46 protein-coding genes (2 of these 46 running past the window's edge) are annotated in these 57671 nt (G+C 45.7%); 31 read left to right on the top strand and 15 right to left on the bottom strand.

Going from position 1 to position 57671, the window contains the following annotated elements; all coding sequences use genetic code 11:
* The 3 genes from treC to treR all read left to right on the top strand — a co-directional run.
* Positions 1-1148, top strand: partial view of an alpha,alpha-phosphotrehalase gene (treC, locus tag JOE49_RS08920; protein WP_209940931.1) — the 3' portion only. The gene continues 592 nt to the left of window position 1, outside the view; only the last 1148 of its 1740 coding nucleotides appear in the window; the start codon falls outside the window, past its left edge; the stop codon is at positions 1146-1148.
* A gap of 91 nt (positions 1149-1239) precedes the next feature.
* Positions 1240-3198, top strand: coding sequence for a PTS system trehalose-specific EIIBC component (treP, locus tag JOE49_RS08925; RefSeq protein ID WP_209940932.1), 1959 nt, complete (start codon positions 1240-1242; stop codon positions 3196-3198).
* A gap of 73 nt (positions 3199-3271) precedes the next feature.
* Positions 3272-4021, top strand: coding sequence for a trehalose operon repressor (gene treR / locus JOE49_RS08930; protein WP_209940933.1), 750 nt, complete (start codon positions 3272-3274; stop codon positions 4019-4021).
* Between the two features lie 123 nt (positions 4022-4144).
* Here the strand turns inward: treR and JOE49_RS08935 are convergent, their stop codons facing one another.
* The 3 genes from JOE49_RS08935 to JOE49_RS08945 are packed head-to-tail and all read right to left on the bottom strand — an operon-like array spanning position 4145 to position 8138.
* Positions 4145-5338, bottom strand: coding sequence for a Ger(x)C family spore germination protein (locus JOE49_RS08935; protein WP_160788706.1), 1194 nt, complete (start codon positions 5336-5338; stop codon positions 4145-4147).
* Positions 5331-6434, bottom strand: coding sequence for a GerAB/ArcD/ProY family transporter (locus tag JOE49_RS08940; protein ID WP_068941337.1), 1104 nt, complete (start codon positions 6432-6434; stop codon positions 5331-5333). The genes JOE49_RS08935 and JOE49_RS08940 overlap by 8 nt, the downstream gene beginning before the upstream one ends.
* A 24-nt stretch (positions 6435-6458) precedes the next feature.
* Positions 6459-8138 carry a spore germination protein gene (locus tag JOE49_RS08945; protein WP_209940934.1) on the bottom strand — a complete coding sequence of 560 codons (1680 nt, stop codon included), beginning with the start codon at positions 8136-8138 and terminating at the stop codon, positions 6459-6461.
* Positions 8139-8370: 232 nt separating this feature from the next.
* Here JOE49_RS08945 and JOE49_RS08950 point away from each other — a divergent pair, with 232 nt between their 5' ends.
* The 8 genes from JOE49_RS08950 to nirD all read left to right on the top strand — a co-directional run bounded on the left by JOE49_RS08950 (position 8371) and on the right by nirD (position 17648).
* On the top strand, positions 8371-9381 hold the full coding sequence (locus JOE49_RS08950) for a LacI family DNA-binding transcriptional regulator (RefSeq protein ID WP_028541072.1): 1011 nt from the start codon (positions 8371-8373) through the stop codon (positions 9379-9381).
* Positions 9382-9793: 412 nt separating this feature from the next.
* A complete protein-coding gene (rpe, locus tag JOE49_RS08955; protein ID WP_068941342.1) occupies positions 9794-10450 on the top strand; it encodes a ribulose-phosphate 3-epimerase in 657 nt (218 codons plus the stop codon).
* Between the two features lie 19 nt (positions 10451-10469).
* A complete protein-coding gene (rpiB, locus tag JOE49_RS08960) occupies positions 10470-10919 on the top strand; it encodes a ribose 5-phosphate isomerase B (RefSeq protein WP_023986894.1) in 450 nt (149 codons plus the stop codon).
* 42 nt (positions 10920-10961) lie between these two features.
* The gene (locus tag JOE49_RS08965; protein ID WP_023986895.1) at positions 10962-11921 is read left to right on the top strand and encodes a DUF7916 family protein; all 960 of its coding nucleotides are present in this window, start codon (positions 10962-10964) and stop codon (positions 11919-11921) included.
* A gap of 141 nt (positions 11922-12062) precedes the next feature.
* On the top strand, positions 12063-13922 hold the full coding sequence (locus JOE49_RS08970; protein ID WP_209940935.1) for a beta-glucoside-specific PTS transporter subunit IIABC: 1860 nt from the start codon (positions 12063-12065) through the stop codon (positions 13920-13922).
* Complete coding sequence (locus tag JOE49_RS08975; RefSeq protein ID WP_023986897.1) at positions 13919-14590, top strand: DUF4867 family protein; 672 nt, start codon at positions 13919-13921, stop codon at positions 14588-14590. Before JOE49_RS08970 ends, JOE49_RS08975 begins: the two co-directional genes overlap by 4 nt.
* A 259-nt stretch (positions 14591-14849) precedes the next feature.
* Positions 14850-17279, top strand: a complete 2430-nt coding sequence (gene nirB / locus JOE49_RS08980) for a nitrite reductase large subunit NirB (RefSeq protein ID WP_023986898.1) — start codon at positions 14850-14852, stop codon at positions 17277-17279.
* Between the two features lie 39 nt (positions 17280-17318).
* Positions 17319-17648, top strand: coding sequence for a nitrite reductase small subunit NirD (nirD, locus tag JOE49_RS08985; protein WP_209940936.1), 330 nt, complete (start codon positions 17319-17321; stop codon positions 17646-17648).
* Between the two features lie 71 nt (positions 17649-17719).
* On the opposite strand, the gene JOE49_RS08990 is transcribed toward nirD, so the two are convergent.
* From JOE49_RS08990 to JOE49_RS09000, 3 genes are all read right to left on the bottom strand, one after another.
* Positions 17720-19045 (bottom strand): exosporium glycoprotein BclB-related protein, encoded by a 1326-nt coding sequence (locus tag JOE49_RS08990; protein WP_209940937.1) that lies wholly within the window; start codon positions 19043-19045, stop codon positions 17720-17722.
* Positions 19046-19280: 235 nt separating this feature from the next.
* Positions 19281-23171, bottom strand: coding sequence for an immunoglobulin-like domain-containing protein (locus JOE49_RS08995; protein WP_209940938.1), 3891 nt, complete (start codon positions 23169-23171; stop codon positions 19281-19283).
* Positions 23172-23219: 48 nt separating this feature from the next.
* Positions 23220-23561, bottom strand: coding sequence for a phage tail protein (locus JOE49_RS09000; protein WP_209940939.1), 342 nt, complete (start codon positions 23559-23561; stop codon positions 23220-23222).
* 238 nt (positions 23562-23799) lie between these two features.
* Between JOE49_RS09000 and JOE49_RS09005 the strand changes: the two genes are divergently transcribed.
* From JOE49_RS09005 to JOE49_RS09015, 3 genes are read left to right on the top strand one after another with little or no spacing between them, the layout of a single operon-like run.
* Positions 23800-25497 (top strand): spore germination protein, encoded by a 1698-nt coding sequence (locus JOE49_RS09005; protein WP_160789452.1) that lies wholly within the window; start codon positions 23800-23802, stop codon positions 25495-25497.
* Between the two features lie 25 nt (positions 25498-25522).
* Entirely contained in the window at positions 25523-26617 is a 1095-nt protein-coding gene (locus tag JOE49_RS09010) for a GerAB/ArcD/ProY family transporter (protein ID WP_160789451.1), read from the top strand.
* Positions 26614-27813 (top strand): Ger(x)C family spore germination protein, encoded by a 1200-nt coding sequence (locus tag JOE49_RS09015; RefSeq protein ID WP_160789450.1) that lies wholly within the window; start codon positions 26614-26616, stop codon positions 27811-27813. Before JOE49_RS09010 ends, JOE49_RS09015 begins: the two co-directional genes overlap by 4 nt.
* Positions 27814-27876: 63 nt before the next feature.
* Here JOE49_RS09015 and JOE49_RS09020 read toward each other — a convergent pair whose 3' ends face one another.
* Positions 27877-28425: a PadR family transcriptional regulator gene (locus JOE49_RS09020; RefSeq protein WP_209940940.1), complete on the bottom strand. Its 549-nt coding sequence runs from the start codon at positions 28423-28425 to the stop codon at positions 27877-27879.
* Positions 28426-28591: 166 nt separating this feature from the next.
* On the opposite strand from JOE49_RS09020, the gene JOE49_RS09025 reads away from it, so the two are divergent.
* Positions 28592-29083: a phenolic acid decarboxylase gene (locus tag JOE49_RS09025; protein WP_013308656.1), complete on the top strand. Its 492-nt coding sequence runs from the start codon at positions 28592-28594 to the stop codon at positions 29081-29083.
* A 103-nt stretch (positions 29084-29186) separates the two neighbouring features.
* On the opposite strand, the gene JOE49_RS09030 is transcribed toward JOE49_RS09025, so the two are convergent.
* The 3 genes from JOE49_RS09030 to JOE49_RS09040 form a co-directional block, all read right to left on the bottom strand.
* A complete protein-coding gene (locus JOE49_RS09030; protein WP_209940941.1) occupies positions 29187-29633 on the bottom strand; it encodes a hypothetical protein in 447 nt (148 codons plus the stop codon).
* Positions 29634-29904: 271 nt separating this feature from the next.
* Positions 29905-30294 carry a winged helix-turn-helix transcriptional regulator gene (locus JOE49_RS09035; RefSeq protein ID WP_023986908.1) on the bottom strand — a complete coding sequence of 130 codons (390 nt, stop codon included), beginning with the start codon at positions 30292-30294 and terminating at the stop codon, positions 29905-29907.
* Positions 30295-30456: 162 nt separating this feature from the next.
* Entirely contained in the window at positions 30457-31800 is a 1344-nt protein-coding gene (locus tag JOE49_RS09040; RefSeq protein ID WP_071559335.1) for a glycoside hydrolase family 30 protein, read from the bottom strand.
* Between the two features lie 210 nt (positions 31801-32010).
* Between JOE49_RS09040 and JOE49_RS09045 the strand changes: the two genes are divergently transcribed.
* The 7 genes from JOE49_RS09045 (at position 32011) to JOE49_RS09075 (ending at position 37873) form a co-directional block, all read left to right on the top strand.
* Positions 32011-32691 carry a response regulator transcription factor gene (locus JOE49_RS09045; RefSeq protein ID WP_028541060.1) on the top strand — a complete coding sequence of 227 codons (681 nt, stop codon included), beginning with the start codon at positions 32011-32013 and terminating at the stop codon, positions 32689-32691.
* Positions 32688-34457: a sensor histidine kinase gene (locus JOE49_RS09050; RefSeq protein ID WP_069079776.1), complete on the top strand. Its 1770-nt coding sequence runs from the start codon at positions 32688-32690 to the stop codon at positions 34455-34457. The genes JOE49_RS09045 and JOE49_RS09050 overlap by 4 nt, the downstream gene beginning before the upstream one ends.
* Before the next feature lie 24 nt (positions 34458-34481).
* Positions 34482-34991 carry a CDP-diacylglycerol--serine O-phosphatidyltransferase gene (pssA, locus tag JOE49_RS09055; protein ID WP_023986912.1) on the top strand — a complete coding sequence of 170 codons (510 nt, stop codon included), beginning with the start codon at positions 34482-34484 and terminating at the stop codon, positions 34989-34991.
* 22 nt (positions 34992-35013) lie between these two features.
* Positions 35014-35508, top strand: coding sequence for a DedA family protein (locus JOE49_RS09060; RefSeq protein WP_013308662.1), 495 nt, complete (start codon positions 35014-35016; stop codon positions 35506-35508).
* Between the two features lie 87 nt (positions 35509-35595).
* The gene (gene psiE, locus JOE49_RS09065) at positions 35596-36012 is read left to right on the top strand and encodes a phosphate-starvation-inducible protein PsiE (protein WP_025723919.1); all 417 of its coding nucleotides are present in this window, start codon (positions 35596-35598) and stop codon (positions 36010-36012) included.
* A gap of 54 nt (positions 36013-36066) precedes the next feature.
* Positions 36067-37074, top strand: a complete 1008-nt coding sequence (locus JOE49_RS09070) for an AI-2E family transporter (protein ID WP_023986914.1) — start codon at positions 36067-36069, stop codon at positions 37072-37074.
* Positions 37075-37315: 241 nt separating this feature from the next.
* On the top strand, positions 37316-37873 hold the full coding sequence (locus JOE49_RS09075) for an NADPH-dependent FMN reductase (protein ID WP_028541058.1): 558 nt from the start codon (positions 37316-37318) through the stop codon (positions 37871-37873).
* A 101-nt stretch (positions 37874-37974) separates the two neighbouring features.
* Here JOE49_RS09075 and JOE49_RS09080 read toward each other — a convergent pair whose 3' ends face one another.
* A complete protein-coding gene (locus JOE49_RS09080) occupies positions 37975-38898 on the bottom strand; it encodes a ketopantoate reductase family protein (RefSeq protein WP_209940942.1) in 924 nt (307 codons plus the stop codon).
* Positions 38898-39770 (bottom strand): 3-methyl-2-oxobutanoate hydroxymethyltransferase, encoded by an 873-nt coding sequence (gene panB, locus JOE49_RS09085; RefSeq protein WP_160789519.1) that lies wholly within the window; start codon positions 39768-39770, stop codon positions 38898-38900. The genes JOE49_RS09080 and panB overlap by 1 nt, the downstream gene beginning before the upstream one ends.
* A gap of 531 nt (positions 39771-40301) precedes the next feature.
* Between panB and JOE49_RS09090 the strand changes: the two genes are divergently transcribed.
* From JOE49_RS09090 to JOE49_RS09100, 3 genes are all read left to right on the top strand, one after another.
* Complete coding sequence (locus JOE49_RS09090) at positions 40302-40673, top strand: MmcQ/YjbR family DNA-binding protein (RefSeq protein WP_023986918.1); 372 nt, start codon at positions 40302-40304, stop codon at positions 40671-40673.
* 140 nt (positions 40674-40813) lie between these two features.
* The gene (locus JOE49_RS09095; protein WP_023986919.1) at positions 40814-41440 is read left to right on the top strand and encodes a nitroreductase family protein; all 627 of its coding nucleotides are present in this window, start codon (positions 40814-40816) and stop codon (positions 41438-41440) included.
* A gap of 55 nt (positions 41441-41495) precedes the next feature.
* Positions 41496-42446: a ring-cleaving dioxygenase gene (locus JOE49_RS09100; RefSeq protein ID WP_053324602.1), complete on the top strand. Its 951-nt coding sequence runs from the start codon at positions 41496-41498 to the stop codon at positions 42444-42446.
* A gap of 128 nt (positions 42447-42574) precedes the next feature.
* Here the strand turns inward: JOE49_RS09100 and JOE49_RS09105 are convergent, their stop codons facing one another.
* Both JOE49_RS09105 and JOE49_RS09110 read right to left on the bottom strand, forming a co-directional pair.
* Positions 42575-45940, bottom strand: coding sequence for a DEAD/DEAH box helicase (locus JOE49_RS09105; RefSeq protein ID WP_209940943.1), 3366 nt, complete (start codon positions 45938-45940; stop codon positions 42575-42577).
* A 166-nt stretch (positions 45941-46106) separates the two neighbouring features.
* Positions 46107-47057, bottom strand: coding sequence for a macrolide 2'-phosphotransferase (locus JOE49_RS09110; RefSeq protein WP_209940944.1), 951 nt, complete (start codon positions 47055-47057; stop codon positions 46107-46109).
* Between the two features lie 333 nt (positions 47058-47390).
* Between JOE49_RS09110 and JOE49_RS09115 the strand changes: the two genes are divergently transcribed.
* Positions 47391-48479 carry a site-2 protease family protein gene (locus tag JOE49_RS09115; RefSeq protein WP_023986923.1) on the top strand — a complete coding sequence of 363 codons (1089 nt, stop codon included), beginning with the start codon at positions 47391-47393 and terminating at the stop codon, positions 48477-48479.
* A 160-nt stretch (positions 48480-48639) separates the two neighbouring features.
* Here the strand turns inward: JOE49_RS09115 and JOE49_RS09120 are convergent, their stop codons facing one another.
* The gene (locus tag JOE49_RS09120; RefSeq protein ID WP_023986924.1) at positions 48640-49554 is read right to left on the bottom strand and encodes an AraC family transcriptional regulator; all 915 of its coding nucleotides are present in this window, start codon (positions 49552-49554) and stop codon (positions 48640-48642) included.
* 174 nt (positions 49555-49728) lie between these two features.
* On the opposite strand from JOE49_RS09120, the gene JOE49_RS09125 reads away from it, so the two are divergent.
* From JOE49_RS09125 to JOE49_RS09145, 5 genes are all read left to right on the top strand, one after another.
* Positions 49729-51123, top strand: a complete 1395-nt coding sequence (locus JOE49_RS09125) for an MFS transporter (protein WP_209940945.1) — start codon at positions 49729-49731, stop codon at positions 51121-51123.
* A gap of 55 nt (positions 51124-51178) precedes the next feature.
* Complete coding sequence (locus JOE49_RS09130; RefSeq protein WP_209940946.1) at positions 51179-53185, top strand: beta-galactosidase; 2007 nt, start codon at positions 51179-51181, stop codon at positions 53183-53185.
* 133 nt (positions 53186-53318) lie between these two features.
* On the top strand, positions 53319-55118 hold the full coding sequence (locus tag JOE49_RS09135) for a sensor histidine kinase (protein WP_209940947.1): 1800 nt from the start codon (positions 53319-53321) through the stop codon (positions 55116-55118).
* Entirely contained in the window at positions 55115-56182 is a 1068-nt protein-coding gene (locus JOE49_RS09140) for a response regulator transcription factor (RefSeq protein WP_209940948.1), read from the top strand. Before JOE49_RS09135 ends, JOE49_RS09140 begins: the two co-directional genes overlap by 4 nt.
* Before the next feature lie 218 nt (positions 56183-56400).
* Positions 56401-57671, top strand: partial view of an ABC transporter substrate-binding protein gene (locus JOE49_RS09145; protein ID WP_023986929.1) — the 5' portion only. It continues 10 nt past the right edge of the window; only the first 1271 of its 1281 coding nucleotides appear in the window; its start codon is at positions 56401-56403; the stop codon falls past the right edge of the window.

Consider the following 57671-nt stretch of genomic DNA (forward strand, 5'->3'; position numbering starts at 1 on the left):
TTTGGGCTGAGAAGGGAGTTAGTGGTTTCCGACTGGATGTCATTAATTTGATTTCCAAGGATCAGCAATTCTCGGACGATGATAGAAGCACGGCTCCTGGCGACGGACGTAAGTATTATACGGACGGTCCACATGTGCATGAATACATCCATGAGTTACATGAGAAAGTATTTGCCAAACAGAATAGCGTCACTGTGGGTGAGATGTCCTCCACCTCACTGGATCACTGTATCCGTTATTCCAATCCAGAGAGAAAAGAATTGTCCATGACCTTTAATTTTCATCATTTGAAGGTGGATTATCCAAATGGACAAAAGTGGGAATTGATGCCATATGATTTTGAAATGCTGAAAAAGCTATTCTCGGATTGGCAAACGGGCATGCAACAGGGCGGTGGCTGGAGTGCATTGTTTTTTAATAATCATGATCAGCCAAGGGCAATCTCTCGCTTTTTGGATGATGGCGAATACCAAGCGGAAAGCGCTAAGCTGCTGGCAACCACGCTACATGGTCTTCAAGGAACGCCTTATATATTTCAGGGTGAAGAGATTGGGATGGCCAACCCGCAGTGGGCAGACATTGAAGAGTTTCGGGATGTTGAATCTCTGAATATGTATCGTATCTTACAGGAGCAAGGCAAAAGTGCAGAAGAAGCATTGAATATCATTCGAGAGCGGTCTCGTGATAATTCGAGAACACCGATGCAGTGGGATGGTACTCGCAATGCGGGCTTCACTTCAGGTACTCCCTGGATTAAGGTAGATGAACGATATCCACAGATTAATGTTCAGACTCAGTTAGAGGACCCGAACTCTATCTATCACCATTACCGTAAGCTAATTCATCTGCGTAAGACGGTGCAAGTCATTACCGATGGGAATTATCTACGCCTGGACGAAGCTCATCCTCAGGTCTATGCCTATCAACGCAGCAATGAAGAGGAGACTTTGATCGTCATCTCCAATTTTAGCGGACAGGATACGCAATTCCGTATACCGAATTCATTTTATTCATGTTTAGAAAATCAAGCGTTGGATGCGGCTGAGCTCTTAATTGGTAATACCCAGCACGCCCCGGAGCTAAAAGAAGTAATCTCTTTGACCCCATATGCTTCCTATATGTGGATTGTTCGTAGCCTTAGTGAATAGTATGGAGACATCAGGTAGCACCCCGGGTACGCTACTTTTTACAACCGGGGTTGCTGCTTTAAAATGAGCGAACGTTAAGGGAGTGGGCTAAATGGCGATTGAAAGATCACAGGTAGAAGACATTATAAAAGCCGTTGGTGGCAAAGACAACATAGAGGCCTCTACGCATTGCGTAACTCGTCTGCGGTTTGCCCTTTATGATGATAAGCTGGTTGATAAAGATGCACTTGAACAAAATGATCTGGTCAAAGGCCAATTCTCTTCACAAGGACAGTATCAGGTCGTGATTGGCCCAGGTCTGGTGGATAAGGTATATGACGAAATGATCTCCATTACAGGAGGTAGTCGGGCTTCTAAAGACGATGTCAAAAATGCGGCAAGCAAAAAACAAAATCCAATTCAGCGTGCCATCAAGACGCTGGCAGATATTTTTATCCCTATCTTGCCCGCAATCGTGACTGCAGGCTTATTGCTTGGAATAAATAATATTTTGACTGGTAAGGGAATCTTCTTCGAAGGAATGGCTTTGGTTCAGGTCTATCCTCAATGGACCGACTTTGCTGCTATCATTAACACCATTGCCAGCACCGCATTTACATTTCTACCTGCCTTAATTGGATGGTCGGCCGTTGTCAGGTTTGGCGGCAGTCCTTTACTCGGGATCGTACTGGGTCTGATTCTGGTTCATCCGGATCTGCTAAGTGCATACGGTTATGCGGATGCGGTTACAAAGGGCACCGTTCCGGTTTGGAATTTGTTTGGGTGGGAAGTGAACAAGATTGGTTATCAAGGACAGGTTTTACCCGTTTTAGTATCCGCTTACGTGCTCGCCCACATTGAGAAATTCCTAAATAAGAAGATAGCGGATTCATTTAAGCTGTTACTCGTAGCACCGATTACATTATTAATAACGGGATTTCTGGCTTTTACAGTGATCGGTCCGGTTACTTTTATGATTGGTAATGCTATTACGTCTGGTCTTGTATACGTTTTCGATTTGGCTCCTGCAGTGGGAGGCCTGATTTATGGAGGCTTGTACTCCTTGCTCGTGATTACGGGAATGCACCATACTTTCCTGGCGGTGGACGTGCAATTAATTGGTACGCAGGGTGGAACATTCCTTTGGCCGATGCTGGCGCTGTCCAATATCGCTCAGGGTGCCGGAGCACTGGCAATGATGCTGGTATTGAAGGAGCAAAAGGGAAAAGGATTGGCTCTTACCTCTTCAGTGTCTGCATTTCTGGGTGTAACCGAGCCTGCCATATTCGGAGTGAATATCCGGTATAAATATCCGTTTGTATTCGCAATGATCGGTTCCGGTATTGCAGGTATATTGCTCACCGTAAATCATGTGATGGCTTCTTCCATTGGTGTGGGCGGGATTCCAGGCTTCTTGTCTATTTTCCCAAACAACTGGGGTGTATTCTTCATCGGGATGGCGATCGTGTTAATTGTGCCGTTTGCTTTAACTTTAATGTATGGCAAGTTGTTAACTAAGCGCCGTCAGGCTGCACCAGCCAATGATTCCGTAAGGAAAGACTCGCTTCCGCAAAATACCGCACTAGATGTGCTTGAAGTGAGGACTCCCGTACGAGGACGTGTTGTACCGTTAGAACAAGTTCCTGACCCGGCTTTTGCCGAACGGCAGATGGGTCAAGGTATAGCAGTGGAACCAAAGGATGGCAAAATTCTTGCCCCTTTCAGTGGGCAAGTCATTCACATCATGGTGAAAAGCAAGCATGCCTTGATCTTAGAGCATCCGACAGGTGTACAGATTCTGGTACATGTGGGAATTAACACGGTGTCCCTGAAGGGGGAAGGATTCACCATGCATGTGGAGACAGGTCAAACCGTAAAGCAAGGACAACTATTGATGGAATTTGACCGTGAGCTGATTCAGAAATCGGGATACCCCATTATTACACCAGTCATTGTCCCGGATGGTCAGAGCATGATTGAATCGGTTGAGGAACTGCCAGGTGAGGCAGAAGATTTGCAGTATACCTTAATGAGAATTCATTTGAATTCTTCATCAGACAATACGAATTAAGTCAGATTCATCGTACAGCCTATTTTAGTGAACAGGAAGTGAAAGGATGCTACAATGAACGTGGTGATGAAAATTGACAAAGAATATATTTTTGCAAATTTATCAGGAGTACTCGGGACGAATCCAGACAGGCGAATTGGCTCCAGGCACGAAAATGCCATCTGAAAATGAACTGGCCCGAGAGTATAACACTTCTCGCGAAACCGTACGTAAGGCACTTCACTTGCTTGCACAAAATGGGTATATCCATAAAATAAAAGCTAAAGGATCTTTTGTTCTGGATATGGGACGGATGGATTTCCCTATAGGAGGCTTGGTCAGTTTCAAGGAAATGTCTGAACGGATTGGGCGTACATCACGAACAATTGTACATGAAAATCATTTAATTCCAGTTCCAGATGACATAGCCAATCATCTTGAGATTAACAAAGACAAGTATTTGGTCTGGAAAGTTATTCGTGCGCGTGAGATTGAGGGTGAATGCGTCATACTGGATAAAGATTACTTTCGATCAGACATTGTACCTGTGCTTACCGAGGAAATTAGTCGTGGGTCCATCTACGAATATTTGGAGGGAGAACTCCATCTTCAAATCAGTTATGCCAAAAAAGTCGTTTCCGTAGAAAATGCAGACGAAGAAGATCGTAGGCTGATGGACCTTCAGAACTACACTCATGTGGTCGTAGTACGTAACTATGTTTATCTGGAGGACACCACCTTGTTCCAGTATACCGAGTCAAGGCATCGGTTGGACAAATTCCAATTTGTCGACTTTGCCAGACGTTCCCACGGTGAAGAGAAAAGAACTGATTTCTTAAGCTGACCGATTAGAGTAGATATAAGAAAGAGCAATGAGTTGGAATAGTCCACTGTTGTGGAGAAACCCTGTCTTTTGAAGAGAGGGTTTCTTTTTTTGCTCTAGGAGGAACTCTGGAGTAGATTATACTCATTCAGCAGATGAGCCTAAATCCGTAATGGATAATTTTATATCGAAGGTTACGGGGATTTTGCTGAATTTGTAATCCCAATCATCCTTTACTTTTTTCCACACTTGAGGCTGCTCAATATTTAAACGTTCGCCAAAACTGGCGACATCGACTTTATATTCTGATTGTAATTTGTGCATAAGAGACTTAATCCTTCTAGTCACTTCTTTTTCAAATTCTTTCTCAGCCTCTTTCATGTTTCGTGTCTCTGTCGGGTTCACTTTCTCATCCCAGTTTTCGATTAAACGTCCTTTGGATTCAATTTTTACGTGAAACGAGATATCGTTACCCTCGGTCACCTTAGCTGTTATTTTGCTTTTTACCGATTTGATCTCATAAGTTATAGCTTCATTCCGCTTGTCATACGTTTTGACAGCTCCGCCCTCAACATCACCTTTAATCCATGCAATGCTCTCTACGTCTTGTTGTCCCAAACTACCGATCCAGTGACCGGTGTCTCCTTTAATAACACCAGCACCCGAAAATTCTAATTCCCCATCGGATTCAGAAATGTTTTGCAATATATAGCTTTTTTTGGAGTGCATCAACCCATCCAATTCAGACAAATTGACTCCCCTCATCACCTTGCTGGTTCTGAAATGATTACGAAGCATATACAGAATATGAATGGATGGGACCTCGTCCTTATATTTGGTAACTAAGGTATCAGCTGCACGTTCCTTACTTAAGAAAACAAAACAACTCGGACGAATATCATTATCACGAAGCACAAAATCCATCAATTGCTGCATCGTCTGTTGTTCTGCCAATTTGGTGGAAACCACCAGGACCTTTAGATGGTGACCAATAATCGGGCGATCCAGACGGAGGGATAATTGCCGGAAGATTTCAAGTAAAGAATCCCCGGTGGCAGCTATATTAATATAGTTTGGCCCTTGTCCACCGCCTTGTTTTGCCGTGTTTCCAAAAGTCTTTTTGGGGACGATTTGCACAGTGGCAGTAATTTTGTTTTTCTTGAAGTAACGGCTGCCTTCCTTTTCCAGGCCCTTTTCCACTGTGCTGGGCTCACCCTTATCCAGAGCCAGTCCTGTATACATGCTTAGTTCTTCTATTTCTCTGCTGCTCCAGCAACCGGCTTGAGTTACCAGGAGAATGAAGGCAAGCAGCAAAGATAGGATTTGTTGCCTATACATTTTGCTTCATTCCCTTCTTCCTGATCATGAAAACGATGGAGAGAAGTACCGGGACCAGAAAAAATAAAATGATTCCCATGTATCCGATCGCATCGCCTAGGCTAAACACTTCCATCATACGAACAGGAGTCATTGTGGAGATAAAGATAATTGGGATTAAGCCAAAAATCGCATAACGATATTTAAGGCCAAATACCTGTGAGACACCTAAGGATGCATTGAAGAAAAAACTGCAGAAATTACAAAACATTTGCATCATCCAGATTACCAGCAACGGAAACTCAAGACGTTCAAAAAGAAATCCGGAGATTTCAAAGCTGCGCATTAAATTAATGGTGGGCCAGGTACTTGTCATAGTAGAGTCCACCGATAACCCGCCGACTACCATAACTACTGTCAAAAAATATAATACCCAAGGGATGCTGATTCCCACTACCATGGCCTTTATGGCTTTTTCAGGGTACTGCAAGAAAGCGACCAGTGTCATGATGACTTCACATCCAGTGAAAACAAGGACAGTCGACTTTAGCCCCTTAACTACTGGAAGAATACCGCTACTCAATACAGGACGAAGATGGTCAATTTCAAAGATCCTTAGGCTAAGGACAAAACAGATGAGTAAAAAGAAGAGACTGATCGGGAGTACAATCTGGTATAACCGCGCAATGGGATTAATACCTCCAAAAACCAGATAACTTCCCACCCAGATGAATGGAATCACAATCGCCCATATGGGTGTCCCTTCAAGCAAAAAATAAATCGTCACTTCAGCTAAAACACGAATCTCAAAGCCAGCGATGATGATAAAGTATATGATTAATAATAGACTTAAAAATCCTCCTGGAATGATACCGACGATTCTCCTGGAGTATTGATACACAGTGTTTCCGGGAAATTGTTGGCTTAATTTTACCATGAGCAACACCACTAATATGACAATACATCCGCCAAGCAGGACAGAGAGCCATGCATCCGGAGTCTTTACCGTTTCAGTTACACCTCTCGGCAGTGTCAAAATCCCTGCGCCCAATACCGTATTGGTCAGGAATACTGCCGCCTGTTTGGATGTAATCTTATCATCAGAACGTCTAAACACAATCCTTCCTCCTTCCTCCGGGTGCTATGATTTGCGCTTGCTTTGCTGAGTTTTCATCATAACGGGTCTTCGTTTCATCAGAGATATAGGGGCTCGAATGTACACATCCTTCCAGTCGCTTGGACGCATAGGGGAGAAGGGAGTCACATACGGTACGCCAAAGCTTTTTAATTTCGTCAGATGGATACAAATTAACAGAAAGAACAATACGGTTCCAAACATGCCCAGGATTGCTGCAAATAGCATGCCGACGAAACGCAAAAGACGCAAGGTAATGCCCGCACTATATGTCGGTATCGAAAACGAAGAGATGGCAGTAACCGAAACCACAATCACAAGGAACGGGCTAACAATGCCCGCATTGACAGCAGCGTCGCCGATGACTAAGCCTCCCACAATGCCCATGGCAGGACCAATAGGCTTGGGCAATCGTATGCCAGCTTCCCGCAGGATTTCGATAGAGATTTCCAGAATCATAACTTCTATGACAGATGGAAAAGGAACGCCTTGACGGGTCTCGATGATGCTAATAATCAGCTTGGTTGGAATCAAACCGGGATGGAACGATATAAAAGAGATATATAAAGCAGGACCCATAAGCGCTATAAATGCTCCGAAAAATCGCAACACCCGTAAAAGTGTCCCTGGAATCCAGCGCTCATAATAGTCCTCGGGAGATTGGAGTAGCATACTGAAGGTCACCGGAACAATAAGTGCAAAGGGAGTACCATCCAGCAGAATCGCTACTCTTCCTTCCAACAAGGCACTCATGACACGGTCGGGGCGCTCAGTGTTGTGAGCCTGCTGGAACGGACTTAAATAATTGTCTTCAATAAGTTGCTCCACATAACCGGATTCAGCTAAAAAGTCCATGTCTATTTTTGAAATTCTGCTGTTTACTTCTTCGAGGAGATCCGGATTCACAATATCCTTGATGTACGCGACAACCAGATCTTTTTTGATTCGGCTTCCCACTTGGAATTTCTTCATTTCCAGACTTTTGTTTATGCCTTGGCGTCGAAGCATCGAAGTATTTTCACTTAATACCTCCGTAAAACCGATCCTAGGACCCCGAAGTAATGCTTCAGAGGTTGGTTCATTGACGGAGCGAATGGCGCCATTAGGCGAGCCTACCAGCAGTGCTCCCTTCATTCCTTCAATTAATAAGGCAGTATGCCCTAAAAGTATAGACTCTTGCAGGTCCTCCATATCAGCAACTTCACTAATTTGCGTAAGCGGCATCAAGCTTTCTTTTATAAAAGAGCTATTTATACTTTCCTGCTGTTCCTGTGGGGCCTGCTGGCCGTCAAACATCAAGACCTCCAATACCTGCTTGCTCATTAGCTTTTCATCCTGCATACCATCTATGAAGACTAAAACGGACCGTGCATGATATTTCTTTACTACAAACTCACGAAAATGCACATCACTATTTTCGCCTATAGCTTCTTGGATCGACTTTAAGTCGGAATCATAATTCCCTGTAATTTTGTAGCTTGGTTCATGCTGTTGATCAATGTGCCCTTCGTTATTTTCATCGGAGAGAGAACGACCAGAAGAATGCTTGGATTTCGCTCCCTTACTGCCAACAAACGAATAAATCGAGGTGTTTATATAATAAATCCCTAAAGGAATAATCAACGCGAGGCCTGCTTGAAAGAGTGTACTCCAGCTTGGAATATAAGAAATTATTTTAGACCACATGATGATCACCTCCATACGATTAATTCATTTTTCCTTAAGATACAAGTTGTTCCTAAAGTATTCCTTATAAAGGTTGTATTTACTCATTAAATGGTATGTTGACTTGTGGTCTCTTTGTATTTTGGCGGAAAACTCTTTCTATGCTAGTGTGTCAGTTGACACCCATATTAGGATTATGTTAATCTCCAATCAGGAAAACGTTTACTCAATATAATTATTTGAGGGAAATAATATGAAAAAAAATCAAGTGTCCATAAAGGATATTGCCAGGTTAAGTGGAGTTTCTGTAGCTACGGTTTCCCGTGTGATTAACGAGAATGGTCGCTTCTCTGAGGAAACACGGCAGAAGGTTGTTGAAGTAATCCAAAAGTACCAATATGAGACTAACAGCATCGCCAAAAGCCTGCGGATGAGTAAATCACAGACGATTGGCGTTTTGGTGCCGGATATTAATAATGAATTTTTTTCAGTCATTGTACAAAAAGTGGAAAGCTTCTTTTTTAAACAAGGATATTCTACCATTATATGTAATACTGCTAAAGATGCGGAGAAGGAACGAGAATATTTGAAAACTTTGGATGGAAAAATGGTAGATGGTCTGATCTGCATTTCGGGTCAGGAGGAGCTTTCTGCGGAATTGCTTAAACGTCCCATTCCGATTGTATGTATTGACCGACGACCAAAGATTAATACGAACGTAGCTTTTATTGAGTCCAATCATTATGAGGGTGGATTTTTGGCGACAGAGGAGCTGATTAACAAAGGCTGCAAGGAAATTTTGCTGTTGACCAAGCAAAACAATCTATCCTCTGTTAATGAGCGTCTGTACGGGTATAAAGATGCTCTGCAAAAGCATGGACTGCATCCATCCGAGGACCACTTGGTTGCAGTTCGCAATGATGGGCCTACTCTGGAGACCGCACAGGCTGCTATTAAACATGTCTTGGAAAAAGGACTGCGGTTTGACGGTATTTTTGCAACTAATGACTGGTTGGCTTTGGGCGGATTACTGGCGTTACAGAAATTCGGAGTACAGGTCCCCGGTGAAGTCAAGATAGTGGGTTTTGATAATGACACAATTTCCCAATATTGTAATCCACCATTGACCACAATTGAACAGGATAAAGAAACACTTGCAGATAAAGCTTCCAGTATGCTGCTTCGTATGCTGAGTGGAGACAAGATGGAACAAGAGCAGCATTATTCCATCCCAGTACGATTGATACAACGCAGTACCACCTAGTTTCGTGGTCAGATATCATCTTGCATTAGCCAAGGGAGAGGTGAGCATAGGTACTGTTTTACCTCTCCAGAGTAAGATGGTTGAGCTGTGCTCTATTATGCTGTAAACTTTCCCGTTTAATATCCAACAAAAAAATGGTTTGACAACAATATCAGAAAATGATAACTTTAATTATGTTAAATGTAATCGTTTACCCAAGAGAGTTCAGAATCCATATGATGTGTGAGAAACCAACAAGTGATGAAGTTCGAGCCATGAACTGTTGTTATTTTTTCAATGGGTAAACGTTTTCTCTACCAATTTATTCAATACCAAAGGGCATAAAGATCAACTGCTGCTTTTTGGAAAATGTAAAACAGATTATGTCGTTTGAGTAATCGTTTACTCTATTTTAGAAGAAGGGTGATTATGAATGAGTATGCTATTATGTCCTTCCATGATGTGCGCTAATTTCAGCTCCTTGGAACATGAAGTAAACGCGCTGGAAGAAGCCAATGTGGATATTTATCATATTGATATTATGGATGGTAGATTTGTCCCTAATTTCGGAATGGGGCTTCAGGATCTGGAGTTTATCCGTAAACAAACTCAAAAAACAATGGATGTACATCTGATGATAGACAACCCTTCCGCCTACATTGATTTATTTGCTGATAAGGGTGCAGACATCATTTATTTTCACCCGGAGGCCGACATGCATCCGACGCGTACCATTGACCGAATTGTTGGAAGAGGGGTAAAAGCGGGAATCGCTCTTAATCCGGGGACAGCCATTGCTGCAGTAGAACCTTTACTTGGCATGGTTGACTATGTGTTGGTCATGACCGTAAATCCGGGTTTTGCAGGGCAAAAATATTTACCCTTCGTGAACGACAAGATTAAAGCGCTGCAAGCTTTTAAACACGAAAAGGGATTGAATTATACAATCGTGGTTGATGGGGCTATCTCCGAAGAGAAGATCAACGAATTGGCACACTACGGGGTTGAAGGATTCGTACTGGGGACATCCACTTTGTTTGGTAAAGAAGAATCTTACAAAACCATCATTAACAGATTAAAAAATATCTAATTCGGGGAGGAATAAAGCCATGAAAATTGCCATCGGTAGCGACCATGTGGCTGTAGAGCTTAAAACGACGATTTCAACTTATCTTAATGAACTGGGTCATGAGGTCATGGACTATGGACCGCAAACTTCAGAAAGAACCGACTATCCGAAGTATGGAAAGCTCGTTGCAGAGGCTGTGGTCGGAAAGCAGGCTGACGCAGGCATTCTGATTTGCGGCACAGGCGTGGGAATATCCATCTCGGCCAACAAAGTCAAGGGAATTCGGGCTGTAGTATGCAGCGAGCCTTATTCTGCACAGTTGTCCAAGCAGCACAACAATACAAATGTTCTTGCATTCGGTGCACGTGTCGTCGGAAGCGAATTGGCGAAAATGATAGTGAAATCATGGCTGGAGGCTGAGTTTGAAGGAGGACGCCATGGCGACCGCATCAAGATGATATCCGACATCGAGGAACAGCATTTGTGCTGACGAACGACCACTTAAAACATAAATGACTTGGAGGAGATTACATTGGCAAAAAGATTAATCGCAAGCACGAAAACGGATATTTTGAAATTTAGCGCAGCAGATCTAAAAGAATCCATTCTGGCTTCTGAAGGGCGCGTCATTATGGGACAGCATCATGTGATGCTGAATTCCGGCCTGGTCGATGGCGTTACCAATGCGGAGATCCAAGCAGCTTACGGCGCAGATATGGTTATGCTGAATGGCTTTGATATGATCAAGGAAGAATCCAATATCGGATTGCGTGAAATGAAGCATGGCAAGCTGGCTGATAAGCCGTATAGCCTGAAGCAAATCAAGGAATGGGCAGGTGTTCCGCTCGGTATTTATTTTGAGTGTCCAAGCCCGGATGCTCAGGTTGCGGGAGAACAATATGTGGAGGCCAAAGAAGGAAGAATCGCTTCCAGAGAGAACTTCCTGCGTGCCTTAGAGATTGGAGCTGACTTTATCGTATTGGGAGGAAATCCTTCCGCAGGTACAACCTTTGAACGGATCATTGAGGCTACCAAGCTGGCAAAAGAAACACTGGGAGACAAAATCCTGATCTGCGCCGGAAAATGGGAAGACGGAACCATTGAGAAAGTATTGGGTGATCCACTGAGCGAGAGACCTTCCAATGAAATTATTAAGGACTTGATCGATTCTGGTGCTGACGTTATTACGTTGCCTGCACCTGGCTCCAGACATGGTATTACAGTGGAGCACGTCAGACAATGTGTAGAATTTGTCCATTCATATAAACCCGGAACGCTTGCTCTTTCTTTCCTGAACAGCTCAGTTGAAGGGGCAGATGTTCAAACGATTGCTTGGATCGCACTCATGATGAAACAGACGGGCGCGGATATTCATGCCATTGGAGATGGTGGTTATGCAGGAACACCTCTTCCTGAGAACGTATACCAGCTTGCGCTGTCCATTAAAGGACGCAGACATACAATCAAGAGAATGGTAGGAAGAAGTCGGTAACGATTGAACCCGTGTAATTCAAAGACTCTATATTCTTTTCGTACTCCTTGGAGTGCGCGTAGAGTCTTTGAATTACCACCATCCATGTAAACGTTTACTTTTATAGAAAAATGCCAAATGAGGATTAAAGGAGCGAGCAGTATGTCCAATGAAAAACTGGCAAAAGACATTTTAGCGTCCGTTGGCGGAGAAGGAAATGTCTCTAGCTTGGTGCATTGTGCCACTCGGTTAAGATTTAAATTAAAAAACAGGGATCAGGCCGACAAGAACCAAACACAAAATATTCCCGGGGTTATTACGGTTGTTGAAAACGGTGGACAATATCAAGTGGTCATTGGAAATACGGTAGGGGATGTATATAAAGACATTTTAAAGATCAGTAGCCTTGGAGATGACGACAAATCGAATGCATCCGCTGCTTCTGATGGCAACTGGTTCAACAAAACGGTGGATATTATTTCCGGTATTTTCACACCATTTTTGGGGGCGCTGGCAGCTTCCGGTATTTTGAAAGGGCTTTTATTAATGCTTGTCTCGTTAGGATGGCTCACCAAAACAGGTGGTGTCTATTCGATCTGGTTCGCTGCCGCAGATAGTATCTTTTATTTCCTGCCGCTAGCGATTGCAGTCACTTCTTCGAGAAAGTTTGGAGCGAATACGTTTGTAGCGCTTGCAGTAGCGGGAGCTCTGGTATACCCGAATATTATTACTTTGTATAACGATAAAGTGGATATTACGTTCTTCAATATTCCAGTTGTTCTTATGAGTTATACTTCTTCGGTTATTCCAGTGATTATCGCGATTTGGTTGCTATCGATTCTGGAGAAATTCCTGAATAGAGTAATTCATGATAGCGTGAAAAATTTTATAACGCCACTTATCTGTCTAATGGTCATTGTTCCCTTGACTCTGATCGCGGTTGGACCGATTGGAATATATGCGAGCTTGGGAATGGCTAAGGGCTACACCTTCTTATACAATTTGAGTCCGATTGTAGCGGGAGTCATTGTAGGTGCCGGGTGGCAGATGTTAGTTGTTATGGGGCTGCACTGGGCGTTTATTCCTATCATGTACAATAACATTGCGGTATACGGTCATGATACTTTGAAACCATTATTTGCGCCTTCTAACTTTGCACAAGCAGGTGCGGCACTGGGTGTATTCCTTAAAACCAGAAATCCAAAAGTGAGAGCGATTGCCGGGCCTGCAGCGATAACAGGTTTGTTTGGCATCACGGAACCGATCATCTACGGGATTAGTATCCGCTACAAAAAACCGTTCGTATGGGCTATTATCGGGGGCGCTATCGCCGGGGCAATCACAGGTGCGGCGGGTTCCGTGGCGATTGCTCCAGGTATACCGGGCTTGGCATCCCTGCCGATATTCTTCGGCACAGGATTTGCCGGATTTGTAATTGCCATTATCGTAGCTTATATATTCACAGCCATTACTACGTATTTCTTTGGATTTAATGATTCCATGGAAACAGAAATGATTGCAGTCCATGAAGAGAAGAAAGAAGCTGCAACCCCAGCTCCTGCGCTAACGAACGAGAATATTTCCAGCCCGCTGACGGGTACTGTCAAACCGTTATCCGAGATATCTGATGAAGTGTTCTCTACTGGAGCCATGGGTAAAGGCGTTGCTATTGTGCCTGAGGATGGCAAACTGCTCTCTCCATTCAACGGAACTATAGCTAATGCCTTCCGTACAGGCCATGCGATTGGTATTGTATCGGATGGAGGAACGGAGATCTTGGTTCACATCGGTATGGACACCGTCAAGTTGAAAGGACAGCATTTTAAAACGCATATCTCAGAAGGGGATCGGGTTACCAAAGGTCAACTGCTGGTCGAGTTTGATATTGGAGCAATTAAAGCTCTGGGCTATGACATGACTACACCGATTATTGTGACGAATACAGCCGAATACTCTGACGTTAAGGTGCTGGGAAATAACCAAGTGTACACAGGAGATTCATTGCTGGAGGTCAAGCTATGAAGACTACGGAAAGACTAAATCAAATCAATGCACCTTTGGTCATTTATGAGGTAATGAGCGAAGCATTCCGCCCGTATGGAAGGCTGCTGCCTCATTTTAATACCACAGAGCTTATCAAGTATGCAAAAGAAACGACCAGCGTACCCGATCAAGGAAACCATTATGTACCTTCGGTCGCAGAACTCGAAGACTTCGGTGTAATTCACCGGATTCAAGATGAGGTGTACGGCCAACTTCCAATTCAGGCTGGTTTTTGCGCAGGTCAGAATACGGGTCTGACCGGGCTGGAATATCATCAGGGCAGCGAGGTGGTGATTGCCGCTACAGACTGTATTCATCTTGTCGGCAGAGTACAGGACATTGAGGACAATTCCTATGACAGTGCAAATGTTCAGGTGTTTTTTCAGCCTAAAAACACGGTTGTCGAGATATATTCAACGACACTTCATTATGCTCCCTGTAAAGTTGACAGTGAAGGATATTTGACGATTGTGATCCTTCCGGCAGGAACGAATATGCCACTTGAAGCGGGAGAAGGTAGCCGGGGGAACCTACTGCTGACTAAGAAAAATAAATTTCTTATGGTTCATAGTACACAGATGGAAAAAATCGCGGCTGGCGTCCATCCCGGGCTGCACGGGAAGTTGCTGAATATTTCACCCATTTGAGTCAAAGTCCATCATTCATAAATTAAACTAAGGGACCAGCTAGCTGGTCCTTTTTTTTAACTCAATTTCAGCTGCTTACCTTTATCCCTTGAAGCAGAATAGGGAAATCCCTAAATATTTTTAATTTGAACTACATTGTGATTCTAATCACATATAGCTCTATCTGCTGCATTAAAATAGAAGCATAAGCAATATTCATAGGAACGTAGGAGATGTCGTCGGATAGGAAGCATCGTCGAATGAATGGAGGAACCGGTATATGATAAACAGTAAACAAAAACTTGTGGTTATAGGGAACGGGATGGCTGGTATCAATACGGTCGAACAAATTTTGAAATTAACGGATAAGTATGAAATTACGGTCCTGGGAAATGAGCCGCATCCGAACTATAACAGGATCATGCTCTCTTATGTGTTGGAAGGTAGTAAAACGATTGATGATATCATACTGAACGATTTGCAATGGTACGCGGATCAAGGGATTACTTTATATACAGGAAAAATGGTGAAAAGCATTGACGGTGAGAACAAGAAGATTCGCACCGAAGACGGACTGGAAATTGATTATGATGTAGCTTTGGTAGCTACTGGTTCACAATCATTTATTCTGCCTATTCCGGGTAAAGAATTACCGGGTGTCATCGGTTTCCGAGATATCGCCGATTGCTCGGCAATGCTTGAGGCAGCAAAGACCTTTAAAAAGGCAGCTGTCATTGGTGGAGGCCTATTGGGGCTGGAAGCAGCTAAAGGCTTGGTCAACCTGGGTATGGATGTTACGGTCGTTCATTTAATGGAGGATTTGATGGAACGCCAGCTGGACCGGGAAGCCTCTGCGATGCTGAAAACAGAACTAGAACGCCAGGGAATCAAGTTTGCTATGCAAATGCAAACTGCGGAGGTGTACGGTCAAGATCGGGTACAAGGACTGCGGTTTTCAGACGGAAGCGAGCTGGAAGCGGATTTGGTCGTTATGGCCGTCGGGATCAAACCTAATATTCAGGTGGCTGTGCAAAGTGGTATGGAAACGAACCGTGGTATTGTAGTCGATGATTTGATGAGAACCTCCGTGCCGGATGTATATGCTGTAGGGGAATGTGTTGAACACCGCGGAACCTGTTACGGCTTGGTAGCTCCGCTGTTTGAACAGGGGAGTGTAATTGCCAAACATTTGGCAGGTGCGGATACTGAAGGTTATATGGGATCGGTGGTTTCCACCAAGCTCAAAATTTCAGGGGTGGATGTTTTCTCAGCTGGCGAATTCATAACCCAGCCTGAACATACGGTGATTGTGGCAAAGGATGAGTGGAAGCGCACATACAAAAAAGTGCTGCTTCGTGAAAATAAGATTGTTGGAACTGTACTGTTTGGCGATGTGAGCGAATCTGCTAGCCTTCAAAAATATGTGCGTCAGCAAACATTGATGACAGATGAGATATATGGACAGATCATGGGTACTGGATGCAGCAAGGACGGGGCGAAATCATTATCCGCTGAAACGATGGCTGATGACGAAATTGTCTGTGGCTGTAACGGTGTAACCAAAAAGACGATTGTGGATGCGATTAATGATAATGGACTGACCACAGTCGATGAAATTAAGGCATGTACCGGAGCAACGCGTTCCTGTGGAGGGTGTAAGCCGGTTGTAGAGCAAATTCTGCAGTACGTTCTTGGAGACAGCTTCAAGACGTCAGCCAAGCAAGGAATATGTGGCTGCACAACTTTGAGTCGGGACGAGATTGTGGAAGCGATCAAAACCAAAGGACTGACAACAACGCGTGAAGTTATGAATGTACTGGGTTGGCATAATGATGAAGGATGCTCCAAATGTCGGCCAGCGCTGAATTACTATCTGGGAATGATTAACCCGGATACCTATGAAAATGAGGGAGATTCCCGTTTTGTAAATGAGCGATTGCACGCGAACATTCAAAAGGATGGAACGTTTACAGTTGTTCCTAGAATGTACGGTGGTGTAACGACCCCAGAAGATTTGAAGAAGATAGCAGATGTTTCTCTTAAATACAACGTTAAGGTCGTTAAAGTAACAGGAGGACAGCGGCTGGATTTGATCGGTGTCCGTAAAGAGGATCTGCCTAAAGTATGGGAAGAACTCGATATGCCGTCGGGATATGCCTACGCGAAGTCACTTCGTACAGTTAAAACCTGTGTTGGATCACAATTTTGCCGGTTTGGCACACAGGACTCGATGGGAATGGGAGAAGTGTTGGAACGGAAATTCGAACGACTGGATTTCCCGGCAAAATTCAAATTAGCGGTTAATGGATGTCCACGCAACTGTGCGGAATCATGTACCAAAGATATCGGAATCGTAGGTAATGATGGGGGCTGGGAGATCTTTATCGGTGGTAATGGCGGTATTAAAGCGCGGTTGGCTGATTCACTCTGTAAAGTAAAAACCGACGCCGAGTTGATTGATATTGTAGGAAGCGTAATGCAACTCTACCGGGAAACAGGACAATACCTGGAACGTACTTCGGAGTGGGTGGAACGGATCGGTCTGGAGGAGATTCAGAAGGCTGTCGTTCATGATACAGATCATCGACAAGCTTTAGTAGAACGCATCGAATTTGCATTACAACAGGTCGAAGACCCTTGGAAAAAGATCATCAATGATGAGGATTCACGCAAAAATTTATTCGAGGTTGTCACCCCGTCTATTGTGTAATTGTATCTAAAATGCCTGAGGAAGGGAGCGATCAAACAAATGATCAAAAATGCCGAATGGCTTGTCGTCGGTCATAGTAAGGATTTTCCGATCAGAATAGGGCGTACGATCCATATCAAAGGTACTGAAATTGCTGTTTTCCGCACTTCGGAGAATGAGCTTTATGCCGTTGAAAATAGCAGTCCTCATCCCAAAGGAGGTCCTCTTACAGAGGCTATAGTATCTGGTCATAATATCTATGATCCTTTATATGACTGGAAAATTGATCTGCAGACGGGCATCGTTCAAGAGCCTGATCACGGACAAATTAAAACGTTCGCCGTTTGTGAAGAGGGAGAAGAAGTAAAAATATCGTTCGAAACGGTTTAGTTCGTCTGTTGGAATACAAATAAAAAGGGCTCGACAGGAACAATCCTGCTGGGCCCTTTTTTCTTTTTGGATCAGGTAATGGTGACGCCTGCACTTGCATAACCTACGATAGTGTTTACGAGGGAAATACCTGTAGCTGTGGCAGAGAAGACAAGGAGCAGACGAGTCTGTGCGGTTACGGGGATAGCCAAACCAGTAGTAATGCCGCTAGAGGTCGTTCCCAAAGCAACAATGCCATTCAGTGGAGGGGCCAATGTAACGATAGCTCCCGGAACTGCTGTGAAAGTGTTATTAGGTGTTGGGGAACTAAACAGCTGGGCAGTAATTGTCGCAGTTGAACCCACGAGAGTTAATGCAGCTGTTGTACTGAAGTAACCAGCAATAGATGTAATTACGCCATCCCGTGGTACGGAAAAAGCAAAGTTAATCAGAGGTCCTACAAGTGTACCTGTCAGGTCTATGACCCCGCCTACGAGGCTAATACCTGTTGCTGAGCTCCCAAAGCCGATCAAACTTGTGGTTCCTACCACTCCGCCAAGAACAGTTGTCAGTATAGCAGGTCCTCCTGAAGCAAACGGGATGATGGCTCCCGAGCCAGTTACGCCTGTTGACCCTGTAGCTCCAACGGCTCCCGCAGCTCCGGGTGCGCCCGTCGCACCAGTGGAGCCTGTAGCTCCAACGGCTCCAGCGGCTCCGGGAGCGCCCGTAGCGCCCGTGGCGCCTGTCACACCCCCGGCAGGGCCCGCAGCACCTGTAGCGCCGACAGGTCCAGCCGCCCCAATTGGCCCCGCAGGGCCGGCAGGGCCAACGGGTCCGGCCGCTCCGATAGGACCAGCGGCCCCAATAGGTCCAGGAGGCCCTTGTGGTCCTGGTCCACCTACGGGTCCAGGCGCACCGCCGGGTCCCACGGATCCAGGAGGTCCTTGTGGACCAGGCGCCCCTGACGACGAGGACGTGGTACCCAACGCAATACTGATAGCCGTTCCGGCGGTTCTGATTGCACTGATCAAACTGTCTTTAAGAGCAGGATCGAGGGATTCCTGTAAGACGATGGACAATAGGACATCCAGCAATTGTTGCAGTGTAGTTCCTACGCTGATTGGGGAGAAAGGCGTGGCTTCTATCGCTACAATAGCAAGCTCCAGCGCTGCCAGTAAGTCTGCCTTAATCCCGCCTCTAAGTCTTAAGTTTTTCGCCAGAGACAACAAACGTCTTAAAATCTGTTGCAAGGAAGATACATTAGCCGCAGAGGGGCTTGCGAATACAAGTGGGATGATCGCAGTCAATTCATTGATAAGCTTGAGAAGCTCTTCGATATTTCTATTTATTCTTGCTGGCTTACAGTCTTCGTCTCTTTTTGAGGCACCACTGAACCTGAACGGTTTTTTGTGTTTCATATTCAAATATCTCCTCCTCACCATTCTTCCTACTGTAGAGGTGACAGGTGGTTCATCGCCCCGTTTCGCAGATATTGATAATATATTTACTGAAGCGAAAAGGGTGAATAAACAAGCAAAAATGATTGTTGGAGGCTTGTACATAAAATATACATAAAAAAATACGGCCCCCGAAAAGCTTGGAGGCCGCGTTGTATTTGCTTATACTCATCTGATGTATGAAGCTTGAAAAGTCTTATTTAAGAATACGTACCAGCAGTTCAGCCATCTCACCTCTGCTGATAGCCGCTTTTGGCTTGAGTGTTCCATCTGGATAACCGCTGATCCAACCGGAGGATACTGCATTTTGAAATGCTGCGGAGGCCCATGCTGCAATCTGCTGCTCATCCTTGTAGGATTGCAGTGCAGCAGTGCTGGAAATGGATGTCTGATTCTGCATCGCGTGTGACAGGATCACCATCGCCTGTTCACGGGTAAGACTCTCATCAGGTCCGAAAGTTTGAGCGGTTAGCCCTTGAATCCATCCCTGGCGGTGAGCAAAATCCACGGCTGATCCAGCCCAGTGTCCCTGCATATCTGTAAATGAGGTAGAAGGGCTCTCATCTCCAGCAGTTCCCAATGCTCTGGTCAGTATGGCTACAAATTCTGCACGGCTTACAGCGCGATCAGGGCGTATGTTTCCGTCTTTATAGCCTTGTATCCAGCCTTTGTCTGCAAGAGATTGCAGGGACTTCGCTGCCCAATGGCCTTGTACATCCGGCCATACCTGAGCTAGCACTTGTGGATCTGACGAATTGCTTGGGTCATTTTGCACACTGGCATTATTGGTTTGAGTCTTTGCGTCTGTGGCGACGGCAAAGGTACCTAACCCGGTCGTATTCAGACTCACACCCGACAACATCCCTTTTGAATCCATTACAGCAGTCCCTTTTAAAATCTCACGCTCACCATTCTCGTGAATAACAAGAATGGAGAACTGGGGCTCTGTATTGTGTAACTCACTTAAGGATTCGTTATCCAGCGGTAGAATGATCGACGAGGTTCCAGTCACATTGGCTTTGATGTCTGTAACCGGACCCATCAGCGTCAGGCTGGATTGTTGCTCGGCCCAGTCACGGATCTGCTGTGCACGTTGTACATCTGCCTGCTGGAATGACAATGTAACGTCCTGCTGGCCTGAGGCCATGCTGGTTAAGGTGTCACTGGATATCATCAGTGTTCCATATCGGGATATTACCGATGCACCAATCTTATCCCATGTATTCAGTAAAGAATGAGAAAGGATAACACGACTCAGTTGCTTCTCCTGCTCCAAACGAATGTCTGCGTACGCTTTGCCTTCGCGAAGTGCTTGCTGTATCTGCTCATCCAGGAATGCCGGCGAAGGAACAAAGAGGGAAAACTCTTTCCCTTGTTCGGAAAATCCGATCTGTGGTACGAAAGCAGATAGATCCTCATTCTTATCTTTGTTAGATTTGCCTGTGTTCGCAATTACCTTGGCAGGGACGGTGACTTCTATGGCTTGCGTCAAAGCATGAGAACCATCGCTTACCCTCATAACATCCAGCATGATAGTTACAACGGAAGGAGTATCTGCTTGAATAATAGTTCCGTCTGTACGCACGATGTCTGGCTGGCTACTGCTGCTGATGGTCACACGGAAACCATCAGGTACAACAGGCAACCTAAGCAGTGTATCACTTGTTGTAGGAGCTGCTATGCTTGTGATGGATTCCGCAACGCGCTGCGCGGTTAACCCTTGCGGATACACTAGCCCTGACGGAGCGCTCTTCATGCCATTTACGTTCTGCAGCACATAGTAGCTGGCTCCTTCAGGAACAGGTGTAAATGTATATCTTCCCTCTCCCGAAGCAATTCCTTCCGCTATAAGCTCCTGCTGGGCATTGTACAGCTCAAGCCTTGCGTTCGGCAACGCGCCTGTAACGATCACTGAGGCTATATCCTCATTGCCTGCTGAAGCTGTAACAGCACGAGGCAGCACGTTTATACGGCGTTCTGCCGGTTCTGCCGTCCAGCCCCCATTGTCGCTATAAGCATAGTTCAATACGTATACGCCAGGTACATTTGTATCGACATTCCCGCTACCTGAAAGCTCAGGGATCAGGATATTGCCGTATACACTGTCCAGTACGTTGGCTCCTGGATCAGTGAAGCTATCGCCGGTTTCCAGAACAATCGGATTGCTGCCGTTCAATCGTACGTAAGGTGTATTCGGTAATGCCTTCAGCACTGTGATCGTGAATGTTCTTTGTACAGAAGCTGCACCTTTAGAAATAATGGCAATTAATTGTACATTCACATCACCGTCTGTATATTTAGGCCGATTCACCTGACCGCTGTTGCTGAGAATATCTGGTTGATCCGAAGACCAGTCAATCTGGGTGTCAAATGCTCCTGTACGAGGCAGAGCAATGGAATCCTTAATCCCTTGCGGATAATCTAAATTCAGTGTATTGGCTGCCAGATTTACGGCTTCATCAGCGCTTACGGGCAGTGCAGGCACGAGCAGGCCGAATGTTTTTCGTAGCTCAACCCCGCCTCGTGACACAACTGCTTCCAGCGTGATGGTCTGATCGCCCTGCACATAGCTTGGGAATGTTACATGCCCAGTATGATCCAAGAACTGGGGCTGATTCGATGACCATGACACCTGAACACCATGCAGAGCGTCTTTTGGCAAATATACGTCTCCGGTTACTGTAGTCATTGGCAACTCAAGCGCCCTGTATGCTGCGTCAACGGCTTCTGTATCGCTCATGGGCAGACTGAGTACATGCGCTGTAAAATTCTTTGTTTTCGTTAAGCCTGCAAGTTGCAGGGTAGCCGTTAGGGTAACATCTGTATCTCCACTATTATAAGAGGGTCTGGTGAGTGTTCCATCTGCTGCAATAATTAGTGGTTTGGCTGAGGACCATTCGATCTGCGCTCCACCATAACCGGATAAAGGGAGAGAAATATTTTCTGTTACCGCAGACAAATTGCCAAGCGAGAGGGTGTCTGCTGCTTGATCCAAAGTATCTTGTGCAGTTATCTTCGGTACGGTAACTTCGAAAGTTTGAGTATCCGAGGCGCTTCCCTTCGCAATCGTAGCTGTCAGTTTTACTTTTCGGTCACCCAGATCGTACGGCGGGCGTGTGACAGCCCCCTCGTTCGTAATGACGTCAGGAGTATCCGAACTCCAGCTCACCGTCGTATCATTCAATCCAGCGAGTGGTAGTGTCAGCTTTTGGGATACGGAATCAGCTGTATCACCAGATGCGAAGCCTAAAGCAAGAGCGGCTTTTGCCTGTGCAACTCTTTCAGCATCGGTAAGTATGATCACTTTAACCTCTGAGGGAGTGCTCTCCCCCTTAGCATTTACAGCCTGAACAGTGTAAAGGGCTTCACCTGGCAGCAATGCTGAAGTGTCTATAAATTGGGTTAGGCTACCTGTATAGAGCGTTACACTATCTCGAATGACTTTATATGAGGTTGCATAAGGAACGGCATCCCAGCTTAATTCCACAGTACTTCCAATTTTAGTACCTGTAAAATGACCCGGGGCCTGTGGAATGGGCAATCGTTCCCCATAAGCTGCGAATTCCATGATGGAAGCCCATTGATTGTTTCTTGCATTTCCTTGATCAATAGTTAATCGCAAGTATCGTGTAGTTACAGGAGCAATGCTCTTTTCAACATTAGAGCTTCCATTATTCTGAACGGTATCAACAGTCACCCAATTACTTCCATTGTTGCTCGTCTGCAATCGGAAACTGTATGGATCACGTTGATCGTTCCACCCATAATGGACACCCATACCTGTAACAACGTATCGATCTACGATATACCAGTCTCTCAGATCTACCTGGATCCATTTTTCACCATTGCTGGCTTGATACCAGCGGCTTGTCGGTTCGATTGACCCATCCACAGTCTTGGAGGGATCATAGGGCTGGGTGTAACCGCTTGAGCTTGCTGGCTTGTGCAACACCACATTTTCCCAACCGGCAGCATGGGCTTCATTCGTCCCTATGAGCAGGAACGCACCGCCGATCAATGGCATGAGTGGAACCAACACACGGTAGGGTTTTAATTTATTGCGTGTGAAGTTATTGCCTTCGAGCACGCTATCACCTCTTCTTTATTAAATAGCACACTATTGAGCGTATTCATATTATGGGCGGGACGGGTATGACCCCTCGGTAGCGATGTAGTAGTTTACATTTGGCAACGGGGAAGCTCCGCGTAAGTCAGGCAATGCAAATGTGTTCATTCCATCACCGCCAAAATTAGTGCCCAGCAGGCTGAACAATGCAGCATTCTGATTAATGCTCAAGAGTTGACCCTCGCATTTTAGCCAGCCCTGGGGAGCGAACATGTAAGGATACATCGTAATTTCCCCAAGATAAGGTTCGGGCGATGCTTGAGCCTGCTGGGGACTGATCGCCGTTCCCCCTAACAAAATGACCGCTAACAAACTCAACACAGCGGCTTTCTTCCAAAAATGATTCTTCATACCTACAACTCCTTTTTAGTTTCGAATAATGGCCCACGAATTCAACAAATTTGTGACATTAGTCATAGAATGAATAGATATTATCATGGAATTCCACTTTTGACACTACAGTTCATCTATCAAATTCACCTTTTTATTCCTTTTGCGAGCAAAGAAATTTATTCCATTGCCGATGCATCTTTTTTCTAATCCAGGTAAATCTATATACAAATCCTATGGAAGTGAAGGAGGAAAGAACGTGTGGCAGGTCATCGGGACTCATATACCCAAATGGAACGTATGGATAGAAGCTGTCTTTTTGTTCATCATACCTTTGATCATTTTTCTGATGGTACGACAAATTAAAGCGATGGATGGTCGAGAGAGCAGACGGATGGAACGATTAAAGCTTTTAGAAGAAGACCGCTCGCAGCAGGCAGATCGTAATCCGTCTGTAAGTGAGGCTGAGAAGATAAAGGGGACCTTTACCGAAGATTATGAAGCCAATGTAGAAAAAGTTAGACAAGCCGTCATGGATATGTCAGACGTGAACGAACGATCTATTTTTCTGGAAAAACTGAACGCTGTAGGCACGCTTTTTTTTGTGGATGGCTTAACAGATAAGGTTGGCATGGATCAGAACATTTTAAAGCCACTGATGGATTGGGGGAGTTCCGGGCAAGGGGGGGAGGATCTTCCGAGAGGAGAGGAGCTTCGGAATATGTTTATTCGTCAGGTCATGCTGGTATCGGAAACAGAGTATACGTTAGAGGTGCAGTTCTCCTTGCAAAAGGTGCTGTTCGGTTCTGTCATACTCATGATTCAGGGCATACCAGGCGCTTTTGTGTTGGGTACACCCAGAGGGAATACACGAGGGGTGGAGGACCCCATATCGGAATCGGTGCTACGGGGACCACGAGTCGGATTTACAGAGACGCTCAGTGATAATACAGCGATGCTGCGCAGACATGGAGAAAGTACGGAACTAGCCATGTCGTCCTTCAAAGTCGGCAAAAGAGTGGAAAAACAGCTGATGGTAGTGTACTTCAGAGACATTGCCGACCCGGAGCTTGTAGATGAGGTGAAGCGGCGGGTTCAAACCATTGATATGGATGAGGTACTGGAATCGGGCTATGTGGAGCAGCTTATTGAGGATAATTTTCTTAGTCCCTTTCTGCAAATTCAAAATACAGAGAGACCGGATCGGGTCATGGCTGCATTACTGGAGGGACGTGTGGCGATTCTGCTGGACGGTACACCTTTTGCGCTTCTTATGCCTGTAACGTATGGGATGATGCTCCAGTCCCCCGAAGATTATTATGAACGATGGATACCAGGTTCGCTTATTCGATTCCTTCGTTTTATGGCAACTTTCATATCGCTGTTCGCCCCGGCGCTTTATATCTCCTTTATTTCGTTTCATCCCGGATTGATTCCAACCAAGCTGGTCATTTCCATTATCAGTGCGAGACAGGGGGTTCCATTTTCGACGCTGATTGAGGCCCTGATTATGGAAATTTCCATCGAAATTTTACGCGAGGCAGGACTTCGGCTCCCCAAACCCATCGGTCCAGCGATGGGTATCGTCGGCGGTTTGATTATTGGACAGGCCGCTGTTGACGCCGGGATTGTAAGTCCGATCCTCGTTATTGTGGTAGCAGTCACGGCGATTTCTTCCTTTTCCTCCCCTGTATACAGCGCTGGAATTTCCATGCGTGTCATGCGCTTTGGAGCCATGTTCACGGCGGCCACCTTCGGGTTGTATGGCGTTATTATGTTTTTCCTGCTGCTGAGTATTCATATGGTGAAGCTACACAGCTTCGGTGTTCCGTTCTTTAGTCTAACGGTCCCCCGTTCGTTGAAGGACTGGAAAGATTACTTCATACGAGCACCGTTGCAATTTATGAAAAATAGACCCATTCTATTGAAGCATAAAGACCCTAAGCGACAAGGATGAGTTTAACAACACAGGAGGGAGCAAGATGGCCCGTGGGAAAAAAGCGGATAAAATTACAACGTTACAGACAACGGCAATTGTGGTTTGCTTTATGCTGGCTGCTGGGTTGCTTACCCTTCCCCGAGTAGCGGTTGAAGTTGCAAAAACACCGGACGTGTGGATGTCTGTCATTTTAGCAGGGGCGGGCACTTTCCTGGTTGGATGGATTATGATCAAACTAAGTTCACGGTTTCCAGAAAGCACCTTTTATCAGTATGTTCAGCGGATAACAGGCAAAGTCATTGGCAAAGGGATTGGTATGCTGATTGTTATTTATTTTGTTTGTATAGCCGCATTTGAAATCCGATCTGTGGAGGAAGTAACGTCGTTCTTTCTGCTTGAAGGCACTCCGGCGTGGGCGATTTCAGCACCTTTTATGTGGCTCTCACTGTACCTATGTATGGGAGGAGTGGGTTCGTTAGGGAAAATATGTCAATTGATATTCCCGATTACGGCGGCTATCTTTTTGTTGATATGCTTGCTGAGTTTAAATATTTTCGAATTGAATAATTTGCGTCCTGTCTTGTCGGAGGGTGTGATGCCAGTAGTTAGAACGCTCAAGACTACATTCCTGACATTAACGGGGACAGAGTCCTTGCTGATTATTTTTTGTCGGATGGAAAAACCTGAGAAAGCAACCAAGGCAATCGGACTGGCGATTGGGATCGCGGTCGCTTTTTATACAGCTACGCTGATCCTGTGCATTGGCGCTTTTTCGTTGGAAGGAGTCTTGAGCAGAACCTGGCCATTTTTAGATTTGGCCCGCAGCTTTGAAGTGGAGTATCTGTTATTGGAACGGTTCGAATCCTTATTGTTGACCATTTGGATCATGCAAATTTTTGCTACATTCAGCATTGCTTTTTATTGCGCTTCGCTCGGAGTTTCTCAAATTTTGAATAGCTCTTATTCCAAGATGCTGTTCATTTTGCTTCCGATCATCTACTTCCTATCCCAAATTCCCAAAAATCTGAATGAGTTATTTTCTTTTGGAACGATCCTGGGGAATGGAGCTTTCGTTTTATTCGCTCTGCTTCCACTGCCACTTCTGCTTATTTCTCGCTGGAGGAAGGTGCGGTCATGATGAGGGCACGGTCAGCATTACTCGGGATAGTGGCTCTCCTGATATGCAGTACACTGTCAGGTTGCTGGAGCAGCTCGCCGGTGGAGGATCTAAATCTGATGACAGGCATTGCTATGGATGTAGAGGCAGAATCTTCGCAAGAAGAGCAAATTATTCAGAAAGGAGGAGATTATCCAAAAAAAGAGTTAATCACCGGAACCTTTCAATTTGTCATCCCTGAGGAAAGCGGAGGCTCCAATAGCTCCTCCCCACAAGCTAAAAAATTTTTTAATATTACGGAAACGGGAGATTCCGTTTTTGAAATGCTAAGAGAAATTTCATTAAGGACCAATCGGCCTCCCATCGGGCAACATCTGAAAACGATTATTATCAGCTCCAGTCTGCTTCGCAAGATTCCGTTGTATGAGCTGCTGGACTTTTTCTTAGGGGATAATGACATTCGGCCCAGCGTACAGCTACTGATTAGTACAGACAAGGCGGGAAATGCGCTTCAGGAGAAAATTCCTGGTCAGATTCCTGCTTATATTTTAAAGGATATATTCCAAAACCGTAAACGGAACGCGCGGTTGATAAAGCCCATGGCTTTGGCTAAAGTGATCGGACCCATGAAGGGTGAAAGAAGCTTTATATTACCTAATGTCATTACGGCGGAGAATGAAATCAAGCTCGCAGGTGCGGGAATCATCAAGGGAAAGACACAAACCTACGGTGGTTATCTGAATGAGTCGGAGGTCGAGGGTCTTATGTGGATCAAAGGCCAATTGGCTGGAGGCGTGCTGAAAAGTAGCGATCCCCAGACCGGTAAAAATATAGCCTATGAGATCAAAGCGGTGAAAAGCAGGATCAAGGCCATTGTTCAGGGGGACGACATTTCCTTCCAAGTGAAAATGACCTCAGAGGGACGCGTTTCGGAGGTGCATATAAAGAATGAAAATTTACGCAACAACAATGTGCTTGGACAAGAAGAAAGTATCTTTCAGGAGAAAGTGAATTCATTAGCTGAACAAACCCTAGCTAAAATGCAAAAGCTGAAGGCTGATGTCGGAGGTTTCGGAGAAGCCTTGAGGATTCAGCATCCTAAAGTTTGGCGTAAGGTTAAAGAGGATTGGGATACCACTTTTAGTACCATTCCTGTACGTTTTAGCACAGATATCCATATTGAAGATTACGGCTCTTCGATTACGACGGCAGACTAGTTTGCACCTATTTAGAAAAACCATCAATACCACGAATCTACGTGGCGTTGAAGGTTTTTTAGGCTATTCAAACAGGGACAGTGTTTCTTCCAGCCACGTAATATAGCTTTCTTCCCGATTAATGGCACGGCTCAGCACCAGATAATGCCCAAATTGATTAGAACCGGGGGCTTGAAGGTTCTCGTCCAGCTGTTGGAGGGATTTTTTACTTTCGTACAGATACTCCAGCTTCTCTTTACGTTTGGTTATTTGGTCCTCGAACAATCGCTTGTTCTCTTCCTTGGGGATGGCTGCTGAGAAATACAGCATGAGCATAAACTCATCCTTTTCCGTTTCCGGTAACTCTTTGGCGCTCAACAGCCATTCGGTCAGCTCTTGGGTTCCTTTGGGGGTGATGCAGTACAGCTTCTTTTCCAGCTTGGCTCCTGTAATGGAGGTGCGATATTCAATGAGTCCCTCTTCAGTCAGCCTTTTTAACTCGGGATAAATCTGGCTGTGTTTGGCGCTCCAAAATTGTCCGATTTCCTGCTTGAATTGGCTCGTAATATCGTAGCCGCTCATTTCCTCTTTGTGAACCAGGCCCAAAATGGCATATTTTAAAGTGCGTTTCAACGTAGCTCTCCTCGTAAAACGGTATTTGACACTAGTATACCACAGTGTTACAATTTATATGTACTTAAAAACATGTTTATATTTACATGTTTTGAATTGAATAATTATTATCTTTGGTATCCTATTCAATTCATGAAAAATTATAATTAGGAAAGAAGGATGCAAGATGGACAAGTTTATCGGCAGCCACATGATTTACACCTATGAGAATGGTTGGGAGTACGAAATATATATTAAAAATGAAGATACGATCGATTATCGCATTCATAGTGGTATGGTAGGTGGCCGCTGGGTACGTGATCAGAAGGTCAATCTGGTGAAGCTGGTGGAAAATGTGTATAAAGTATCGTGGACCGAACCGACAGGCACTGACGTGTCTCTGAATTTTATGCCTGAGGAAAAACGTATGCACGGCATTATTTTCTTTCCTAAATGGGTTCATGAGCATCCGGAAATCACTGTGCGCTATCAAAACGATTTTATTCCACTGATGGAGGAATCGCGCGAAAAGTATGAAACATATCCGAAGTATGTGGTTCCTGAATTTGCAGATATTACATTCATCGAAAATGCGGGTGTGAACAACGAACAATTAATTTCCCAAGCACCTTACGCAGGAATGACAGACGATATTCGTGCAGGTAAACTGCAAGTGTAATCAACTCTGTGCTGAAAGTGTAAAAGCCTGGCCTGTGATAAACAGTCTCAGGCTTTTTTACGTGAACTGAAAAGTGGATTGACAATGGAGTTGTGAACGATATTTAGAATGAATAGTAGACCAGGCCATGCTCGATAAGATATGAACGACTAATCCGAGGGGGGAGTATGGTCGCTGATGGGGAGAGAATGTGCAGGTTCGCATGGGTAGTCAGATCGGATAAGGCAGATAGAGCTAGCTCTGTTTTATCAGGCCCCCAGTGATCAGTATGGTGCTGAATATATTGCTCAGCCTCGGTTAAGGACAGACCCTTGAGCGAGGTAAACACGGAAGCCCAGCGGACGAGGTCAAAGGCAGCTTTAATTTCAGGCAGCTCATATTCCGCCAGACCTTGAGCGCCGTTACACGACATAGTAAGCAAGCCACAGCAATGGTGTTGATAAGGTTTTGAGTCAGGAAATTGACGATAGTCGTATTGAATCATTTCCATGGAACCAATGCTTAATTGGGTCGCTTGGGATGTTGTGGGCTGGGCAAGCGTCATGCTCATGCTAGAACGGCCTCCTTCTCGGATTCACTGTAAATAGGGATGGAAGAATCATACGTCACAGCGGATGTAATGTAAATCACGAATACAAGTGTAAAATGAGGATATGTAGCGGAAAACGAGCTTTAATGCCAATGGAAACGGATACTTGCATCCATTTCTTTTATTATCTTGGGGAACGTCTTTATATCACAAAAAAAACAACCCCAGATCTCCCCAGGGTCGTCTCTACAAAAATATAGTTCAGCATTTTGCAAAATGCTTGTTTTGCTGGTCACACGGGTGTGACGTCCTGAATCGCTTCTTCTTCTTTCCAAATCACGTTCTCGCGATAGTTTGATCCCCAATCGTACATTGCTCTCAGTACTGGAATCAGGCTTTCGCCATGCTCCGTCAGTGAATATTCCACATGTGGAGGGACGACGGGATAGACTTTACGAAGAATGAGTTTATCTTCCTCCAGCTCGCGCAATTGGTTGGTCAGCATTTTTTGCGTAATATGGGGGATCAGCTTCTTCAATTCACCAAACCGCTTGGTGCCTTCCATACCGAGATGCCACAAAATAATCAGCTTCCATTTTCCACCGATGACCGCGAGAGTCAATTCCTTATCACAATTAATCAGCTTCAAATCAATCCGGTCTTTTACAGTAGTGATATTCATCGACCTCCTGTCCGTAGTTATTCCAAGTATACTATTTATAGCTACTATACGCAAAAGGATATACATCCATTTTGGAAACTATACATATGCTTGGACACTTATAGACCGGACAGGGTTACCTAATGATGTGTGCAAGCTGGAAGAGTCCAGAAATCTGTGGCGTTAAGAAGGAATCACGATAGTATTAAAGGACTCCGGCTCCAGCTCCAAGCGGTGTGTTGTTTCACCGAGAGACAGATTCAGCACACGCGATTCCTTGAACGGATTGGCGATGACCACCACCCTTTGCCCGTCTGTATTTTGAAAAGCAACTGCATTTCCAGTCCATGAGCCACGAAGTCCGATGCGTCGGGCACCTGGTAATACAAAATGAGAAAAATGCTTCATAACGTAATATTCCGGGTTCAGGACAGGTTTTCGATCCGCGGGATCAACGGTAATCATCGAATTTTGCTCCCAGCCCCATGTGCTCTTGCCTTTCGGTTCCAAAACCATATTCCAGTAAATATAAGCATTCACACCATTGCTGAAGTAGTGCTGGTACAGATTATATACATATTTGGCGTAGTCCCATGAGTTTTCTCCGTTGCCGCATTCATTTTCTGTTTGCATGTAACGAAGCTCAGGATAACTGGCAACGGTGCGCTGAATGGCATTTTTGCCTGCCCACTGGTAGCCTACGCCTTTAATATATTTGTAGGCCTCGGGGTCACTCAATACGGTATGGGCATACTCATCGAATCCGGTAGAAGTCTTCTTCATTAATTCCTCCCACGGATCGGGAGCGTTAATGGTCCCCAGCCAAATTTCCGTATCTAGTCCGTGTTCCTCAAAAGCAGGGCCCAAATAGTCCCGAATAAATTCACGCAGCTGCTCCCCGGTCCATACACAGGAAGGGAACTTCTGATCGGCAATGACTTCATTTTGAACATGAATCTGATGGATCGTAATACCTGCCTCGCGGTAAGCCTGAACAAATTTGACAAAGTACAATGCATACGCTTTCAAAATATCCTTTTCCCAGCGCAGAGTGCCGTAATTGTAGGCTTTCGGTGATTTCATCCATGTCGGCGGGCTCCAGGGTGAAGCGAACAACTTCAGGTTAGGATTGAGTTGTAACGCTTCCCGAATAAAAGGAATGAGATATTGCTGATCACGCTCAATGGAAAAGTGCTTCATCTCCACGTCGCCGTCTGTTTCATTGTGGCTGTACCACTCCAGCGCGTAGTCACTCGCTCCAATAGGAAGTCGGCATATTGCAAATTTGTGCTCGCCCTCTGGATGAAAGAGAGAATGAAGCACCCGATCTCGTTCGTCCTTTTCCAAATGGTTCAGGGCTACATAACCCAATTCATTAAAACAGCCACCAAAACCTTCGACAAGCTGATGTGTTTCTCCCGTAAGGGTTAGGTTGGCACTATCTTGGGTATCGGTAAGATGATGAGCTTGGGATTGCCAAGCTTTAGCTTTAGAAGTGGAAAACCACTGAATGGTTTGATTACTCATGTATTACCCTCCTGTTCAGGCTTTTTGTATCTCTTCTTATTATAGGGTAGGATCACAGGAGATGAGATGGTCTGAGCCAAGACAAATTTGCCCTAATCCAAGGTCGAATTTGCTGATGAGAAGTTCTGCTGATAAGAGGTATCAAGAACACATAAAGTACACATGTCTTTGATATGCTGGTGTCCTAGAATGACGAAAGAGGGAAGTCGATTGAAGAAAAGGGTTCTTCTCGTGGAGGATGAAATACGTATTCGTGAAGTTATTGCTGATTATTTTAAACAAAATAATTGGGAAGTCTATGAAGCAGGTAATGGAAAAGATGCACTAATCTGGTTTGATTCGGTGCAGCCGGACCTGATTATACTCGATATTATGATGCCGGAGCTGGATGGTTGGGAGGTGTGCCGCCAGGTACGCAGCCGTTCAGGTGTGCCGATCATTTTGTTGACAGCCAAATCCGGTGATGATGATAAAATATTAGGCTTTGAACTGGGAGCCGATGATTATGTTACCAAACCTTTTAGCCCCAAGGTGTTGATCGCCCGCGCAAACGCGCTGATGAAGCGAGTGGAAGGACATGTACAGCCGGAGTTGCATATTTTGCGATTCGGCACTGCCATTCTCAATACGATGGCTCATCGACTTGAGGTGGATCAGGCGGAAGTCGAGCTGACGCCCAAGGAGTATGAGTTGCTGCGGCTGCTTATACATAATAAAGGCATAGTCATTTCACGGGATGTGATACTGAACCGGGTGTGGGGCATCGACTTTGAAGGAGACACACGGGTTGTCGATACTCATATCAAAAAGCTGAGAAGTAAGCTAGGCCGTGAATCACGCCATATCCGCACGGTTTTTGGTACAGGCTACAGGTTTGAGGAGGAAGAATGAACAAACGGGGAGTTACCTTTAAGTTGTTCATTATGACGGTTGTGTTTTTCCTGTGTTTTTACGGTATGGTGATTTTAAGTCAATTTCTGTTTTTTGAAAATTTTTATCAGCAACAGAAGATTGGTCGTGTGGAAAGTCGTTTGAAAAGCTTCGGTCAAAGTTATGTCCAGGAGGCTTGGGGATCGGGCAGGGTTTCGCGAGAGGCAGCTCGCTTTATGCTTCAGAATAAGAACCAGTTGGCGATTGTTACCCTAGACGGCAAAGTAAAGCTGGATGATGCGTTTCATATCAGTCTCAGAACAGCAGATGGTAAAGTTGTTAAGATATCGCTGTCTCTGTTTATGAGCGAGTACGGAGATGAGTTGAGAGCTGCCCGGATTCAGCCCGGTGATACGGTAACGGTTGAAGGTGAGGTATTGGGGACTGACGGCATCACTTCCCCCAACTTAATTTATCCATTAGGCATTCAGAAGCCTGGTTTCAAAAATATAGGAACGACATCGCAAGCGGCTGGCACAGATGACAGTGTAAGGTTATCCGGTACGGTGACAGAGATTGCACTGCCAGATCTGAAAACATGGAGTCAGCGACAAGGATTACTGTTTGGTGCGCTGGAGGAATGGTTCCCTTTATCACAGGCGCATCTGGAGAAACTTAAGAATTTCGAAGTGTTGGAGGAAGATTGGACGGAACCTTGGACAGGGGTACGTAATGCAGTCATAGTCCATCCTGTTCGTCAGGACACAGGCGAGATCGACCTCCTGTTCACAGTGACATCGTTGCAGGAAATTAGTGAGACGAATGAAGCTCTGCGCTGGTTTTATCTGTACCTAGGGATCGGGGGATTTGCACTCATTCTGATTTTGTCCCTGTTCTATTCCCGGATGGTGACCCGTCCGCTCATTGCTTTGAATAATACCGCCAAGCGAATGGCTAAGCTCGATTTTACAGCCCATACACCAATCCGGCAGAATGATGAGCTGGGCAGCCTGTCCTACAGCATGTATACCCTGTCCCAGAACCTGGACACGGCTTTGCGCGAGCTTCAGGAGGTCAATCAACAATTGGTCGAGGACATGGAACAGAAACAGAGGATGGAGGCTGTGCAACAAGACTTTTTTGCCAACGCTTCTCATGAGCTAAAAACCCCGCTGAGTATCATTAAAGGCTTCGCAGAAGGACTACAAGATGGAGTTAGCGCCGGGAAGCAGGATCATTATATGAAAGTCATTGTAGAGGAAGCGGACAAAATGGAGCGATTGGTCAAAGATATGCTGGACCTCGCTAAATTGGAATCTGGAACCCTCAAGCTCCGCAAGACGACCTTTATCTTGAGTGAGCTGGTGGAGGAAGTCGTGGACAAGCTATTCCATCTGTTGAAGGAGAAAAAGCTGGAAGTGGTCATTATCCCCGCCAATGAGATGCCGATTCATGCCGATGTAGGATGGATGGAACAGGTGATTATCAACTTTGTTGTCAACGCCATACGGCATGCTGAGGAAGGAAGCTCAATCACGATTCGTATCGAAGGCGCTGAGAAAATCCGGTTTTTTTCCATTGAAAATAAAGGTGAGACCATTCCTGACGATCAACTGGAGCAGATATGGGACCGTTTTTACCGGGCCGAGCTGTCACGTAGCCGCCAGACGGGTGGGACAGGACTGGGGCTGTCGATCGTCAAACGAATTTTAGATTTGCACGAATTCCGCTATAAGGTGGAGAATACCAAGGACGGCGTCCGTTTTGTTGTTATATTCGGAGGCTAAGCTACGGCAAAGGAGTTAAGGAGTATGAAATGGAATTGGTTGCCCTCACTATTCACGATTGCAAACCTGGGGGCAGGGGTCTTATCCCTGTATTTTACGATTCATGAGCAATACATGACCGCTTTTATTCTCGTGGTGGTGGCTGCTTTATGGGATGTATTAGACGGTTTGCTGGCAAGGCTGTTGCATTGCTCCAGTGATTTTGGCAAACAGCTCGACTCGCTGGCGGATGTTGTCTCATTTGGGGTTGCCCCTGCTTTCTTGATCTTGTTATACAAACTGGGAGATACCCATTGGATAGGACCGCTTGTGGCTGTTTTGTTTGTCATATGCGGTGCGGTAAGATTGGCAAGATTCAACCTAATGGCTTTTAGCAAAGGCTTTGTAGGTATGCCGATTACGGCGGCGGGTGTGATTTTGTCCTTTATGTTTTTATGGAGTGAGCATTTGAAGCCGGGGTTGTTGCTTGCATTAATGGTAGTGCTGTCGTTCCTGATGGTTAGCCGTATTCCCTTTCCGTCCTTCAAAAAATAATCGGTCAGGAGGTGGCTCTCCTATGGAATGGGTCATCAGCATGATTACACAATACGGATATATCGCTATTTTTGCTCTTCTTGCTCTTGGGATTATCGGTCTACCGGTTCCGGATGAAATTATTATGGTTTTTGTCGGCTATTTATCCTCTATCATGGTACTGAATTATTCGGTGTCTATATTAGTCAGCTTCATCGGTGCAATGACAGGGATGATGATCAGCTACACGCTAGGCAAAAAGCTGGGTCAGCCCTTGGTGGATAAGCACGGCAAGTGGGTTGGATTGACACCGAAGCGATTTGCAAGAGTTAAGGGGTGGTTTGCGCGTTTTGGGTTATGGACCATTTTGTTTGGTTATTTTATCCCAGGAGTCAGACATGCGACAAGCTATTTGTCGGGCATTAGTGCGATGCCTGTCCGAAAATATATGCTGGTGGCAAGCGCAGGTTCTCTGATATGGACGCTTATCTTTATCTCCATTGGTTATATTGCAGGGGCGAATATAAACTTTCATTAAGGTGACCTCAAAAGTAATGTAGCATTTTTCACGTATACCACCGATAATATAAATAAAGATACTGTACAACCAGTGAGGGGATCTGTATTGAATGCATTAATGAAGTATATTGAGAAGTTACCTAGTTTTCTGCAAATGATCTTGAATATCTCGCTGTTTCTGGTCGGGCTGATTTTAAGCTTCTTACTTCTAAAAGAAACATGGTCCATTTTTTCTTATGTTTTTTTGTACACAGAGGCCGACAAAAATTACTATGAATTTACGGAAGAGTTGCTTGTGTTTTTCTTGTATTTTGAATTCATAGCATTAATAGTTAAGTACTTTAAAACCAATTTTCATTTTCCATTACGTTATTTTATCTATATTGGGATCACGGCTGTCATCAGGCTCATTATTGTAGATCATGATGATGCTAAAAATACATTCTGGTGGTCTATTGCTATCTTAGTCATGGTAGGTTCTCTATTGATCGCTAACAGTAAATTGATAAAAAGAGAAAATTGATGCTCAGGAAGATTGCAAAGTTGACAGTCAAGTGGAAAGAGGGAATAAAGACGAATGGTAAGAAACTGGATGAATCATGCGGGCGTCAGGCGGGTAGCCGTCCTTGCGATAATCGTTTTGCTGTTGTTTATGTTAAGAAGCATGATGAATATTATGTTGTTAACACTGCTGCTTACGATCTTGATTGGTAGTATATATAACGGAGTGAATAAGCTGGTCAAGCGGTTCGTCAATGTGCCGTCAATGATCGTGCTGCTACTGGTGTATGGGCTGCTAATTCTGATTATGGTGTGGGGCGTTTATAGAATGGTGCCGCTAATCGTTGTACAGGTCAAGCAGGTGTATCTCATGATTCAGCAAGCGTATATGTATCCTGATCGTAATCAATGGAACGAAACGATTATCGAATTTATGGACACGCTGAATGTTCAGCGGCTATTTGAGCCTGGCCTGAGTGCAGTGATGAAGGTCAGTCAATTGGGAACACAGCTTCTGGTGTCGATTATTTTGAGCTTGTTCTTCCTGATGGAAAAATCATATATTACACGTTTTACAGCTACGTTTGTAGATAGCAAGCTGGGTTGGTTTTTCAAGGAAGTGGGTCATTTTGGCCGTATGTTTCTGGATACGTTCGGGAAGGTATTGGAGGCTCAACTACTGATTTCACTTATTAACTGTATATTGACCACGATTGCACTCTGGATTATGGGCTTCCCTAATCTGCTTGGTCTTGCGCTCATCATTTTCGTACTTGGATTGGTTCCAGTGGCAGGTGTGTTTATCTCACTGGCACCGCTCGGCCTGATCGCTTTCAGTGTCGGCGGCATTCAATATGTGATTTATCTAGTTATTCTGATCGTGGTGATTCATGCGATTGAGGCCTATTTCTTAAATCCGAAGCTGATGTCATCCAAAACGAATTTACCGATCTTCTTTACCTTTGTCGTACTTATTTTCTCTGAGCATCTGATTGGAATTTGGGGCTTGATTGTAGGTATTCCGTTGTTTGTTTTCTTCCTTGATCTGATTGGGATAAAACGCAAGCAAGAGAAGGATACTTGATTCAGCACTACAGATTCCACCCTTGTATAGTGACTATTGATTCATCACGAATGCCTGCGAAGCCACAGGCATTTTTTTATTGCCCTTTTGTTCATAGGAAAAAATCGCTGACGCTCATCATCATGCAGGAGGTGTCCAACGGCATTATCAATGCATTCTCACTTACTTTTTAATTCTCTTGTTAGCTATAGTACACTGAATATGCAAGATTAGATCAAGTTAAAAGAAATGAGATGATCGGATGGAACAGAAAATTAAGGTATTGGCTATATCGGGTAGCCTTCGTCAAAAGTCCTCCAATACAGCGCTTATGAAGGCTACTATTGGGCTGGCTTCTGAAAATATGATATTCACAGTCTATGATGGATTGGGGGATCTCCCGCATTTTAACCCTGACTTGGATGTAGATGAGGGGTCAGCTTCCGTAAAAGAGCTACGGGAGCAATTGAAACAAGTGGATGGAGTACTGATCTGTACACCGGAATATGGGAATGGTGTGCCGGGTGCTTTGAAAAATGCCTTGGATTGGCTCGTATCTTCAGGTGAATTTGTAAATAAACCTACAGCGGTCATTAGCGCGTCACCGTCTCCTATGGGCGGCCATCTTGCGCATGCCTCGCTGCTGCTCACATTGCAAATGATCAATGCACAGATTGTGGAGAATGGAAAGGTCATTATTCCGCATATCACCTTGAAGCTAAATCAGGAAGGTGAAATTACAAACGCTGAAACTAGGCAGGAGCTAGAAGCATTACTTCAAGGGCTTGAGCAAGCATGCTCAAGCACAGGAACTCTTTAGATTTTTGAAGTTTAATAAAGGAAAAGCAGCGGCAGTCTAAGATTTCATTTTCACCTTCGAAGCTGCCGCTTCCTCTTTTAATTGATTTTAAAGTTTGAATTTTAGACAGTGTCCAATAAGCTCTCGTATACCTTTAATCGGGCATATACCGTTTCGAGTATGGGGTAAACAGTATTACTGGTTGCAGCCAATGCAAGCAGTGAACCATGTAGATGACTGGCTTCAACCGGAAGCTTTTTAAGCATATCGCGTTGCATGGATGACATCATCTCTGGTCGTAAGGATTCCATCGTTTTCAGTGTATGAGCTTCCATCTCTGAATCAATCGGCATCCCCGCGTTGCGAGCAAGTGTGACAATCTCATGCAGCAGCTTTTCGTATATAGCTCGTGACTCTGCCGTGGCAAGTATAGTCCCAACCGAGGCATCCATCAGTGTTGTAATTGCACTCAAGCTGGCAACGAATATATATTTCTGCCACACTTCACGCTGAATATCGTGACTTCGTGCCACTGTGAAGCCTGCATGATCAAGATGATTCAGCAGCAGTTGTGTACGCTCTGATTGCACTCCGTTCCATTCACCGAAGACGATACGGTGGAACGGACTTGTCTGAACAATAGAACCATCATGATCCAACGTAGTTTCAATATAACAAAGTCCGCCCAGCACTTTTTCAGAACCGAATTGTTTACGCAAAAAGTCAAAATGTTCGTAACCATTAAGTAACGGAAGAATCATGGTATGATCACCGACATAAGGCTCAAGATCGAATTGCAATTGGGGAAGATGATACGCTTTGACCGAAATGATAATACAGTCGAACGGATCGGCAGCTTCACCATTTGTAATAGCACGCACTGGTGTCTGAAAATCCCCATGAACACTTTTAACAATTAGACCGTCTTTTGCCAACTGAGATTTTTTTGAAGGGCGTACGAAGAAGGTCACGTCTTCTCCTTTTTGAACAAGAAGTCCCCCAAAATAGCCTCCAATCGCCCCTGCACCTACAATCAGAAATCGCATTATAGGGTCCCTGCCTTTACTCTTGCATTCCCGTATAGTCCTTCTACTACGTTCTCATCTGCCTTAAAAACATGCTCCTCGCCCGGAAAAGAACGATTCTTCACGTCTTCGACATATTGACCGATACTGTTGCGAATCAAAGTACCTATATCCGAATAGGTTTTTACGAACTTTTTCTCCCGGTAAGGAGCTGAGTATTGTAACATGTCATGATACACCAAAACCTGGCCATCACAGTATCTCCCCGCACCGATGCCAATGACCGGAATAGATATCTCTCGGGTGATGCTCTTCGCTACTTCCTCTGTCACCAGCTCCAGCACGATGGCAAAAGCTCCCGCTTGCTCCAGGGCCCGGGCATCATTTAGAAGGCGCTCAGCGGCCTGTGAGTTTTTACCTTGAATGAAGTATCCGCCGATTTGATGCACAGACTGTGGTGTAAGTCCGATATGCCCCAGTAGTGGGACGCCGGATTGAACAATTCGCTTCACGGTGTCGCAAATTTCCATGCCCCCTTCTAATTTCACGGCATGGGCATGTCCCTCTTGCATGAGCCTGCGCACATTAGTAAGGGCTTCTTCACTACTCCCGTGGTACGTCATAAATGGCATATCCGCGACAATAAAAGTATGTTCCGCACCGCGCACGACAGACCGTGTATGATAGACCATATCATCCATAGTGACGGGCAGTGTGGAGTTATAATTAGATAACACATTACCTACGGAATCACCGACAAGGATGATATCGATCCCGGCTTCCTCAGCCAAACGAGCAGATGGATAGTCATACGCCGTAATCATACTTATAGGTGAACCTTCTCGTTTCATTTTCTTCAATTGCAAAATATTAAGTGCTTTCGAGGTTGCCATGGTTGCATTCAAATCCTTTCCTACCTTTATTTTAGATCACAAAAAAAACCTTTCAGCACATGGCTGAAAAGGTCCGAAAGGCAAAAAAAGAGTCAATTTGCGACCGTTCTTTTGTCTCGGTCCTTGCGGATCAGAGCAAAATCCAACGAGTTCACCTCCATAGGCTCACACATCTACATATTGAATTACAGTAACTAGAGTACCGTTCGAATGTATCGATACAGCCTCTCACGGAAGTATACCAAAATATAGGGCTGTTGCATAACATTCTCTACTATATGAACAAAACAAGCCCCTCCAACTTCCTATTCGGAAGTGAAGGGCTGTCAGCTTGCAGATACAGTATGTGAAATATCGCTAAATCTTTAGGACGTGTATGAGGTCACGGACGGTCGATAAATTCATATAGAAAGGATTGACCCTCCCGATAGAATTCTAATTGTAACATGGGACTATTGTATGTGGAGAGCGTGATATAATAGGGCACAAATCGTTTCATAGATGATGAATCAAGCAGAGGAGTGAAGGCTGGTGTATGAACAAATTGTAGCGTATGGTCTGAGCCAAAAAGAGGCTGTTAAGGATTATCCATTCGGTGCTGAAACGCTAGTACTGAAAGTTGGAGGCAAGATGTTTGCTCTATTATCTGAAAAGGACGGCATTAGCCACCTATCCTTGAAATGTGATCCGATCATTGCGGTAAATCTGCGTGAACAAAACAAGGCAATTAAGCCAGGCTATCATTTAAATAAAAAGCATTGGAATACGATTGAGGTTGATGCTACCTTCCCACTGGAGGATTTGTACAGCATGATCGACCATTCGTATGAGCTAGTCTTCAAGAGCTTAACCAAAGCGCAACGCGAAGCGATTACGATGAGGATACGGGCAACGGATTTGTAAAGGGCTGGTGAAGCCCTTAGGTTGTATCCAAAAATACTTACTAACATGATTATAGTTTTAGTTGACAGAAAACACGAATAGATATATTCTTAATTTAAAGATAATTTATTTGAAAATAATATCAAGGAGTGGAACTTAACATGAGCGAACTGGTGAATATTATTCAAGAGAGAAGATCAGCTTCTAAATTTATTCCTGATGTTACTATAGATGCAAAAGAACTAGAAGAAATATTTCAGTTGGTGAAGTTTGCTCCATCGGCTTTTAATTTACAGCATACGCGCTATATCGTAGTGCAGGATGCAGATACCAAACAAAGACTGCATGATGAGGCAAGTAAGCAGTATAAAATATTAACGGCTTCGGCGACCATTGTAGTGCTGGGGGATACAGAAGCTTATACCAAGGTAGCTGACCTCAACGAAGGCTTCCTGAATTTAGGTGTCCTGAGCAAGCAGGAATATGATAGTACAGTGGAGTCGGTAACTCAGTTTTATCGCGAGCGGGGACCTGTCTTCCAGAGAGAAGAAGCGATCCGTAATGCCAGCCTGTCGGCTATGCAATTGATGTTGATTGCCAAGGACAAAGGCTGGGATACTTGCCCGATGATCGGTTTTGATCCGGCGAAGGTGCAGGAAGTACTGAATATTCCAGAGCAATTTGTACCCGTGATGATGATTACCTTGGGTAAAGAGGACGAATCGGGTCAGCGGGCACGGGGATACCGCAAGCCGGTTGGACAATTTGTCAGCTACAATGGATTTTGAAATTTGTAAATCATTTTTGTAAATAAATCATCATGTTAATGAAGGAGTGATAAAGATGTCATTGAAAACCGCTGGAATTCACCATATCACGTCCTTTGCAGGAGACCCGCAGGGCAACGTTGATTTTTACGCAGGCGTACTTGGTCTGCGATTGATTAAAAAGACGATCAACTTTGATGCTCCAGAAGTATACCATTTGTACTTTGGTAATGAAGAGGGCAGCCCGGGAACGATCATTACCTTTTTTCCAGCTCCGGGTACACGCAAGGGTAAGATTGGAGGTGGACAGGTCGGGATTACGACGTATGTCGTGCCGTCCGGTGCTTTGGAATACTGGGAAAACCGTCTGCACAGCTTGAAGGTGTCTTTCACGAAGGCCACTCGTTTTGGCGAGTCATTCATCCAGTTCCGAGACAACGAGGGCTTGCATCTGGAGCTGGTGGAGCGGGAAGATGGCCCGGTGAACACGTGGACAGCTGGCGGCGTGCCTACGGATAAAGCGATCAAGGGCTTTGGCGGGGCGGTACTGTACAGTGCGGATTCCAAGCATACGCAAGAGGTGTTGGAGAACGTCCTGGGGATGACTCCCATCGGAGAAGACGCAAATGCAGGCTACATCCGCTATCAGGCGACAGGTGATTTGGGCAACCTGATCGACATTCCGGTCAAAGATGTCCCGTGGGGGAATGGCGGCGCCGGTACGGTTCACCATATTGCCTGGCGCGCGCAGGACGATACGGAGCATCAGGCGTGGAACGAATGGGTTCATCAGCATGGTTTTGGGACCAGTGGTATTGTAGATCGCCAATACTTTAATGCCGTATACTTCCGCGAGCGGGGCGGTATTTTATTCGAGATCGCAACCGATCCACCCGGATTTACCGTGGATGAGGAATTGAATGAGTTAGGACATAAGCTGATGCTGCCTGAATGGTATGAGCCTCAGCGCACCCAGATTGAGTCTAACCTGGTTCCCATTGAACCTAGAGTATTAAAACAGGATTAATCTGCTCGATCCAAACAATCATATTTAGAAGCAAAAAGGTCCAATACGGGAAGATTTCTACCGTGATTGGACCTTTTTTTGCATGTGGAATTGTCATACTAACGTATAAATAAGCGTGGAAGAGTTGGCTAGATCATGAGCAGTTCACGAATCTCCAGCTCGGTCAGTGCCGAAAGGGTTTCTTGCCCCGGTTGAATGACCTGGTCGATCATGTTTTTCTTTTTTTGTTGCAGCTCATACATTTTATCCTCTACCGTGCCTTGGGCGACGAGACGAATAACCTGCACGACTTTTTTCTGACCCATTCGGTGTGCGCGGTTGGTAGCCTGCTCCTCTACAGCGGGATTCCACCATAGGTCATACAGAATGACTGTATCTGCGCCGGTGAGGTTCAGGCCAGTGCCTCCTGCCTTTAGGGAAATCAGGAACAGCTCGCGTTCTCCTTCGTTGAAGCGACTGCACAGCTCGACTCGTTCCGGAGCGGGAGTCTGCCCATCCAGGTAAAAGTAGGACACCCCTTCTCGAGCAAGCTCACGTCCGATCATTTGAAGCATCGTAGTGAACTGTGAAAAAATGAGTATCCGTTTCCCAGAGCTGAGACATTCCGTAATGATCTCCAACAGCTGTTCAAATTTGGCGGAGCTTCCCGTATATCCTTCGATGAACAAGCCTGGATGACAGCAGAGCTGACGAAGTCGGGTCAGACCTGCGAGAATTTTGATCCGATTTTTCTGAAATCCTTCCTCGTTGAGATGCTTCAACGTTTCATGCTGGAGCTTGGCCAGATAGGCTGTATACAGCTTTTTTTGATCTGGCAGAAGCCGGGATACCTGCACGGATTCGATTTTCTCCGGCAGCTCCTTGAGGACATCGCTCTTAAGACGGCGCAACAGAAACGGACGAACCCGCTTGGCAATCACATTTCGAGGCAGGTTGTGAAACACTCTTTTCCCACCGGGAAATAGCGCAGGAAATACAACGTCGAATATGGACCATAACTCTTCCAATGTATTTTCTATAGGCGTTCCTGTCAGGGCAAAACGGTAACGGGCTTTTACATCCTTAACAGCTTGTGCCGTCTGGGTGGCATGGTTCTTGAAAGCCTGCGCCTCGTCCAGTATGAGCGTATGAAACGATGGCTTGCTGTACACATCTGCATCGCGCCGTAGCAACGGGTAGGACGTAATGACGACGTCATAACTGGCGGCATCCCGTATGATCCGGCCGCGTTCTTCTGGGCTGCCATCTGCGATAGTGACGCGGACGTGTGGAGCAAATTTCTCCAGCTCATTCCGCCAGTTGTACACCAGTGATGCAGGGGACACGATCATGGCTGGAAGCTGCTGGCTGCGAATCTCCGGCAATACTGAGACGAGAAAGGCGATACTTTGCAGCGTTTTACCCAGCCCCATATCATCTGCCAAAATGCCCCCAAAACGGTAATGCGCCAATGTCTTAAGCCATTGAAAGCCGTAAACCTGATAATCTCTCAAGATAGGAGCAAGCATGTCTGGAACTGGAAAGTCGAGATGGTCTGGGTTACGTATATTTTCCAGCAGCTGGCGAAAGGTTTTACCCAAAGTCAGGTTTTTTCCATGATCGTGAGGATCAATTAAGTACAGTCCTTGCGTGACGGGAACACGAATTTGCGCTGCATCCAGATCGCTTTTGCGGATACCTGTTTCATTCATGAACCGAATCAATTCCTTGTACTCCTCTGTTTCCAACGGCAGCAAGGCACCATTCGGCAGACGGTGATATCTCTGTTTTTCCTCTAACGATTTGAGCAGCTTGCGAATTTCCGGTTCCGGAATGCCCTCCATATCAAATTTAAATTCAAGCCAATCCGTACGTTCATCCCATTCCGCCCGTATCCTTGGGGTAGGCAGAGTATTGTTTATTTTCGCTTTGACTGCACCTGTAGCATAGACATCCAGCAGCTTTTCCAGTTGCGGAACAGTATGGTACAAAAAATCGTACTCTGCATCTTCATCTTCCATAAAATATCCGCTGTCTGTTCTGGCAAAGGAGCTATGCTCCATCAGCTCCAAAATACGCTGCTCCTGTTCCCCATCACGTATCAGAATTCGGTCGTTACCAGGCGTTCGTGCATCTGTTTCCAGCGGGTTGATGATGATATCCCCATATTGGAACTCCAGCCCTGCCAGTAGCTTATCTCTTACCCGGTCCAGATATAGCTTTGCCTTCAATGGCTGCTGTGTGACCCGATCTGAGACGGACCGAGTCATATGAACACGTCCGAGCTTCATTAACCCGGGTACAACCTTGTCCATAAAAGATTCCATCTGCTCTGGCGCAATCAGAACTTTTCGCCTGTGGTGTACCTCTACCATCCGTTTTAGCTCGGACAAACGCCGTAAGGGATCGGCCTTCTGTTTGACAAGCTTGCCATCGGCAATGACGACACCATAGTCTTCCATGATGGTCAAGTCATCCAATCCTTGTATGCTTAGCTGGTAGCCTTCGGTTATGGCCCCGGCCTCATCAAATTCAAATTGCAGTGGAAGCATCAGGTTGGATTGGGGAATACCCTCGCTCATGTTTCCGTGAATTTCAAAGTAGACGCCCTGTGCTGTTGTCAGCAAGGGGAGCAGCTTTTCCCAAGCCGCAGGCGGAATGAGGAGCATTCGCTCGCCGCTCATATGACTACTGGAAGATGAATACGTACCTGAGGTTTCCCGAATCATACGCTCATGGTGGCACACCTGGGATAATTGCTGGAGAATAGCGTCATGTTCAGGACGGAAGCGGTACAACTCAGGTTCGTACGAGAAGCTTTTCGTGAACATGTAGCTATCCCCACGGTCAATACTATCCAGAAACGGACGAATTTTCTGGACGATATATAATCGTTTGGGGCCAGCTTTCATTTCTACACCAAACATATATTTTTGGTAACCGTAGGCAAAAGGCCGGATGACGAATTGAAAATCCAAGACCGCACGAGTATCCAGCAGGGTAGGCGTGCTGCGAAGCGGTCTCTTGCGGTCAAATAGTTTTAACATACTGTCGGTCAGCTGGAGATCCCCTTGTGTGATGTCAGAGGATCGTGCCGTTTTAGCAGTGTAATCATACGGAGCATCTGTAGATGTGTACATCCCGTCTGAATCCATGCTTCCTGCTGTATCTGGGGTAGTACCGGGATGAAGTCTGGAGGCGTAGGAGCGTACAGACAGACTTTTTCCACGGCGTATATCATGGGCGTTAAGGAGAACAGCAGCGATATGTTTGCAATATCGTCCGGTGTTCTGAAATGTGCTACAGGTGCACTCTGCTCGGATACTTCCATTGGATCGGATCATCGCCGCAACAGCATAAAAGCTGCTTCCTTTGACCGTAGCTTCGTATACCCCTTCATCATGATCTATTTGTGTAAAGGCCACTCTTTTGGCCCGGTAATAGGCATCCCCGTCGTCATAAGCAGCTTGACTGCATAGTTGTCTGATGGCTCGCCGGGTAAGTTCAAAACTCATGATTCGTAATCCTTTCCTGAGTTATTCCGTTTTCTTACATGATAACAGAACAGACAGGAGGATGGACACTTGGGCGCGAAACGTAACTTTACAAAAAAAGGAGAGCAGAAAAAAACAGGCCTTGGTCCGTCATTGAACCAAAGCCTGCCAGGTGGCTACAGCTATATTATATGTCGAGCAGTCCTTCTTCTTGGTCATGGACACCCAGCGCGTTACGTGCCATCTCCATATATTCATCTAGCCCGGATTTGAGGGCGAATTCGGCGATAAGCACAGGGTAAGCCGCGGTCAGTTCAACGATATGTTCGATCATACGCGGCCATACACGTCCGCCTGCTGCCTCGTAAAGCTTCAATAAACGAGTAAGCTCTACTTCTCCGAACAAAGTATAGTAACTCGTAAAATCAATCGCCGGATCAGCTACTTCGGCCTCGGTCCAGTCCAGCATTCCAGTAACCTCTGTATTCGAAGAGACTAAAATATGGCCTGGGTGCAAATCACCGTGTACAAGTACGGAATATTCCGGCCAGTAGCTATCGTCTGCCAGCCAGGTTTGCCATCGTTGCCATAGCTCGCCAGATACACCAAAGACGCTCCTTATTTCCTTCATCCGCTGGTCCATCAATTGCCGAACTTCGTCGTGCTGCTTTACGCGGACACCGAAATTTGCTGCCTGTTGGTGATCCGTCCGGTGCAACGCGGCTAGGGCTTTAGCGAGCGAAGCAACGAATCTTTCCGTCAGAGCCTCAGGATTGATGAACCATACGTAGCTTTTTGTTTCCATATCAATGGTAGCGGCAGGAGTGCCCTCCAGTTGAGGGTAGGCGATGAACTCTGGACTATACACTTGCCAATCCGGTACCGCTACAGGAAGAGTATCCCGAATCAACTGAAGCACTTTGTGCTCGTAAGCGGCTGATTGGACCACATCTGTTCGTCGCGGTGTACGTAGAACCCAAGGGGTACCCTGAATGTCTTTGGCGAATAGTGCCCGAAAATCTAGCCCGGACTCGTTGAGCTCTAATCCTTCATGTAGTATGTGAAGCCCGTTGCTTTTGGCAAGGGCCAATATATCACTAACGTCTTTTGAGTTAGTCAAGGAACGCTTTTCAGTCATATGAAACACACCTCATTGTTCAGATTTAGTTTAAAAAAAGGTAACTTAAACAAGCCTCAACCTTCCATATAAAAAAACGGGTTGAGCTTCATTGAAAAGCCTATCCTTTTTTCTGAGACGCATGTAGTGAGTACACATGAAAGAGCAAACCTCCTTTACAAAATAGGGCATCTAACCCAGCACCAATATAATATCCTACATTGGAGGATGTCTACAATACGAGGAATAATATAAATGGCTACCCCAGTTCGCTTATCTGTGAGTTAGAGAAGTTTTTACAAGCTGCACATAGCAGGATACAATGGAAGTGTTAAAGAAAGGAGGCGGATACTTTTGCAAAATGAAGAGAAAAAGACCGATTCCAAATCCGGCTCATCCAAATGGTACCTTGGTAGTGCAGCAGCATTGCTTCTTCTGAAAGGTAAGTCGTTACTTGCCCTTTTAAAATTCAGTAAATTTGGCGGTGCGCTGATATCTATGGCGATAACGATTGGCACATATGCGATCATTTACCCGTGGGGATTTGCGGTCGGATTCGTGTTGCTGTTGTTTGTGCATGAGCTGGGGCATGTATTGGCCGCCAAGCGCAAGGGGCTTCCCGTATCAGCACCGTTATTTATTCCTTTTCTCGGTGCGCTGATCACAATGAAACGGCAACCTTTGGATGCGCAGACAGAGGCTTATGTAGCCATGGGCGGCCCGTTACTGGGGACGGTTGGGGCTATGGCGGTATACGCAGGAGCCTATGCAACAGACAGTCCCCTGTTGTATGCGCTCTCGTATGTCGGATTTTTCCTGAACCTGATCAACCTGCTGCCGATTCATCCGCTCGACGGAGGACGGATTTCCACGGCAGTGACGCGTTGGCTGTGGCTGGTGGGCCTATTGGGTGGAATTGTAGTCGTAGTATATTTAAAATCCTTTTTATTTTTCTTGATATGGGCGTTCTTTGCCTACGATTTGTACAAAAAATATGTTAAACGCAATAAAGAGGAGGTTAAGGTCCAATCCTTTTTGCAAAAGCCGCTGGTGAACGTACAGCATCTGTATGAGCAAGGATATCCGCTGCCCGGACCGGAGCACACGCGCAGATTATCTTTTAATACCTACTCGGATTTGGAGGGGCAGCAATATGTGACGGTGTATATGGAAAGTCTGGATGTGGAACAGACGCTTCTGCTGCCACAGCAGTGTCTTGTCCAGCATGTATGGCTGAACGGTGTGGAACATATACCGACGCCGGATGCGTACCAGCTCAGATTGCTGTGTGGGATTGATTACATTCCGTTTGAAAATGATAAATATTACGAAGTACCCGCATCATCACGCTGGAAATTCGGCATCGGTTACTTGGCTTTGGCCGTATTCCTGATGGGGATGATGTATGTGGTGCACCAGCATATAGGGGATATTAGGCTGTGATTCGAGTAATGAGAGCTTAGTCAAGATTTTAGATCATTAAGGCAACGGTAGAGCTTATAGAAAATAGAGTCAAAAGAGCGCGACAACCGCAATATTCGGTGTCACGCTCTTTTTTTTGTATGAATAGCAGGGTGGAGCCCTTGCTATCCGTCCTTATATCTTAAATCCTTTGTGCATCAGTAATCGGCTTTAACGTCTGACGGTATTTAAGTGGGCTGGTGCCTGTCCAGCGCTTGAACTGTCTGCTGAAATGAGCCAGACTGGAGTATCCGAGCAGGGAAGCTACCTTGTTGAGTGGCAGATTGGGCTGCTGGATCAGCACCTTAGCCTCATGTAGCTTGGTCTCCGATAGATAGTGACGTGGAGAATAGCCGTATACCTTGCGGAACACTTCCTGGGCATAGCCAGGACTGATCCCGAGCGAAGCCGCCACATCTTCAAGGCGGAACGCTTGCTCGCCAGATTCATCTTCCCGATAAGGCTTAAACCTTGATTGAATGGCTTCCATGATGGCCTTGGCATATTGAACGGATGAAGGCGCAATTCTGGGCTCCAAACCGGTAGATATCATTTGCGAGAATATCCCGAATAGCTCAAATAAGGCAATTTGCATACGAAAACGGTCTGCTGTCGTATATTCTCCGCTTTCTTGCACCATGCCAATCCAGCTATGGACGACCTTTTGCAGCTTGGTATTCGTTTCAGTACCCGCTGGGAAAAAGAGCTGATTGCTCTTAATCATTTCCTGACGGAACAATGGATCATCGACATTAAAATGAGAGCTAAAATAGTACATGCCGTTTGGGGAAACACACTGACTCACATGTTTGAAACCCGGCGGAATGATTAAAATATCACCCTCCCCAACTGAATATACGTTATTTTCCATAATCGTTTCCTGACGACCTTCTAAAATGAGTGCAATTTCAAAACCGATATGAGATTCCTCAGGCATGCACCAATCCGCTTTGACCCGGTGAATATGGGCGCCAAAAAATTTCACATTCCAGTCAATAATGGGCAGCCATCGGCAATCATGGAATAGAGCTGGATCAACATCAGGATTTAATATCATCAGATCACCTTCGATTAGGGCAAATTTTACACCGCTTAGACAATCTCATTGTATCTAACATTTAACTATAATAAAAGAGCGTTTACAAATGCTATAGTATAAGCTTTTACATAAAAGAAAGCGCTTATATGTAGATTTTTTGAAAGCGATGCCATATTGTAATCAGGAGGAGCTATGGAAACAACATCGAAAGAACGTGTATCGTATTACGTTTACTTTTTGGGGAGCAACGCAATTCTCTGTCTGGTCGCCTCTTTTGCGATGCTATTTTATACGGATTATGTTGGCATATCTGTTTCTATTATCGGTACTTTATTCGTACTAGCCCGTATATGGGATGCCCTTAGCGCTCCGATCTTCGGTGTGATCATTGACCGAGCCAATCTAAAGGGCGGCTTGTTCAAACCGTGGACGAATCTGGCTTCCATCATTTTGCCGATACTTACTGTACTTATTTTTCTCGTTCCTAATAATGCGTCGCTTACCGCCAAGGTGATTTATATCGCCGTTACGTATCTGGCATGGGAAATGTGTTATACGATCAGTGATGCGCCTGGCTTTGGGTTGGCTACACTGATGACGAAAAATACGCATGAACGTGATCTGTTAATGTCCAGAGGCCGGACGATGGTCTTCTTGGGTTTTATGGTCATCTCCTCATCTTCGGTAGCTGTGGCCAATCAGATATCATGGCCAATTTTGGCACTGATTGTTGCCATAGCGGGTTTGATACTCATGAACTTTACTCGCTTTAATGTCAAAGAACGGTATTCCAACAAGGCGGAGAAGGTTACGCTCAAGCAAATTATGACGTATCCATTGCAAAACAAGCAGCTTTTATTTTACCTGATGTCGTTTATGATGCTGTCTATGACCAATCTGCAAGGGATTGTCGTCAGTTACTTTGCCTTATACAACTTGAAAAATCCTATTTATATTTCCATTCTCATGTTCATTTCCTTGGGTGTGCAGCTGCTCACTGCGTTGATTTTACCACCAATTATTAAAAGATTCGGCAAGTGGAAAGTGAATGTCGTCAGCTTGATTGGATTGTTTACTACGGGCTTGTCCTTATTTGTAATCGGTTACAGTAACCCTGTTGTCGTATGTGTATTTGCGGTTCTTTTCGGTTTGTTCAGCTCTGCACCACAGCTCATGGTACCGATGTTTACGGCCGATTGTGTGGAATATGGCGCATTCAAAAAAGGCGTACGTGCCAGTGGTACCGCTTTTGCTACCCAAACGTTTGCAGGAAAACTGGGGGGAGCGGCAGCCAGTGGAATCGTCGCTTATGCGCTTGCCTTTGCAGGCTATATCCCGAATGTACCGCAGACCGGACAGGTTCTCACATGGATATTCGCGCTCTATGCAGTAGTACCTGGAGTGGGGGCCTTAATTACGGCAGGTCTGTTTGCATGGCTGTACAAGATTAAAGAAAAAGACGTAGAGGGCTGGCTGGCAAGTGCGAAAAAAAATCTACAACAGGCAGATTCTGCGAAGCAGGGTGTAGCCGACAAGACGATATCCGTTCCATCCCTGAAAAAACCGCAAAACAGCCACGGTGTTTGAAAATAACCTTATATAGCTCCACATATCCTAACGAACCTAATTGGAGGACGACTTGATGAAAAAGCTACTGTACGGTGTTGCCTATTATGATGAGTATATGCCATATGACCGTTTGGGCCAGGATATCCAAATGATGAAGGATGCGGGCATCAACGTGGTGCGGATTGCCGAATCCACTTGGAGTACGCATGAACCGCAAAACGGCGTGTTTGATTTTACCTCTGTGGATCGGGTGCTGGACGCCATGCATAAGGCGGGCATCGAAGTCATTGTGGGGACGCCCACCTATGCCGTACCCACATGGCTGGTGAAGGAGCATCCTGATGTATTGGCAACAACGCCTCAAGGTCCGGGCAAATATGGAGCTCGCCAGATTATGGACATAACGAACCCGGTGTACCTGTTCCATGCCGAGCGAATCATACGCAAGCTGATCGGACGGGTGAGTCAGCATCCGGCGGTCATTGGCTTTCAGACGGATAATGAGACCAAGCATTACCACACGAGTGGGCCCAATGTGCAATTGCAATTTGTAAAGTATTTGCGGGAGCGGTTCGAATCGCTGGAGGAGCTAAACCGCAAATTTGGTCTGGACTACTGGAGTAATCGCATCAATAGCTGGGAGGACTTTCCTTCGGTGGTCGGAACGATTAATGGAAGTTTGGGCGCAGCCTTTTCCCAATTCCAGCGCAAGCTGGTGACGGATTTCCTGGCATGGCAGGTCGCGCTGGTGAATGAATATAAGCGGGAAGACCAATTTGTTACGCAAAACTTTGATTTTGAATGGAGAGGTCATTCCTTTGGTGTTCAGCCAGACGTGGATCACTTTGCGGCATCGCAAGCCTTTGATGTGACTGGGGTGGATATTTACCATCCATCACAGGATGATCTGACCGGAATTGAAATTTCCTTCGGTGGCGATGTAGCGCGTTCGACGAAAAATAACAACTATCTAGTGCTGGAAACGGAAGCGCAGGCTTTTACCCACTGGGTTCCCTATCCGGGGCAATTGCGTCTGCAAGCGTTCAGCCATCTGGCTTCTGGAGCCAATATGGTGGCATACTGGCACTGGCATTCCATCCATAATTCCTTCGAAACCTACTGGAAGGGTCTGCTCAGCCATGATTTTGAACCGAATCCTGTGTATGAGGAAGCACAGACCATAGGGAAGGATTTTGCAAGATTGTCTCCGCATTTGGTCAACCTGAAAAAGAAAAATAAAACGGCGATTCTGGTCAGCAACGAAGCATTGACGTCGATTGACTGGTTTAAATTTAATATGAGCAGCCCGTTGAATTACAATGACATCGTACGCCGTTTGTATGACGAGTTGTATAAACTGAATATCGGGACGGATATTGTTCATCCAGGTACAGAATCGTTTGACGACTATGATCTCTTGATCGTCCCGGTCCTCTATTCTGCCCCAGACGCACTACTGGAGAAGCTGAACCGATATGTGGAGAAAGGTGGTCATGTAGTATACACATTCCGAAGCGGATTTACTGACGAGCATGTGCAGGTGAGAACGTCCCGGCAGCCGGGCGTGATTAGCGAAGCCTGCGGCATTCATTACAGCTTGTTCGTGGAGCCGAAGAAGGTGACGCTCAAAAATAATCCTTTTGAGGTGGCACCAGAGTACAATCAGGTAGATACGTGGATGGAGTTGATTACCCCGACGACCGCCGAAGTGTTGGCCTATTACGATCACCCGCATTGGGGGAAATATGCCGCGATTACGCAAAACCGCTATGGTCAGGGAACAGCGACCTACATCGGCTGTATCGTCAGCCCGGCGGTCATCCGCGAACTATTCAGCTCTGTAGCCAAAAAGGCGGGAGTATGGGGAGTGGATCAGGAAACGTCTTATCCGATCATTGTTAAATCCGGCACAAATGAGCTGGGACGGACAATCCGGTACTATTTTAACTATTCCGAACAAGCAGGCTCGGTGGTATATCCACATGGAGACGGCAAGGAGTTAATCGGGGGGCGTACAGTTATCCAAGGACAAACGCTTCCATTAGAGCCTTGGGATGTTATAATTATCGAAGAAGCGTAAATGATGAATAATGAGCTGAAACCAACTTACGAATAATATCATATAGGTATTCTCCGGGAGTATCCGGTAAATGAAGCGCCCCTGCGAATTGCGGGGCGTTTTCGCATATGGCTGAGTAGAGGAGTGCATCGCTATGCCAACCCGAGCAGTCCGCTGGTTCCGGGCGCTGACGGCCCCGTATCGACGCAGCATTCAGCTTAAGCTGATCTTGACGATGATTGTTCTATCTGTGCTGCCGGTCATTGCTGTCACGGTGCTGGCTGCGGAAAAAAGTAGAGCTTCCATGGAAACTGAAGTGGTAGAGACGAACATGTCCAATATGAAATGGACGGGGATCTATATCAGCGACCAGCTAGATCGTCTGAATCATCTGATTTACAGCATTCAGATCAGCCCTGATCTGAGCGATTATTTGAATGAGCGCGAGCCTGACAATCTTTCGAGCCAATTTAATGCCCAGCGAAAAATGCTGAATACGATGGCGAATGTGTATTATTCGGCCGGAAGTCATGTGATCGGCATCCAGCTTTATTTGAAGCAATCGCAAACCCTGTTTACCTTTAATAGCATGCAAAATGAAATTACGACAGTGAGCGGTATTCCCTCACAGTATGCCGAGATGTGGCAAGCGAATAAGGATTATTCGATTCGTCCAAGCTCTGCTGACCCGGAACGCTTTACTTTGACGCGCAGTATTCGGCGTTTTGAAGATCAGAAGCAGACGGGAGCTATTTCATTGGATGTATTGTGGTCGCAATTCGATCAGACGCTGGGCCTGCTGGGACGAGGGGATCAGCATCAGGTGCTTATTACAGATGCGGATGGCAGGGTCATGTATCCAGCACAGGCTCGGCAGTCGCCTCCACCTGCAGGTGTGCTGACAGCTCTTCGTGACGTTAAGCCGGGCCCTGGAGTGATTCAAACTGCTGAACATTATGTGTTCTATAATGATCTGGATGTAGTTGGGCTAAAGCTGGTCAAAATCGTACCCACTTCCTCCATTAACCACAGTGCCTTTTCAACCATGCTGTATGGTATTATCGTAGGCGTGATTTCAATTCTGGTTTCCATCTGCATTGCCGTTTTCATCGCATGGCGAACTGCACGTCCGATTGTTCATTTGGCGCGTTCCGTACAGGAGCTGGATATGATCAAAGGACCGATTGGACAGCCAAGTACACGCCCGGATGAGATTGGGCTGCTGGAAAGAAGTCTGCATGGGATGGCAGGCCGAATTCGCGAGCATATTCAGGCGGAATACAGTATAAATTTGCAAAAAAAGACGGCTGAATTGAAAGCGCTCCAAGCGCAGATTCATCCACATTTTCTGCAAAATACGCTGCAAATGATCGGAAGTATGGTATTTTCTCAAAAGCCGGAGGACACCTATGAAGTCATTCGGTCGCTGAGTGAGATGTTCCGTTACGTGGTACGGGAACCTCAGGATTTGGCCTCTTTACGCGCAGAGCTTGACCATGTGGGACACTATATGCGCATCCAGCAACGGAGATTTCCACAAAGATTGGTGTTCCAGGTGGAGACGGAAGAACAGGCGATGGATATTCGACTGCCTAAGCTATCGCTTCAGCCATTGTTGGAAAACGCGTTTCAGCACGGTCTTGATCGAAAGGCGGGGGCATGGCAAATAGGGATTCGGGTGGAGATTATGAAACAAGATGTGTGTATTACGGTTTGCGATAATGGAAACGGCATGGCCCCGGACAAGCTGGAAAAACTACGGGCAAAGCTGGAAAACGAGTCGGAGGAACCGATCTGGGCGCAGGGTAGTCATATCGGATTGAGCAATGTGTCTTCACGCATACGGATGAATTTTGGAGTGCACTACGGAGTGACGATAGATAGTGAGCAGGGAGTCGGTACACGTGTCACCATCCGCATTCCATTCACCTCAGCAGAGGAGGGAAAAGTATGATCAGAGTATTAATTGTGGACGATGAGCCGTGGAACCGCGATATTCTGAAGACATTTGGCACATGGGAAAAACTTGGAATGTTGGTAGTGGGTGAGGCTGAAGACGGGGACGAGGCGTTCAGGCTGGTCGGGGAGTTAGCTCCCCATATTGTGATTACTGATATGCGCATGCCGGGTGCGGACGGAGTGGAGTTGCTGCAAGCACTAAATAACCATTGTCCTGATGTGAAAATCATTGTCGTGAGTGGATATGATGACTTTGCATATGCCAAACATGCCATCCGTTATAAGGCCGTCGATTATTTGTTAAAGCCAGTCAATCCTGTCGAACTGAATGCAGTGCTACTCAAATGCAAAAACGATCTGGAGGTCAAGGTGGCCGAACAGCAGCAAGAAGCGACAGAGCTGGATTATGAGTTTTTTCACAGGTTGACCCGGTATAAGCAACTGCTGCGTCTTTATTTTAATGAGCTGAACTGTGACGGGGTGAACTTAACCTGCAGGCAGGTTATGCAGGAGCTGGAGAGTTATGGAGCACCAAGTCCACATATGCTAGGCAGGCTGGTGCAGGAGCTTCTTTCCCTGCTGAAAGAGCTCGCAGCGGATAACGGGCTGGATAATTCTACGACAAAGGTAGGATTTCCACTGCCGCAGGATGCCGTGTCCTCTGTAGAACATGCGCTGGAATTCGTATCGTCGTGCTATGTTCAGGAACTGGATCAGCTCATTCGGCAGCGGAAATACAAAAACAAACTGAATTTAGAAGAGGTACGGCGATATATCGACAGTCACTTTGCTGGGCCGATTACACTGGAGCAGTTGGCGAAAAACTTTTTTGTGAGCAAAGAGTATATGAGCAAGGTATTTAAGCAGGAGTATGGTCAAAATGTAACGGACTATATTGTAGAGCGAAGAATGGAAAAGGCGCGGGAATGGCTGGCCAATAAACAGATTTCAATTAAAGCAGTTGCGGAGATGGCAGGATATGAGGATGTGTCTTATTTCTATCGGGTATTTAAAAAGCATTTTGGCATGGCACCCGGTGAAATGAGGAAGGAAGTTTAAAAAAGTCCAATTCAATAAGCTAAGGGTGTCCAATGGCAGAAGTGACCTCCCACTCTATAATGAAAGCGTATACAAAACAAGCGGTACAAAGGAATTTGGCCTTACGAAGTTCGCACAGAGCTGAATAGAGGTTGAAGACCGGCGGCATAGCTGCTTTGAATAACAGCTGATTTGCCGATGGGTAACAGTTATTTTCAAAATAGGGGAGGTCATTTTTCATGAAAGTGTGGAAAGGTGTATTGAGCACGATGCTGGTTGGCACGTTATTGGCCGGGTGTGGAGCGAATTCTTCAGGCAGTGACAGCAGCGGTTCCGGTGGAGACGGCAAAACGGTGAATCTCAAAATGTTTATTGCTCAGCCCCGTTTGAAGGAGCACTACGATAAATACATTAATGCGTTCGTAGCGAAAGAGAAGAAAGATAAAAATATCGACGTTACGGTCCAACTGGAGATGCCGCCTGCTGACAACGCCGCACAAATTTTGAAGACAAGACTCGCATCCAACGATGCGCCGGACGTATTTGCATTGCACGCGGTGAATGAAATTCCTCCGTTTTATAAAGCGGGCTATTTGGAGGATTTGTCCGGTCAGCCTTTTGTTAACAAATTGATGGATAGTGTGAAGCCTTCGGTGACAACCAAAGACGGAAAGGTCGTAGCGGTTCCTTTGGAGACGATCTCATGGGGCTACTTGTACAATAAAAAGATATTTAAGGATTTGGATTTGCAGCCGCCGGGAACGTTGACCGAAATGAAGGCTGTGGTCGAGAAGCTGAAAGCGAATAATGTGAAACCGTTCCTGTTGTCCTACAAGGAATCCTGGATTCCACAGCTGTTTGTGCCACTTACGGCAGGTGCAATGATGAACACACAGAATAAGGATTTTATCGACCGGATGAATCAGGATAAAGGCTCTTTTTCCGAAATGAAGAGCATGTTCGATATTATTGATCTGGTGAATAGCAACGGTACTGACAAGGCGCTGGAAATCGGCGGGGATGATGGATCGGCTGCGTTTGCCTCGGGTAAAGCGGCGATGTGGATTCAAGGGCCGTGGTTTGCGGAAACGATTTTAAAATCGGATCCGAAGATGGATTTTGGGGTAGCACCGCTGCCGATCAATGACGATTCCAATGCGACATTGATTAATTTGTCCACTTCGACTTCGCTGGCTGTATCCTCTACAAGCAAGAATAAGGAGGTTGCGCTCGATTTTGTTAACTATGTGCTGGATGACAAGGATTCTAGCGCGTTCTATGAAGCATTGAAATTTAACCCGATCTCCAAAGTGCATACGTTTAAAAGCTATCCTTGGGTTAATGACGCTACCGAATACGTGAAAGCAGGCAAGTCGTACCAAGATCCATCTATCCCGCAAGCGGTTAAGGACGAGGCAGGCAAATCGCTACAATCCTATTATGCTGGTCAGCTCTCGCAGGATGACGTAATTAAGGCGCTGGATAAGGCATGGAAATCGTATAACAAAGT

This window comes from Paenibacillus sp. PvR133, from assembly GCF_017833155.1.
GTDB lineage: Bacteria > Bacillota > Bacilli > Paenibacillales > Paenibacillaceae > Paenibacillus > Paenibacillus polymyxa_B.

Coding starts and splice junctions, on each gene's coding strand:
- treP (WP_209940932.1), top strand. CDS start 1,240: ATGGCGATTGAAAGATCACAGGTAGAAGACATTATAAAAGCCGTTGGT.
- JOE49_RS08935 (WP_160788706.1), bottom strand. CDS start 5,338: ATGTATAGGCAACAAATCCTATCTTTGCTGCTTGCCTTCATTCTCCTG.
- JOE49_RS08945 (WP_209940934.1), bottom strand. CDS start 8,138: ATGTGGTCTAAAATAATTTCTTATATTCCAAGCTGGAGTACACTCTTT.
- JOE49_RS08950 (WP_028541072.1), top strand. CDS start 8,371: ATGAAAAAAAATCAAGTGTCCATAAAGGATATTGCCAGGTTAAGTGGA.
- rpe (WP_068941342.1), top strand. CDS start 9,794: ATGAGTATGCTATTATGTCCTTCCATGATGTGCGCTAATTTCAGCTCC.
- rpiB (WP_023986894.1), top strand. CDS start 10,470: ATGAAAATTGCCATCGGTAGCGACCATGTGGCTGTAGAGCTTAAAACG.
- JOE49_RS08970 (WP_209940935.1), top strand. CDS start 12,063: ATGTCCAATGAAAAACTGGCAAAAGACATTTTAGCGTCCGTTGGCGGA.
- JOE49_RS08975 (WP_023986897.1), top strand. CDS start 13,919: ATGAAGACTACGGAAAGACTAAATCAAATCAATGCACCTTTGGTCATT.
- nirB (WP_023986898.1), top strand. CDS start 14,850: ATGATAAACAGTAAACAAAAACTTGTGGTTATAGGGAACGGGATGGCT.
- nirD (WP_209940936.1), top strand. CDS start 17,319: ATGATCAAAAATGCCGAATGGCTTGTCGTCGGTCATAGTAAGGATTTT.
- JOE49_RS08990 (WP_209940937.1), bottom strand. CDS start 19,045: ATGAAACACAAAAAACCGTTCAGGTTCAGTGGTGCCTCAAAAAGAGAC.
- JOE49_RS09000 (WP_209940939.1), bottom strand. CDS start 23,561: ATGAAGAATCATTTTTGGAAGAAAGCCGCTGTGTTGAGTTTGTTAGCG.
- JOE49_RS09010 (WP_160789451.1), top strand. CDS start 25,523: ATGGCCCGTGGGAAAAAAGCGGATAAAATTACAACGTTACAGACAACG.
- JOE49_RS09015 (WP_160789450.1), top strand. CDS start 26,614: ATGATGAGGGCACGGTCAGCATTACTCGGGATAGTGGCTCTCCTGATA.
- JOE49_RS09025 (WP_013308656.1), top strand. CDS start 28,592: ATGGACAAGTTTATCGGCAGCCACATGATTTACACCTATGAGAATGGT.
- JOE49_RS09030 (WP_209940941.1), bottom strand. CDS start 29,633: ATGAGCATGACGCTTGCCCAGCCCACAACATCCCAAGCGACCCAATTA.
- JOE49_RS09035 (WP_023986908.1), bottom strand. CDS start 30,294: ATGAATATCACTACTGTAAAAGACCGGATTGATTTGAAGCTGATTAAT.
- JOE49_RS09040 (WP_071559335.1), bottom strand. CDS start 31,800: ATGAGTAATCAAACCATTCAGTGGTTTTCCACTTCTAAAGCTAAAGCT.
- JOE49_RS09050 (WP_069079776.1), top strand. CDS start 32,688: ATGAACAAACGGGGAGTTACCTTTAAGTTGTTCATTATGACGGTTGTG.
- pssA (WP_023986912.1), top strand. CDS start 34,482: ATGAAATGGAATTGGTTGCCCTCACTATTCACGATTGCAAACCTGGGG.
- JOE49_RS09060 (WP_013308662.1), top strand. CDS start 35,014: ATGGAATGGGTCATCAGCATGATTACACAATACGGATATATCGCTATT.
- JOE49_RS09070 (WP_023986914.1), top strand. CDS start 36,067: ATGGTAAGAAACTGGATGAATCATGCGGGCGTCAGGCGGGTAGCCGTC.
- JOE49_RS09075 (WP_028541058.1), top strand. CDS start 37,316: ATGGAACAGAAAATTAAGGTATTGGCTATATCGGGTAGCCTTCGTCAA.
- JOE49_RS09080 (WP_209940942.1), bottom strand. CDS start 38,898: ATGCGATTTCTGATTGTAGGTGCAGGGGCGATTGGAGGCTATTTTGGG.
- panB (WP_160789519.1), bottom strand. CDS start 39,770: ATGGCAACCTCGAAAGCACTTAATATTTTGCAATTGAAGAAAATGAAA.
- JOE49_RS09095 (WP_023986919.1), top strand. CDS start 40,814: ATGAGCGAACTGGTGAATATTATTCAAGAGAGAAGATCAGCTTCTAAA.
- JOE49_RS09100 (WP_053324602.1), top strand. CDS start 41,496: ATGTCATTGAAAACCGCTGGAATTCACCATATCACGTCCTTTGCAGGA.
- JOE49_RS09105 (WP_209940943.1), bottom strand. CDS start 45,940: ATGAGTTTTGAACTTACCCGGCGAGCCATCAGACAACTATGCAGTCAA.
- JOE49_RS09110 (WP_209940944.1), bottom strand. CDS start 47,057: ATGACTGAAAAGCGTTCCTTGACTAACTCAAAAGACGTTAGTGATATA.
- JOE49_RS09120 (WP_023986924.1), bottom strand. CDS start 49,554: ATGATATTAAATCCTGATGTTGATCCAGCTCTATTCCATGATTGCCGA.
- JOE49_RS09125 (WP_209940945.1), top strand. CDS start 49,729: ATGGAAACAACATCGAAAGAACGTGTATCGTATTACGTTTACTTTTTG.
- JOE49_RS09130 (WP_209940946.1), top strand. CDS start 51,179: ATGAAAAAGCTACTGTACGGTGTTGCCTATTATGATGAGTATATGCCA.
- JOE49_RS09135 (WP_209940947.1), top strand. CDS start 53,319: ATGCCAACCCGAGCAGTCCGCTGGTTCCGGGCGCTGACGGCCCCGTAT.
- JOE49_RS09140 (WP_209940948.1), top strand. CDS start 55,115: ATGATCAGAGTATTAATTGTGGACGATGAGCCGTGGAACCGCGATATT.